This window comes from Microtetraspora malaysiensis, from assembly GCF_001528665.1.
Classification (GTDB): Bacteria; Actinomycetota; Actinomycetes; order Streptosporangiales; family Streptosporangiaceae; genus Microtetraspora_A; species Microtetraspora_A malaysiensis.
Genome location: NZ_BBYJ01000036.1, coordinates 13162 through 70832, shown reverse-complemented (window position 1 = coordinate 70832; position 57671 = coordinate 13162). Strand labels below are relative to the sequence as shown.

The 57671-nt window shown below is 73.1% G+C and carries 41 protein-coding genes (1 of these 41 running past the window's edge); 23 read left to right on the top strand and 18 right to left on the bottom strand.

Annotation, left to right across the window (positions count from 1 at the left end; genetic code table 11):
* Positions 1-151, bottom strand: partial view of an aggregation-promoting factor C-terminal-like domain-containing protein gene (locus tag AWQ71_RS44115; protein ID WP_245658819.1) — the 5' portion only. 548 nt of this gene lie to the left of the window's left edge; only the first 151 of its 699 coding nucleotides appear in the window; it begins with the start codon at positions 149-151; the stop codon falls past the left edge of the window.
* A gap of 577 nt (positions 152-728) precedes the next feature.
* On the opposite strand from AWQ71_RS44115, the gene AWQ71_RS35565 reads away from it, so the two are divergent.
* Positions 729-1220, top strand: coding sequence for a glutathione peroxidase (locus AWQ71_RS35565; protein WP_067142357.1), 492 nt, complete (start codon positions 729-731; stop codon positions 1218-1220).
* A gap of 40 nt (positions 1221-1260) precedes the next feature.
* Here AWQ71_RS35565 and polX read toward each other — a convergent pair whose 3' ends face one another.
* On the bottom strand, positions 1261-2985 hold the full coding sequence (gene polX, locus AWQ71_RS35560; RefSeq protein ID WP_067142354.1) for a DNA polymerase/3'-5' exonuclease PolX: 1725 nt from the start codon (positions 2983-2985) through the stop codon (positions 1261-1263).
* Between the two features lie 147 nt (positions 2986-3132).
* Positions 3133-4140 carry a LacI family DNA-binding transcriptional regulator gene (locus tag AWQ71_RS35555; RefSeq protein WP_067142351.1) on the bottom strand — a complete coding sequence of 336 codons (1008 nt, stop codon included), beginning with the start codon at positions 4138-4140 and terminating at the stop codon, positions 3133-3135.
* A 223-nt stretch (positions 4141-4363) separates the two neighbouring features.
* Between AWQ71_RS35555 and AWQ71_RS35550 the strand changes: the two genes are divergently transcribed.
* Entirely contained in the window at positions 4364-5587 is a 1224-nt protein-coding gene (locus AWQ71_RS35550) for an ABC transporter ATP-binding protein (protein ID WP_067142348.1), read from the top strand.
* Between the two features lie 121 nt (positions 5588-5708).
* Here AWQ71_RS35550 and AWQ71_RS35545 read toward each other — a convergent pair whose 3' ends face one another.
* From AWQ71_RS35545 to AWQ71_RS35535, 3 genes are read right to left on the bottom strand one after another with little or no spacing between them, the layout of a single operon-like run.
* Positions 5709-6773 carry a glycosyltransferase family 4 protein gene (locus AWQ71_RS35545; RefSeq protein WP_067142345.1) on the bottom strand — a complete coding sequence of 355 codons (1065 nt, stop codon included), beginning with the start codon at positions 6771-6773 and terminating at the stop codon, positions 5709-5711.
* Positions 6770-7711 carry an NAD-dependent epimerase/dehydratase family protein gene (locus AWQ71_RS35540; protein ID WP_067142342.1) on the bottom strand — a complete coding sequence of 314 codons (942 nt, stop codon included), beginning with the start codon at positions 7709-7711 and terminating at the stop codon, positions 6770-6772. Before AWQ71_RS35540 ends, AWQ71_RS35545 begins: the two co-directional genes overlap by 4 nt.
* The gene (locus tag AWQ71_RS35535; protein ID WP_245658818.1) at positions 7708-8862 is read right to left on the bottom strand and encodes a glycosyltransferase; all 1155 of its coding nucleotides are present in this window, start codon (positions 8860-8862) and stop codon (positions 7708-7710) included. The genes AWQ71_RS35540 and AWQ71_RS35535 overlap by 4 nt, the downstream gene beginning before the upstream one ends.
* Positions 8863-9117: 255 nt before the next feature.
* Between AWQ71_RS35535 and AWQ71_RS43470 the strand changes: the two genes are divergently transcribed.
* Positions 9118-9261, top strand: coding sequence for a hypothetical protein (locus tag AWQ71_RS43470; RefSeq protein WP_157570764.1), 144 nt, complete (start codon positions 9118-9120; stop codon positions 9259-9261).
* A gap of 68 nt (positions 9262-9329) precedes the next feature.
* On the opposite strand, the gene AWQ71_RS35530 is transcribed toward AWQ71_RS43470, so the two are convergent.
* Complete coding sequence (locus tag AWQ71_RS35530; RefSeq protein WP_067142336.1) at positions 9330-10565, bottom strand: MFS transporter; 1236 nt, start codon at positions 10563-10565, stop codon at positions 9330-9332.
* Between the two features lie 233 nt (positions 10566-10798).
* Between AWQ71_RS35530 and rfbB the strand changes: the two genes are divergently transcribed.
* Positions 10799-11773: a dTDP-glucose 4,6-dehydratase gene (gene rfbB / locus AWQ71_RS35525; RefSeq protein WP_067142333.1), complete on the top strand. Its 975-nt coding sequence runs from the start codon at positions 10799-10801 to the stop codon at positions 11771-11773.
* Between the two features lie 66 nt (positions 11774-11839).
* On the opposite strand, the gene AWQ71_RS35520 is transcribed toward rfbB, so the two are convergent.
* Entirely contained in the window at positions 11840-12592 is a 753-nt protein-coding gene (locus tag AWQ71_RS35520) for an SDR family NAD(P)-dependent oxidoreductase (RefSeq protein ID WP_067142330.1), read from the bottom strand.
* 55 nt (positions 12593-12647) lie between these two features.
* Positions 12648-13037, bottom strand: a complete 390-nt coding sequence (locus AWQ71_RS35515; protein ID WP_157570763.1) for a carboxymuconolactone decarboxylase family protein — start codon at positions 13035-13037, stop codon at positions 12648-12650.
* 365 nt (positions 13038-13402) lie between these two features.
* Between AWQ71_RS35515 and AWQ71_RS35510 the strand changes: the two genes are divergently transcribed.
* On the top strand, positions 13403-14071 hold the full coding sequence (locus tag AWQ71_RS35510) for a hypothetical protein (protein ID WP_157570762.1): 669 nt from the start codon (positions 13403-13405) through the stop codon (positions 14069-14071).
* A gap of 13 nt (positions 14072-14084) precedes the next feature.
* Positions 14085-17165: an AAA family ATPase gene (locus AWQ71_RS35505; RefSeq protein ID WP_067142324.1), complete on the top strand. Its 3081-nt coding sequence runs from the start codon at positions 14085-14087 to the stop codon at positions 17163-17165.
* Between the two features lie 79 nt (positions 17166-17244).
* Here the strand turns inward: AWQ71_RS35505 and AWQ71_RS35500 are convergent, their stop codons facing one another.
* Entirely contained in the window at positions 17245-18750 is a 1506-nt protein-coding gene (locus AWQ71_RS35500; protein ID WP_067142321.1) for an aldehyde dehydrogenase family protein, read from the bottom strand.
* Between the two features lie 83 nt (positions 18751-18833).
* Positions 18834-21752, bottom strand: coding sequence for a helix-turn-helix transcriptional regulator (locus tag AWQ71_RS44505; protein WP_281196463.1), 2919 nt, complete (start codon positions 21750-21752; stop codon positions 18834-18836).
* A gap of 173 nt (positions 21753-21925) precedes the next feature.
* Between AWQ71_RS44505 and AWQ71_RS35490 the strand changes: the two genes are divergently transcribed.
* The 9 genes from AWQ71_RS35490 to AWQ71_RS35450 all read left to right on the top strand — a co-directional run bounded on the left by AWQ71_RS35490 (position 21926) and on the right by AWQ71_RS35450 (position 34460).
* Positions 21926-23308 (top strand): SWIM zinc finger family protein, encoded by a 1383-nt coding sequence (locus AWQ71_RS35490; RefSeq protein ID WP_067142411.1) that lies wholly within the window; start codon positions 21926-21928, stop codon positions 23306-23308.
* A complete protein-coding gene (locus AWQ71_RS35485) occupies positions 23305-24912 on the top strand; it encodes a DUF5691 domain-containing protein (protein ID WP_067142316.1) in 1608 nt (535 codons plus the stop codon). Before AWQ71_RS35490 ends, AWQ71_RS35485 begins: the two co-directional genes overlap by 4 nt.
* On the top strand, positions 24909-25985 hold the full coding sequence (locus tag AWQ71_RS35480) for an ATP-binding protein (protein WP_067142313.1): 1077 nt from the start codon (positions 24909-24911) through the stop codon (positions 25983-25985). Before AWQ71_RS35485 ends, AWQ71_RS35480 begins: the two co-directional genes overlap by 4 nt.
* Before the next feature lie 27 nt (positions 25986-26012).
* Positions 26013-28340 carry a DUF5682 family protein gene (locus AWQ71_RS35475; protein ID WP_067142310.1) on the top strand — a complete coding sequence of 776 codons (2328 nt, stop codon included), beginning with the start codon at positions 26013-26015 and terminating at the stop codon, positions 28338-28340.
* A complete protein-coding gene (locus AWQ71_RS35470) occupies positions 28340-29506 on the top strand; it encodes a VWA domain-containing protein (protein ID WP_067142307.1) in 1167 nt (388 codons plus the stop codon). Before AWQ71_RS35475 ends, AWQ71_RS35470 begins: the two co-directional genes overlap by 1 nt.
* Positions 29507-29618: 112 nt before the next feature.
* A complete protein-coding gene (locus AWQ71_RS35465) occupies positions 29619-31049 on the top strand; it encodes an MFS transporter (protein ID WP_245658816.1) in 1431 nt (476 codons plus the stop codon).
* Positions 31050-31065: 16 nt separating this feature from the next.
* Positions 31066-32115 carry an enolase C-terminal domain-like protein gene (locus tag AWQ71_RS35460; protein WP_067142302.1) on the top strand — a complete coding sequence of 350 codons (1050 nt, stop codon included), beginning with the start codon at positions 31066-31068 and terminating at the stop codon, positions 32113-32115.
* Between the two features lie 241 nt (positions 32116-32356).
* Positions 32357-32932: an ArsR/SmtB family transcription factor gene (locus AWQ71_RS35455; RefSeq protein WP_067142299.1), complete on the top strand. Its 576-nt coding sequence runs from the start codon at positions 32357-32359 to the stop codon at positions 32930-32932.
* 112 nt (positions 32933-33044) lie between these two features.
* The gene (locus tag AWQ71_RS35450) at positions 33045-34460 is read left to right on the top strand and encodes an alpha/beta hydrolase family protein (protein WP_084259663.1); all 1416 of its coding nucleotides are present in this window, start codon (positions 33045-33047) and stop codon (positions 34458-34460) included.
* A gap of 125 nt (positions 34461-34585) precedes the next feature.
* Here the strand turns inward: AWQ71_RS35450 and AWQ71_RS35445 are convergent, their stop codons facing one another.
* A complete protein-coding gene (locus AWQ71_RS35445) occupies positions 34586-36022 on the bottom strand; it encodes an LCP family protein (RefSeq protein WP_067142296.1) in 1437 nt (478 codons plus the stop codon).
* A 267-nt stretch (positions 36023-36289) separates the two neighbouring features.
* Between AWQ71_RS35445 and AWQ71_RS35440 the strand changes: the two genes are divergently transcribed.
* Entirely contained in the window at positions 36290-37321 is a 1032-nt protein-coding gene (locus AWQ71_RS35440; protein WP_084259661.1) for an alpha/beta hydrolase, read from the top strand.
* On the opposite strand, the gene AWQ71_RS35435 is transcribed toward AWQ71_RS35440, so the two are convergent.
* Entirely contained in the window at positions 37291-38784 is a 1494-nt protein-coding gene (locus tag AWQ71_RS35435; RefSeq protein WP_067142293.1) for an alpha/beta hydrolase family protein, read from the bottom strand. The two genes, AWQ71_RS35440 and AWQ71_RS35435, sit on opposite strands and share 31 nt — an antisense overlap.
* A 148-nt stretch (positions 38785-38932) precedes the next feature.
* Between AWQ71_RS35435 and AWQ71_RS35430 the strand changes: the two genes are divergently transcribed.
* Positions 38933-40048 carry an exonuclease SbcCD subunit D gene (locus AWQ71_RS35430; RefSeq protein ID WP_067142290.1) on the top strand — a complete coding sequence of 372 codons (1116 nt, stop codon included), beginning with the start codon at positions 38933-38935 and terminating at the stop codon, positions 40046-40048.
* Positions 40045-44070 (top strand): AAA family ATPase, encoded by a 4026-nt coding sequence (locus tag AWQ71_RS35425; RefSeq protein ID WP_067142286.1) that lies wholly within the window; start codon positions 40045-40047, stop codon positions 44068-44070. Before AWQ71_RS35430 ends, AWQ71_RS35425 begins: the two co-directional genes overlap by 4 nt.
* Positions 44071-44269: 199 nt before the next feature.
* Here AWQ71_RS35425 and AWQ71_RS35420 read toward each other — a convergent pair whose 3' ends face one another.
* Positions 44270-45754, bottom strand: a complete 1485-nt coding sequence (locus AWQ71_RS35420; protein WP_084259660.1) for a PucR family transcriptional regulator — start codon at positions 45752-45754, stop codon at positions 44270-44272.
* 323 nt (positions 45755-46077) lie between these two features.
* Here AWQ71_RS35420 and AWQ71_RS35415 point away from each other — a divergent pair, with 323 nt between their 5' ends.
* Together AWQ71_RS35415 and AWQ71_RS35410 are read left to right on the top strand one after the other, a co-directional pair.
* Positions 46078-47175: an alcohol dehydrogenase catalytic domain-containing protein gene (locus AWQ71_RS35415; RefSeq protein WP_067142281.1), complete on the top strand. Its 1098-nt coding sequence runs from the start codon at positions 46078-46080 to the stop codon at positions 47173-47175.
* A gap of 11 nt (positions 47176-47186) precedes the next feature.
* Positions 47187-48620 carry an APC family permease gene (locus AWQ71_RS35410; RefSeq protein ID WP_067142278.1) on the top strand — a complete coding sequence of 478 codons (1434 nt, stop codon included), beginning with the start codon at positions 47187-47189 and terminating at the stop codon, positions 48618-48620.
* A 53-nt stretch (positions 48621-48673) separates the two neighbouring features.
* Here the strand turns inward: AWQ71_RS35410 and AWQ71_RS35405 are convergent, their stop codons facing one another.
* Genes AWQ71_RS35405 through AWQ71_RS35390 form a run of 4 tightly spaced genes read right to left on the bottom strand, consistent with a single transcriptional unit; the run spans position 48674 to position 55151 of the window.
* Positions 48674-51631, bottom strand: coding sequence for a coiled-coil domain-containing protein (locus AWQ71_RS35405; RefSeq protein ID WP_067142275.1), 2958 nt, complete (start codon positions 51629-51631; stop codon positions 48674-48676).
* Between the two features lie 34 nt (positions 51632-51665).
* Positions 51666-53129 carry a hypothetical protein gene (locus AWQ71_RS44100; RefSeq protein WP_245658811.1) on the bottom strand — a complete coding sequence of 488 codons (1464 nt, stop codon included), beginning with the start codon at positions 53127-53129 and terminating at the stop codon, positions 51666-51668.
* Complete coding sequence (locus tag AWQ71_RS35395; RefSeq protein WP_245658809.1) at positions 53122-54408, bottom strand: hypothetical protein; 1287 nt, start codon at positions 54406-54408, stop codon at positions 53122-53124. Before AWQ71_RS35395 ends, AWQ71_RS44100 begins: the two co-directional genes overlap by 8 nt.
* A gap of 59 nt (positions 54409-54467) precedes the next feature.
* The gene (locus tag AWQ71_RS35390; protein WP_084259671.1) at positions 54468-55151 is read right to left on the bottom strand and encodes a M50 family metallopeptidase; all 684 of its coding nucleotides are present in this window, start codon (positions 55149-55151) and stop codon (positions 54468-54470) included.
* Positions 55152-55419: 268 nt separating this feature from the next.
* On the opposite strand from AWQ71_RS35390, the gene AWQ71_RS35385 reads away from it, so the two are divergent.
* The 3 genes from AWQ71_RS35385 (at position 55420) to AWQ71_RS35375 (ending at position 57533) form a co-directional block, all read left to right on the top strand.
* Positions 55420-56487, top strand: coding sequence for a magnesium and cobalt transport protein CorA (locus AWQ71_RS35385; protein WP_157570761.1), 1068 nt, complete (start codon positions 55420-55422; stop codon positions 56485-56487).
* Between the two features lie 228 nt (positions 56488-56715).
* Positions 56716-57225 (top strand): PadR family transcriptional regulator, encoded by a 510-nt coding sequence (locus tag AWQ71_RS35380; RefSeq protein ID WP_157570760.1) that lies wholly within the window; start codon positions 56716-56718, stop codon positions 57223-57225.
* Between the two features lie 56 nt (positions 57226-57281).
* On the top strand, positions 57282-57533 hold the full coding sequence (locus AWQ71_RS35375) for a hypothetical protein (RefSeq protein ID WP_067142265.1): 252 nt from the start codon (positions 57282-57284) through the stop codon (positions 57531-57533).
* Positions 57534-57671 lie beyond the last annotated feature (138 nt).

The following is a 57671-nucleotide window of genomic DNA, read 5'->3' as shown; positions in this document are numbered from 1 at the left end:
CCGCCTCCGCGGACGTCTCCACGGGGACCTGCACCCTGGCTGTCACCTCCACGGGCGTCTCCATGAGGGCCCGCACCGTGGCGGCGGCGGTCTGCCCGGTCTGTCCAGCCGGCTCGGTCTGCTCGGCGCTCGCGGCGGTGCCGCTTGCCATGCCTCCGACCACCGAGACCGCGATCACGGCGACCGCCGTTTTGCGTATCAGAACTCTGTGGCTGACTCTGTTGCTGTCCAATTCGGTCCTTGTCGTCAGGTCGCGTGCGGAACGCGGGGCGCACGTGTGCGCCCCGTCCGGCGGTTCATCACCCATGGCGTGGGCACGACCGTCCGCTCGGCCTCACCGGATCCAACGTGCACTCCCGGGCAGGCGCCGCGACGGGCTCTTCAGCCGGATTGAAGTAGGAGTTCCGGCCCGATCCGGTGAACTGCGACACGCTGGAGGAAGTTGTTTGCCGCCCGCCCGACGACTTCTGGAGCTCCCAAGAGGACCCGCTGGTCATGCGGTCGCGGACGTGGGGACGGCGGTTCCGCAAGTTTGGCCGTGGCTTGGGGTTTGCCCCTCGCACCCGCTCTGACCAGCGCGTCCGCCGCTCACGCGACCGTGGCGTGACGGTGCGCCGGTGGAACTTTTACCCGCTTCCGTCGCGTCTCGTCGAACGGTGTTCTGGTGCCGTCCCGGGCGACGCGACGGGGCAAAGATTGCCGGCAGGGCAGTAGGTAAAGTCGGCGCCATGAGCATTCTTGAGATCCCGGTGCGGACCCTGGACGGGACGCAGACCACCCTCGGCGGCCTCCTCGGCGGCCGGGCGGCCCTGGTCGTCAACGTGGCGTCGAAGTGCGGGCTGACCCCGCAGTACACCGGCCTGGTGCGCCTCCAGGAGACCTACGGCGGGCGCGGCTTCACGGTGGTGGGCGTGCCCTGCAACCAGTTCATGGGCCAGGAGCCTGGCTCGGCGGAGGAGATCCAGGAGTTCTGCTCCACCACGTACGGCGTGGACTTCCCGCTGCTGGAGAAGATCGAGGTCAACGGCGACGGCAGGCACTCGCTGTACGCGTCGCTGACCCAGACGCCCGACGCGGAGGGCGCCGCGGGCGACATCCAGTGGAACTTCGAGAAGTTCCTGGTGGACGGCGCGGGCGAGGTGGTCGCGCGGTTCCGGCCGCGCACTGAGCCCGAGGCGTCCGAGGTCGTCGCGGCGATCGACAAGACCCTCTCCGCCTGACCCCGGCGCCCCCGGCCCGCCGGGGGCGCCGTCGTTCAGGTCATGGCCGGCCGGCCTGGAGGAAGCGCAGCAGCCGGTCGAGCGGCCAGGCGTTGATCACCTGATCGGCGGTGAGCCAGCCGCGCTGCGCGGTGGCCACGCCGTACCGCATGTTGGCCAGATGGGGTACGGCGTGTGCGTCGCTGTCGACGGCGAAGAGGACGCCCTTGCCCGACGCCCGCCTGACCAGGTCGGCGGGCAGGTCGAGACGCTCGGGAAAGGCGTCGATCTCCAGCGCCGTGCCGGTGCGGGCGCAGGCGGTGAACACCGCGTCCCAGTCGGCGTCCACCGGCTCCCGCCTGCCGATCACGCGGGCCGTCGGATGGCCGATGATCTTTACGTGCGGGTTCTCGCAGGCCCGCAGCAACCGCCGGGTCGTCTCCTCGCGCGGCTGGGTGAAGTGGGAGTGCAAGGAGGCCACGCACAGGTCGAATCCGGCCAGGAACTCCGGCGGCCAGTCGACATTCCCCTCCGGGTCGATGTTGAGCTCGGTGCCGTGCAGCAGCCGCATGCCGCCGTACGCGCCGTCCAGCTTCCGCACCTGCTCGCGCTGGGCCAGGGCCTTCTCGTCGGTCATCCGCTGCATGTAGAGCTCGGGCGCGTGGTCGGTGACCGCGAAGTAGGCGTATCCGCGCTCCGCCGCCGCGGCGGCCATCTCCTCCAGTGGCGCCAGCCCGTCGGTCAGGTTCGTGTGCGTGTGCAGGTCACCGCGGAGGTCCGTCTCGGCCACGATCCGCGGAAGCTCACCGCGCAGTGCCGCCTCGATCTCGCCGCTGTCCTCGCGCAGCGTCGGCGGGATCCACGGCAGCCCGAGCATGCCGTACACGTCCGCCTCGTCGGTGGACGCGATCTTCTCCCCGGTCGTGACGTCGAACAGGCCGTACTCGGACAGCTTGAGCTTCTTGTGGACGGCGATCTCCCGCGTCCGGATGTTGTGCGCCTTGGAGCCGGTGAAGTACTGCAGGGCCGCGCCCCAGGAGTCGGCGGGCACGACCCGCAGGTCCACCTGGAGGCCGGCGACGGTGCGGACCGAGGTCTTGGTGTCTCCGTGCGCGATCACCTCGCCGGTCGTGGGGAGCCGGGTGAACGCGTCCATGAGCGCCGCCGGCTCGCGTGCGGTGGCGAGGACGTCGATGTCGCCGATGGTGTCCTTCATCCGGCGGAGCGACCCGGCGTAGACGCATCGTTCGCATCCCGGCACCCGGAGCAGCGCCGCGACGATCTCCTCCGCGGCGCTCATCCCGACGCCGAGATCCACCCGTTCGCCCGCCTTGTGCATCAATTCGATGCCGTGCAGGAGGTTTTCCTCGGTCTTGGCGCCGAAACCGTGCAGATCGTGCAGCAGGCCCGACCTGATCGCCCCCTCAAGGGACTCGATCGAGTCGATGCCCAGCTCGTGGTAGAGCATCACGGCCTTCTTCGGGCCGAGCGAGGGAATCACCGTGAGCCTGCGGACGCCTGCCGGGATCTTGCCGCGCAGCTCCTCGAGCTGGTGGATCGCCCCGGTACGCAGGAACTCGTCGATCTTCGCCGCGATCGACGTGCCCACGTTGGGGATCCGGCGCAGCTCGCCGGCGTCCATCTTGGCGATGTCGCCGGCGTAACCGCCGACCGATCGGGCCGCCTTCTCGTACACCCTCGCCTTGAAGGCGTCGCCGCCCGTGATGGCGATGAGGTCCGCGTACTCCTGCAGCAGGTTCGCGACCTGGTCATTCGAACGTTCCACGGCTGACACTCCCGCCGGGGTTCGACCTGGCTTCTCTCCAGCATCGATCGCCGGGAGTGAGAGGAGATAGGGCTGAAGGTCCCGGATGAGACGGCGCCCCGGAGCCGCGGGTTTCTCGGCAAAACACCAGGGCGCCGATGACGGCCCCTACCGGCGCGGCCTCCTGGGGCCGCAGCTCGCCCGGACGACCAGCTCGGACGGCAGCACGACCTCGCGCGGCCTGCGCCCCTGCCGCAGGACCAGCTCGGCCGAGCGGTACCCGATGTCCTGGGCCGGCTGCGCGATGACCGTGAGCGGGGGAGAGCACAGCTCGGCCCAGGGCACGTCGTCGAACATGATCAGCGAGACGTCGCGCGGCACGCGCACGTCCAGCTCCCGGGCGGCCAGCACCGCCGCCTCGCCCAGGATGTTGCCGCCGGTCAGTACGGCGGTGACGTCGGGGTGGCGCTGCAGCAGGCCCGCCGCGGCGGCGTAGGCCGAGTCGCGGCTCGCCCGCGCGTGGACGACGAGCTCGTCCTCCACGGGCACGCCGAGCGCCGTGAGAGCGCCGGTGAAGGCCGCCACCCGCTGGGACTGGCCGCGCCGGGCCAGGAACGCGATCTTCCGGTGGCCGAGGCCGGTCAGGTACTCCACCGCCGTGCGCACCCCGTCGCGGTCGTCGGCGAGCACGGCCGGCACGTCCGGTAGGTCGAGGTCGGACCGCCGGCTCGCGAAGACGACGTTCACCCCGGCCCGGAGCACGGGGTCCCACACCTCGCCGTCGCCGGACGGCACCGCGATCACGCGGTCCATGCTCTGCTCGATGAGCGTGCCGATCAGCTCGCTCTCCCGCTCGGGGTCGTCGCCGGTGACGCCGACCGTGACCGGCTCGCCGTACGAGCGGGCGCAGGACAGCACGCCGTCGGCGAGGCGGGCGTAGAAGCTGTCGGTGATGTCGGGGACGAGCAGGCCGATGCCGCCCGTGTGCCGCCGGCGCAGGTTCCGGCCGAGCGCGCTCGGGTGGTAGTCGAGCCGCGCCGCCGTGGCCAGCACCTTCTCCCGCGTCCCGGCGCTCGCCGATCCGCCCGACAGCACCCGCGAGACGGTCGCGACGCCCACGCCGGCCGCCTCCGCCACGTCCTTGATCGTCGTACGCCGCTGTCCTGAGCCGTTCATGGAAACGATTCCAGCATATTTCCATGATTTTCGCGAATCTCGGAACGGTAACAAGCCCCGTATGACAAGCGGATTGGGTTGACACGTCCTGATCTGTCCGCTGAGATTCATGAAAACGTATCCACTTCCTCTGGATTTCCCCCAGAAGAAAGCCCGGCCCGCATCGGGGGGACCCGCGACTGCAGGACAGGGCGGAATCGTCAGGAAGCGACGAAGGACTGAGATGGCTTCTATCGTTCTGAACGGCGTGGACAAGATCTACGCGGGCGGCGTCAAGGCTGTGGACGGCCTCAACCTGGAGATCAGGGACGGCGAGTTCATGGTGCTGGTCGGCCCCTCCGGCTGCGGCAAGTCCACCGCGCTGCGCATGATCGCCGGCCTGGAGGACATCAGCGGCGGTGAGATCGTCATCGGCGACCGCGTGGTCAACCACCTGCCGCCGAAGGACCGCGACATCGCGATGGTCTTCCAGAACTACGCGCTCTACCCCCACATGACGGTCGAGGAGAACCTCGCCTTCGGCCTCAAGCTCCGCAAGATGCCCAAGGCCGAGATCGCCAAGCGCGTCAACGACGCCGCCAAGATGCTGGGCCTGGAGCAGTACCTCAAGCGCAAGCCGGCCGCGCTCTCCGGCGGTCAGCGCCAGCGTGTCGCCATGGGCCGCGCCATCGTCCGCGAGCCCCAGGCCTTCCTGATGGACGAGCCGCTGTCCAACCTGGACGCCAAGCTCCGCGTCTCGATGCGCGCCTCGCTGAACCAGCTCCACGAGCGCCTCGGCGTGACCACCGTCTACGTCACCCACGACCAGGTCGAGGCCATGACGCTGGGCCACCGGGTCTGCGTCCTGCGCGACGGCCTGCTCCAGCAGGTCGACACCCCGCAGAACCTGTTCGACAACCCGGTCAACCTGTTCGTCGCCGGCTTCATGGGCTCGCCGTCGATGAACTTCACCTACGCCGAGCTGGTCCGGGACGGCAGCGGCGCGGCCGTCGCGTTCGCCGGGTACAAGCTCCCGGTCCCGGACGCCACCTTCACCGAGAAGCCGGGCCTGGACCGCTACATCGGCAAGAAGACCATCCTCGGCATCCGCCCGTCCGATTTCGAGGACGCGAGCGCCGCGAACGGCAACGCCGCCGGCTGGGCCCGCATCCCGGTCCGCGCCAACGTGACCGAGGAGCTGGGCTCGGAGATCAACGTGCTGTTCACGATCGACGCCCCGCCGGTCGAGCACAAGGACACCGTGGCCGCCCAGAACGACGGCGACGAGGAGGAGACGGCGACCCTGCCGCTGGCCGGCGACAAGTCGCTGTGGACCGCCCGCGTCAACGCCCGCAGCCACGTCCGCCCGGGCCAGAACGTCGAACTGGTCGTCGACACCCACAACCTGCACTTCTTCGACGTCGACTCCGGCCTTGCCATCGGGCACGAGGCCAACGTCGGCCGCTGAGCCGTACGGCTCGCCTTCCCGGGGCCCTCGCCGCCTTCCCCCTCCTGCGGCGAGGGCCCTTCGGCGTCTCCGGGCGCCGTAGGCTCACCGGGGCCGGTCGATCGGCGTCGGGTTCACGCGTTCACCGGGGTCGTGACGTCCGAGAGGTAGCCGAAGGCCGCCTTTCTGCGATGACTCCGGGGCGTTTCCGGGGCGGTGCGTGGACGGGCACCCGTTGGGACAGCGTGACGAGGACGAGTGCCGCGACGACGGCGGCCGGCACCGTGACGATCGGCGAGATCCAGCGCACCGCCGTCCCCATGCCGAGCATCCCGCTCGCTCCGGCGACCGAGGCGAGCAACAGCGCCGTCAGCCTGGCGCCGAATCCCAGCCGGCGCAGCCGGTGGGACAGGTGGTCCGCCCTTCCCCGGAGCACCGGGCGGCCCGCCCTCAGCCGCGACAGCGTCACCACCCCGGTGTCGACGACGGCGACGAAGACGGGAAGCAGCAACCCGGCCGTCGCCGCGCCCGTTCCGTCACCGGTGACCAACAGGGTCGCCAGGCAGGCGGTGGTGAATCCGATGAACAGCGATCCCGCGTCCCCCATGACCACCTTCGCCGGCGCCCAGTTGTGCGGGAGGAAGCCGAAGCAGGAGGCCGCCAGGGTGACCACGAGCAGTCCCGCCCCGTACTCGCCGCGGGCGAACGCCGTCACGGCGAGGGGGGTGGCGCCCGCCAGCGCGACGGCGCCGAGAGCGCCGTCCACGTTGTCGAGCCGCGCGAAGGAGTTGGTGACGACGACGATCCACACGACGGTGATCGGCACGTCGAGCCAGGTCCTGGTGATCGACGCCTCGACGCCGCCGAGCACGACCCCGGTCGCCGTCACGCATTCGACCGCCAGTCGCGTCGCCTTGGGCAGCGGCGAGATGTCGTCGACGAGGCCGAGCAGGGCGATCGCGATGCCGCCGATCACGACGACCGCCGTGCGTGGATCGGAGAAACCGAGCAGCCCGAGCGCCGGCACGACCGTTCCCAGCATGATCGCGATGCCGCCGAGCCGGGGCACGGGCCGGACACGCGTCCGGTAGCCCTCCGGCCGGTCGGTGATGCCCCAGCGCAGCGCCAGGCGCCCCAGCGCGTGGGTGCCACCGCCGGCCAGCAGGAACGCGACCGCCCCCGCGCCCGCGACGGTGACGCCGTTCATCGCTGCGACGCCTCGGCTTTCTCGAACCATTCCACGGTCAGGCGCAGCCCCTCCTCCAGCGGCACCGGCCGTACGTCGGGGAACAGGTCGAGCAGCAGCCGGGGCGACGCCTGCGACTCGCGGACGTCGCCGACGCGCGGCGGCAGGAACGCCACCTCGACCGGGTGCCCGAGCACCGCGGCGATGGCGTCCTTCAGGGACAGCAGCGAGATCCGGGTCCCGTACGCGAGGTTGACCGGGGTGTCGCTGCCCACCCGGCGGACGATCGCGTCGGCGAGCACCTGCGCCACCGTGCCGACGTAGGTGAAGTCGCGCGCCTGCGTGCCGTCCCCGTGGACGGGCAGCGGCTCGCCGGCGAGCGCGGCGGACACGAACGCGGGGACGACCGCCGTGTGCGGGTGCCCGGTGGGCTGCATGGGGCCGTACACGTTGAAGAAGCGGAACGGCAGCACCCGCAGGCCGAAGCTCTCCGCGAACGCCAGGGCGTAGGCCTCCGTGGCGAGCTTGGTGACGCCGTGCGGGCTGAGCGGCCGGGTGGCCAGGTTCTCGTGCTTGTACGGCTCGGAGCCGTTCCCGTAGACGCATGACGAGGACGCGAGGATCACATGCGGCCTGGTGGCCCGGCAGGCGTCCAGGACGTGGAGCGTGCCCGTCGCGTTGACCGTGTGCGAGGCCAGCGGATCGAGCAGCGACCTCGGCGCCGAGGGCATCGCGGCGAGGTGCACGACCGTGGTCACGGACGGGACGAGTTCCGCCAGCAGCTCCCCGTCCAGGATGCTGCCGGTCACCAGGTTCACCCCGATGTCCTCGACGTTCCGCCGGTCTCCGGTGCTGAGATCGTCGAGCACTGTGACGCTCTCGACCTCGGGCCGGTTGACGAGCGCGCGGCACAGGTTCGCGCCGATGAAACCGGCGCCGCCCGTCACGAGGATCCTCATGTGTTGGTTCCCTCCGGTGTAAGGCGGTGCCGGGAGGCGCCGCGAAGTGATCGGTACAGGGCCTCGGTGTCGGCGACGAGACGTTCGACGCCGAAGGCGCCCGTCGTCCAGTCGCGGGCCGTCGCGCCCATCCGGGCGGCCGCGCCGGGATCGGCCAGCAGCCGTACGACGTGCGCGGCGAGCGCGCCGGCGTCGGGGGCGGCCAGCAGCCCGGTGTGGCCGTCGCGCACCACCTCCGCGACGCTGCCGACACGGGTGGCGACGACCGGGGTCCCGGCCATGCCCGCCTCCACGAGCGTGAGCGGCGTGCCTTCGTTGTCGGAGGTCAGCAGCACGACGTCGGCCGCCGCGTAGACGGTCTCGACATCCTTCCGCCAGCCCAGCAGGCGGAAGGAGTCGCGGGCGGGGGCGATGCCGTGCGTCACCTCCTCGCGCAGGTCGCCGTCGCCGCACATGACGAACCGGCAGCCGGGGACGCGGGCGAGCACCGCGCCCGCCGCGTCGAGGAACCGGTCGGGCCGTTTGACCCGGGTGAGCCGGCCGACGTAGGCGACCACCGGCGCGTCCAAGGGCAGCCCCAGCTCCGCGCGGGCCTTCTCCCGGCTCGGCACCGGGCCCAGCCGTACGCCGGGCGGGATGACGACGTACTGCTCCGGGCGGCCGATCCCGGCGGCGAGCAGCTCGTCGCGGACCTGGGCGCCGCCGGTCACCAGCTGGTCCGTCATGGAGGCGAGCGCCCGCTCCGCCCGCACGTAGAAGCCAAGCTTGACGGGGGAGAAGTACCCGTGCAGCAGGTGGCCGTGGAAGACGTGCACCCGCGCCGCCCCCACGCCCGACAGGCGTGCCGCCGTACGGCCGAGGACGCCGGCCTTGGTCGTGCGCGTGTGCACGATGTGCGGACGGAACCGGCGTATGGCGCTGACCAGCCGGCAGAGGGCGCGGAGGTCGTCGGCGGGATTGATCGACCGGCCCAGACCACGTACCCGGTGCACCCGTATGGACGTGTCGCGCAGGCGCAGATGGTCGCCCTCGTCGCCCTCGAGATAGCCGGTGTAAAGACGGTGGTCGAATTCCTCCGGGTTCAACCCCTCCGACAGTCCCAACACCTGGGTGGCAGGGCCGCCGACATTCATCCGGGCGATGATTTCCATGACACGAATCCGGCTGCCCGTCTTCATCGGACTCCTTGCTGCCAAGCATGCTTCATCCCGGAGAAGCTAACTTGGCCGCGAGGCTTCCCAACGGTGCGCTCACTGTGGCGGCGCAGAGTTTCCGAATTCGGTACCCGGACATGATCCGGTGATCGTCCTTCCGTGAGCCCGGCAGGGGAGGGCCGACCAGGGCATAGGCGCACGATCGACCTCGCCTCCCACGAATCCGGCAGGGCACGGAGCGGGCGCGAATTCGTGCTGCGAAGAACGCTGCCGCACCTTTCGGATCGGCACGTCCTCGTCATGGACGAAATCCAGGACAACCTGGCATTCCGTGAATACGCCGAGAAGCAGCTTCTCTTCCGCGATTTCGAATATGAGGGAAAGTGCGCCGGGTGACGAGGCCGGGTCTGCCGAGCGTGGAGCGGAACTCTCCCTGATCCGCCTCCCGGCCGTGAAGTGGGGCCTCAGGCCGCCGGCGCCTGTTGCTTGGCCGCACGGGTCGTCCGCTGAGCGTGCTGGTGGCGTTGTGCCCAGCGGACGGCAAGTGGCGCCGTCAGGCCCGTCACGGCGAACAGCGCCCCTATGACGTACCATCCGGGGCGGCCCCAGGTGATGCAGAGCGCGATGAGCAGGCCCGGCCCAAGGGACTCGGCCAGGCCGGCACCCAGGCCGAACACGCCCAGGTACTGGCCGGTGGCGTGCTTCGGGGCGAGGGCGAAGGACACCTCGAAGCCTGCGGCGGAGTGCCACAGCTCACCGAGTGTATGGATCACCACCGCGATCATGAGCAGGGCGGCGGCCGCCCATGCCGGTATCCCCGCGGACAGCGAGATCAGCGAACAGGCGGCAAGGAAGGCCACGCCCGCCCGACGGTAGGCGTGTCCGCCCGCCGCGGGGGAATCGATGTCGCGGCTGGCTCGCACCTGAAACACGATGACGATGACGGTGTTGATGACCATGGTGCCCGAAACGAGCCAGCGCGGTGCGGTGGTGGCCTCGACCAGCCAGAGTGGCACGGCCACGGTGAGCACCTTGAACTGGACGGCCATGAGGCCGTCGAGCGCGGTGATCAGCAGATATGGCCGGTCCCGTAGGGCGATCCAGCGTGGGCCGCTGCCGGTGGGCTCGGGCGTGACCGGCGGCAGGACGACCAGGATCGCCGCGGAAGCGGCGAAGGCGATCGCGTTGCCGATGACCAGGAGCTGGTAGGCGGGGAGGCTGCCGACCTGGACGGCCCAGCCTGCCAGCGCGGCGCCGAGGGAGACACCGACGTTGGTCACGGCACGGAGATAGGCACGGAATTCCTGCGGCCGGTCCCCTCCGTAGTGCCTGATGAGCGGACTACGCGCGGCCAGTCCGGCCGCCTTCGCCCCGGTGGCCACGCCCACCACGACGACGAACGGCCAAAAGCTGTCCGCCAGCACGAAGCCGGCCGTTGCCAGCGCCTGGATGAGAAGGGTGGTCGCGTAGACGCCGCGTGCTCCGCGCTTGTCCGCGAGATGGCCCACCGCGATGCCCGCGGCAAGTGAGACGACACCGGCGATGCCGAGTCCGAGCCCCACCTGGGCCGCCGGAAGGCGCACCGCCTGGGTGAAGTACAGCACCCCGGCAGTCAGGTAGAGGCCGCTGCCGACCGTGTAGACGAAGTTGGAAGCGGCGATGACGCGCTGTGGTCCAGCATCCGGCATCAGCTGAGGCATTGCGGCAACTCCGCGTCCCGATCGGGCGGTAAGGACGAGCTTTAGCTTGTTGCATATAAGTCGCAATAGCAAGTTAGTTGCGAATATTGCCGAACGGGGCATTCGTCCAGCTGAGGACCCGGCGGGCGCGGCCACTCCCTCGTCGGCCGTAACGTCGAGGTCGCGAGGGCGGCCGCGGCGCCGAACTCCTTTCCGGTCATGGTGGGCGACCACAGCAAGGTTCAGGTGCGGGGATGAGGATCCTGGTCTCGGGGGGCGCCGGCTTCATCGGCTCCCACTACGTGCGGTCGATGCTCTCCGGCGCGTACGCCGGCTACGAGGAGGCCCGTGTCACGGTCCTGGACAAGCTCACGTACGCGGGCAACCTGGCGAACCTGGCGCCGGTCGAGGCGACCGGCCGGCTCACCTTCGTGCGGGGGGACATCACCGACGCCGCCCTTCTCGACGAGCTGGTGCCCGGCCACGACATCGTCGTCAATTTCGCCGCGGAGACGCATGTGGACCGGTCCATCAGCGGCGCGGCGGACTTCGTGGTCACGAACGTGCAGGGCACGCAGTGTCTGCTGCAGGCCGCGCTCGACCACAATGTGCGCACGGTCGTGCAGATCTCGACCGACGAGGTGTACGGGTCGATCGACGAGGGCTCGTGGACCGAGCGCGAGCCGTTGCTGCCCAACTCGCCCTACTCCGCCGCGAAAGCGGGCGCCGACCTGCTCTGCCGGGCCTACCACCGCACGTACGGGCTGGACGTACGCGTCACCAGGTGTTCGAACAACTACGGCCCCCACCAGTATCCCGAGAAGGTCATCCCGCTGTTCATCACCAACCTGATCGACGGCAGGCCCGTCCCGCTGTACGGCGACGGCCGCAACGTGCGCGAGTGGCTGCACGTCGACGACCACTGCCGGGGCATCCAGCTCGTGCTCGACAAGGGCGCGGCGGGCGAGGTCTACAACATCGGCGGCGGGGCCGAACTGACCAACCTGGAGCTGACGCGGCGGCTGCTCGACGCCTTCGGCGTCGGCTGGGAGATGGTCGAGCACGTGCCGGACCGCCTCGGCCACGACCTGCGCTACTCCGTCGACTCTGCCAAGATCCGTTCCATCGGCTACGCGCCGCTGGTCGACTTCGACAAGGGGCTCGACGAGGTCGTGCGGTGGTACCGCGACCACGAGGAGTGGTGGCGCGGCCCCCGCGCCGCCATCTGATCCGCCAGGAGGCCGCGCGCGGGTGGCGCCTTCCCCACGCCGCGGCGGCCCGGGTGACCGGCCGGGTCAGCGGCGCCCGAGGCGGCCCGACACCTGCCCGATCAGGGTCCGCGGGACGAATCTGCCCACCGACACGATCGCCTTGTAGCGCGCCGTGGGGACGCTGACCCGCCGGCCGCGGGCGAGGTCGCGCATCGCCTCGTCGACCACCTGATCGGCCGACAGCCACAGGAAGTCCGGGATGCCGGAGGTGTCCATCGCGGCCCGCTGGTGGAACTCGGTTCGGACGAATCCGGGGCACAGGGCCATGACGCGCACGTTCGGCTCGGGGATCTCGGCGGCGGCCGACTCGCTGAAGTTGACCACCCACGCCTTGGACGCGCTGTAGGTGCCCCGGGTGAAGAACGCCGCCACCGACGCCACGTTGATCACGTAGCCCCGGCCGCGCGAGCGCATCCCGGGCAACGCGGCCAGGGTGAGGCGCAGCACCGCCTCGCAGTGGACCCGCAGCATGGTCACCTCGTCGGCGACCGGGACCTCCAGGAACGCGCCCGGGTGCCCGAAGCCGGCGTTGTTGACCAGCAGGTCGACGCCGCGCTCCAGCCGCTCCTCGACCCGGCGGATGCCCTCGTCGAGGGAGAGGTCGGCGGGCAGCACCTCGACGGCGACGCCGTACCGCTTGCGCAGCTCCGCCGCGGACGCGGTCAGCCGGGCCTCGTCGCGGGCGACGAGCACGAGGGAGAGGCCGTCTGCGGCGAGGCGGCGGGCGAAGGCCGCGCCGAGGCCGGCGGTCGCGCCGGTGATGAGAGCGGTGGGCATGACGGCAGACTAGTCCAACAGGCCGACAACGATCTCCGGCCGGGCGCGGGACGGGTCAGTCCGCGGGGCCGGTTCCGGACACGCGCTCGATCAGCTCCTCGACCTGTTCGTTGAGGCGGGTGCCGCGCGGCCAGCCGGCGTAGTAGGTCAGGAAGACGACGACCTCGCGTAGCTCGGTGGGGGTCAGCTCCCCGGTGCGCAACGCGGTGTCGAGCTGGACGCGCAGGGCGTCGTCGAGGCCTTGGCCGACGAGCAACCCGAGCAGCAGCAGCCGCCGGTCCCTGACCGACAGCACGTCGCGTGCCCAGATCTCGGCGAAGAGATGCTCCACCGTGATGCCGAAGAACTCGCCGGGTGCCTCGCCGGGATGGTCCCACCCGTTGACCCGCTTCATGATCTCCAGCCCGCGAGCCCAACGGTCAAGGTCGTCCACGTTGTCGCTCATCGAAGTGCTCCAAGTCCGTCGGCAGTGCGTCTGCGGCGAGTCCGGTGGGCGGCACTTCCGACCCCTCCATCCTTGGCCACTTCGCGCGCTGGCGATAGGTGGATTTTCGCCGGGCTCCCCGATGGACAGCACTATCTCACGCGATCAGTCATCCGGAGTTACATGATCGAGTCATCACTTTTCCGGCATGGCGTCCGATAACAGGCGAAGCCGCGATATGGGAAATATTCGGATACTTTTCCGCGGATGATCCCCGCCCGTCCCGAGATGCATATGACGAAAACGGGCACTACTACCTCGTACACCCGCAAAGCGGAGGTTGGGCCCTGGTGGAAAGTCGGCGGGTTTGGTCCGGAATGGTGGCGTTGACGACAGCCTCCGCACTGGTCGCGGAGCTGTCGGGATGCGCGAGCACCGCGTACACGTACGTGCGCGACGTCGCCGGGGCGACGTATTTCAGGGTGCCCTCGGCCTGGCGCAAGGTCGACCAGGGCTCGCTCGACGGCAAGCTCTTCGGTGACCCGCAGTCGGAGACCGCGCGGTCGCAGAAACAGCTCACCTGGACGGTCGGGTTCGACGCCCACGCCACGCCCTCCGCCGACCATCTCCTGGTTCCCGGCTCCATCGCCGGGGACCGGCCGTTCGTGATGGCGAAGGTCCAGACGCTCACCCCGGCCCAGCGCGACGACGCGTCGCTCAACACGCTGCGCAACTCGTCCGGGCTCCCCGTCGCGGTGAGCCAGGAGGCGCGGCAGCAGTTCGAATCGTCGGCGGCCTCGCCGTTCAAGGGCTTCGAAGTACTCAGCGACCAGGTGCTGCCGGTGCGGGACGGCGTGCGCGGGATACGGACGGTCTTCAACTACCGGCTGCTCGGCGGGCCGGTCCAGACGTTCGACGAGACGGCCTACCTGTCCGCCGACGGAAGCCACGTGTCCACGCTGCTGATCCGCTGCACGGCCGCCTGCTACAAGCAGCGGGCCAAGGAGATCGACCTGGTCGCGCGGTCCTTCAAGATCAGGCGCGTCACCTCGTGAAGGAGTCCCTCGGATGAACACGGCACATCGGCCCGAGGGGCTGCGCGAACCCGGATCGGGTCCCGTCGACCGTGACCCGCTCACCAGGAAACGGCTCCCGCTGTGGGACCGGGGGAAGTTCCTGCTGCTGCTCGCGGTCCTGTTCGGCGTCCTCGTCCTGAACACCGTCGGCGCCTTCCGCGAGATCATCACGGTCCCGGAGGCGATCGCCGTCACCGCCCGCGAGTCCACCTGGCTCCTGTGGCTGGCCGGGCTGGAGGCGGTCAGGCAGGTCCACTTCCTGATCAGCGAGCGCTCCGCGGCGTACCACCGGTTCTGGACCGAGAAGGTCTTCGGCGGGTGGAACCGGTGGACCCGCCGCCGGTTCGGCGACTGGACCCGCTACCGGCTGGCCCGCGCGGTGAAGTGGGCGATCTGGATCTCGGTCGTCGCCGTCGTGCTGGGGCGGCTGGGGGACGTCTCACCCCTCGAGGCGCTGATCCAGGCCCCGGCGCAGGCGATCGGCTATCTCCCGACGGTCCTGCAGGTCCTCCTCTACATGCTGCTCGCCGTCGGCCAGTTCGCCGCGATCTTCTGGTTCCTGTCACGCGGCGGCGTGGACGTCTACTTCCCCGACGACATCAAGACGCGGTTCTCCGACGTGTGGGGCCAGGACCACGTGGTCGAGCGGGTCAAGGAGAACATCGTCTTCCTCGAACGGCCCGACGAGATCGAGGCCCGGGGCGGTTACGTGCCGAGCGGCATCCTGCTGTGGGGCCCTCCGGGCACCGGCAAGACCCTCATGGCCGAGGCGGTCGCCGGCTCGACCGGCAAGCCGTACGTCTTCGTGGACCCCGGCGCGTTCATCAACATGTTCTTCGGCGTCGGCGTGCTGAAGGTGAAGTCGCTGTTCCGGAAGCTGCGCAAGCTGGCGCTCCGCTACGGCGGCGTCATCGTCTTCTTCGACGAGGCCGACTCCCTCGGCAACCGGGGCGCGCTCGCGCAGGGCGGCCCCGGCGGGGGGTGGGGCCGGATCGCGCCCGCGCCCTTCCAGCACACCGGATGCAACGGCTTCGCCTACCTCGATCAGGAGACCCGGTGGCTGCTCGGCCGCGACGCGCTCGGCGGCGGCCGGGAGCGGGCCGAGGCGGACGCCCCCAGGTCCCGGACCGGCGCCTTCGTCAGCCGCCTGGTGTACGGCGCGGGCATGGGCGGCGGGGGCGGCATGGGCACGCTGCAGGCGCTGCTCACCGAGATCTCCGGCCTGAAGAAACCGCGCGGCTTCGTCAACCGGTACGTGCGGCGGTTGCTCGGGATGCGGCCCAAGCCGCCGCCGAAGTACCGGATCCTGATCATGATGGCGACCAACCTGCCGGAGGCGCTGGACGAGGCGCTGCTGCGCCCCGGCCGCATCGACCGCATCTACAAGGTCGGCTATCCCTCCAAGGACGGCCGGATCCGCACCTACCAGGGCTATTTCGGCAAGGTGCGGCACGAGCTGACCGACGAGCAGATCGGCAAGCTGGCCACGATCACTCCGTACGCCACCGGCGCGACGATCAAGGACCTGGTCAACGAGTCGCTGATCACCGCGATCAGGGACGGCAGGGACACGATCACCTGGTCGGATGTCATGCGGGCCAAGCGGCTCAAGCAGCTCGGCCCCCCGGAGGACGTGGAGTACATCGAACGGGAACGGCACGCGGTGGCCGTGCACGAGGCGTGCCATGCCGTCGTCGCGTACCGCACCCGGCACCACCTGGAGATCGACCTCGCCACGATCGAGAAGGGCGCCGACTACCTGGGCATGGTGTCCAGCATCAAGCCGGAGGACCAGTTCACCCGCTGGAAGTCCGAGTACGAGGCGGACATCATGGTCTCCCTCGCCTCGCTCGCGGGCGAGCGGATGTTCTTCGGGGAGGACAACTCCTCGGGCGTCTCCAGCGACCTCCAGTCGGCCACGCTGCTGACCGGGCTGATGGAGGCGCACTGGGGCATGGGCATCGGCGTCGCGTCGCTGCCCGCCCTGCAGGACCTCGGCATCCGCGAGGGCCGGGCGCAGAAGGCCCCGGGCCAGGGCGGCGGGATCGGCTTCACCGCCACGCCGCGGTCGCGGGGGAACGACCTCACGCCCGACATGCTCCCGGAGCGGATCGAGTTCAACCTCAACCAGCTCCTGGAGAAGACCGCCGCGCTGCTGCGCGAGAACCGGCGCGAGGTGCTCAGCGTCGCGCACGCCCTTGAACACCACAAGACGCTGAACGGCGACGACGTGGTCGCGGTCATCGAGGGGACCCGCGGGCCGCTCGTGGACGGCACCGTCTACGGCTCGGACGGGTTCTACGAGGAGATCGAGGCGTACCACGTGGCCGCCGCGGAGGCCCACCGCGGCCACAGCGCCGTCCAGGTGGACCTGCCCGCGCCGGACCGGGTGCCGGAGCTGGAGCCCTCGGCCGTCCTCGCGGCCGCCCGGCCGTACGCGCCGGTGCCGTCGAATCCTGATATGTCGGGGATGTCGGGCGTGCCGAGCTTCGCGCCTCCGTGGGGCGACCAGTCGTACGAACCTCAGGAGACGTCGCCGGGCGTGCCGGCCGTGGTGATTCCCGCGATGCCGCCCACGATGCAGCCCACCACGATCCCGGCCGCGATGCCGGTTTCGGCGCCGGTGAACGGTCACGGCACCGGTTATGGCGACATCCCGGACTTCCCGTATCAGAACGGCTCCGGTCCCGCCGTCCACCCGGCCGGGCAGGGACGCGGCGGGGCGCACGGCCTGCTGTGGGCGCTCATCGGCGGCGTCATCGCGCTCGTCGTGCTCACGCTGCTCGGTGTGGCCTTCCTGCAGGACGGCGTCGCCGTGGCGACGGAGGAAGGAGCCGACGGCGTCCCGTCGGGGACCGCGCTGATCCTGTTCCTCACGCTCCTCGGCGTCGTCGGGCTGATCGTGGCCGCCGTCGCGGTGGTGCGCGCCCAGCAGGCCGCCCGCAGGCGGGCGGAGGAGGCGAGGGACCGGGCGGCCGAACGCGCCCAGTTGCTCGCGGCCGCCATGGACCCCGAGATCGCGATGCGGGTGCTCGGATACGACGGCCGCCGCGGCCCCGAGGCCACGGCCTGACGTCCCGGCCGCATACCGGGACGGCCCCGGACTCCGCGCAAGGAGTCCGGGGCCGTCCGGCGTCCGGGTCGCGCCCGGGTCAGAGGCGGAAGGCCAGGTCGGGGGTGATGTCGGCGACGTCCATCTGCGCCTTCTGCAGGCGGCCGGAATAGTCCCAGTTCATCGCCTGCCAGCGGGTGAACTGGTCGAGCACCCACACGCCGCTCTGCCGGCTGCCGTTGCCGGACTTGCCGTTCCCGCCGAACGGCAGGTGCGCCTCGGCGCCCGACGTCGAGTTGTTGACGCTGACCATGCCCGCCGAGACGCCCTCGCGGAACCGGAACGCGGCCTTCGGGTCGGTGGTGTAGATCGACGACGACAGGCCGTAGCCCGGCCGGTTGGCCAGCGCGATCGCCTCGTCGATCGTGTCGAACGTGGTCACGCCGACGATCGGGCCGAACGTCTCCTCCAGGAAGAGCCGGTCGTCCGGGCGCACGCCGTCCACGATCACCGGGTGGTAGTAGAGGCCCTCGCCCTCCATGCGCCCCGTCGGCCCGGGCAGCACCGTGTGGTGCGGCTCGATCCAGGTCAGGTACTCCTCGTACCGCTCGGCGAACTTGCGGTCGAGCAGCGGCCCGTAAAGCACGTCGCCGTTCGGGTCACCGATCTTCGCCGCCTGCACCGCCTGGACGTACGCGCGCACGAACGCGTCGTGGACGTCGCGGTGGACGATGACCGTGCCGAGCGAGGTGCAGCGCTGGCCGGCCGTGCCGAAGCCGGAGAACAGCGCGCCCTCGACCGCGAGGTCGAGTTCGGCGTCCGGCATGACGACCATCGGGTTCTTGCCGCCGAGCTCCAGGCAGGGCGACTGCAGGTGCCGTCCGCACAGCTCGCCGACGCTCCGGCCGACCGCGCTGGATCCGGTGAAGCCGACCTTCTGCACGGTGCCCTCGGACAGGGCCAGCTCCAGCCCCTCGTACGTGGCGGCGCCGTCGGCGAACACGATGTTCAGCACGCCGTCCGGCAGGCCGGCGGCGGCGAACAGCCGGTACAGCGCGTGCGCGGACGCCGCGGCGTACTCGGCGGGCTTCCACACCACGGCGTTGCCGCACAGCAGCGCGGGCACCAGGTACCACGAGGGGACGGCCACCGGGAAGTTACCCGCGGTGATCACCGCGGCGACGCCCACCGGGACCCGGAAGGTGAACAGGTTCTTGTCCGGCATCTCCGACGGCACCGTCTGGCCGTACAACCGGCGCCCCTCGCCCAGGAAGAAGTCGCAGGTGTCCACGATCTCGCGGACCTCGCCCAGCGCCTCGGCGTACGGTTTGCCGATCTCCTCGGTCACGAGGCGGGCCAGCGCCTCGGTGTTCGCCTCGACCAGCCGGCCGACGGAGGCGATCACCCGGCCGCGCACCGGGGCGGGCACCCGGGACCATTCCTTCTGCGCCTCGGCCGCGTCGCGGCAGGCGCGGGCGAACGTCGGCGCGTCGGCGAGCGGGACGGCGGCCACCGCCTCGGAGGGCCGGGCCGGGTTCGTGGACGTGTAGGGGGAGCCGGTGGGCTCGTTCTTTCCACCGATGACGGAAGCGATCTGGCGGGTCACCGTTGACCTCCTCTTTCGGGGCTACCGTCGCATTGTTACAAGCGGGCGCGACGGGGTGAAGCGCGGACCGGCAACGTGGCGGATCACTTTCCGGCGGCCGCCCGGCGCCCGTGCGCGACGGCCGCGGCCTGGGTGCGGCTCGCCACGCCGAGCTTGGCCAGGATGTTGGAGACGTGCACGCTCACGGTCTTCTGCGAGATGTACAGCAGGGTGCCGATCTCGCGGTTGGACAGGCCGGCCGCCACGTGTTCGAGCACCTCGCGCTCGCGGACCGTCAACGCCTCGAGGCCGCCCTCGGCGACGGCGACGGTGTCAGCGGCCTCGGCGGGCGGCCGTGACGGCTCGGTGAACCCGGCCCGCCGGCCCAGCGTCTCCAGCGCCGCACGCAGCGGCGCGGCGCCGAGCCGCTCGGCGGTCTCCACGGCGCGGGACCACTCGGCCCGCGCGGCCTCGCGCTCGCCCGCGTTCAGCAGCGACTCGGTGAGCCGCCACCGGCACCGCGCCTCCTCGTAGACGAACCCGAACCCGAAGGCGTCCGCGGCCTCCCGCCACACGCGCGGCTCCGCCGTCCCGCGGACCCGGTGCCACTCGGCCTCGGCGCGCCGCAGCCAGGCGGCGCCCTCGGGGCCCAGCTCCTCGCGCGGGCCGTACGGGCCGTTCGCGGCGGCCCACCGCGCCCGCTCGATCAGGTCGTCGGCGCGCTCGTGCGCGTCGTCCGGCGCCGCGCCCTCCGCCAGCGCCCACAGGGCGGTCGCGCAGATCCGGATCAGTCCCGGGTCGAAGGGGTCGAGCGTGTCCGTCACCGCCGTCACGTGGCGCAGCGCCGTCTCCGGATCGCCGCGCCAGAGCGCCTGCTCGGCGGCGAGCCCGCCCGCCATGTAGGTCACCAGGCCGTCGCCGCCGAGCTCGTCCGGCCGCCAGAACGGCCGCAGCCACGACATCCGCTCGTCGGCCGCGTCGCCGCCCCGCCCGACCTCGATGAAGAGCGCGAACGAGGACAGGCGCGCCGCGGCGATCGTGCCGACGCGCACGCCGAACCCGGCCGCGATCCGCTCGGCCTCGTCCCAGTCGCCGGCCGCGTACTGGATCAGGAAGCTGAGGAAGCGCAGGTCCGTGCCGTACAAGCTCCAGGTGAGGCCGCTGCGGGCGGCCAGCTCGATGCCCGCGCCCGCCAGGCGCGCGGCGGCCTCCAGCCGGCCGTGCTCGTAGCGCACCCGGGCCGTGTGGAAGGTGGCGCGCAGGTGGACCGACAGGTCGTCCGGCCCCGTCGCGGCGGCCAGGTCGAGCAGCTCCACCACCCGCTCGATCGTGCCCGTCGCCTCCTCCACGATCGCCAGCGAGATCAGCGCGCTGGCCTCGGCGTCGCGCGCCCCCACCGCCCGGGCGGTGTCCAGCGCCTGAGCCGCCAGATCGCGTATGGCGGAGGTGGCGAACATGGTCCGGGCGTACGTCGCGAGCGCGCGGGCGAGCAAGGGGGTCGGCTCGTCCGGCGGCAGCGCGTCCACGGCCGCGCGGGCCGCCTCCACCATGCCGGAGCCGAGGTCGGAGTCGCTCAGATAGTAGGCGAGCCGCTCGTTGGCCTCGGAAATCAGCAGCGGGTCGCCGAGCGTCGGGAGCAGCCGCCGGATCTGGGCGACCGCCCGGCGGTACTCACCGGCGTCCGCGGCCGCCGCGGCGCTGGACAGGGCGACGCGGACGGCGCTCGTGCCGGTGATCAGCTCGGCGTCGGGCACGTGCTCCCAGATCTCCAGCGCCCGGTCGAGGTGCCGGTGCGCCTCAGCGGGCGCGCCGAGGCCCGCGGCGATCCGGCCCGCCTCGACCGAGGCGCGCAGCGCGCCCGGCAGGTCGTGTCCCGCCTGGTAGTGGTGGGCCAGCTCGGCGGCCGGGGCGCCGCGCGCGGCGAGCAGCCGGGCGAAGGCGCCGTGCAGCCGGGTCCGCTCGCCGGGGAGCAGGTCGTCGTACACGCTCTCCTGGAGCAGCGCGTGCCGGAACGCGTAGCCGTGCCTGCCCGCGGTCAGCAGCCCGCGCGAGACGATCTCGCGCAGCGTGTCGTCGAGCGCGACCTCCCCGAGCCCGGCGGCGTCCGCGAGCATGTCGTGGTCGACGCTGTGGCCCGCCACCGCCGCGACCCGCAGGACGTGGCGCGCCTGGTCGGACAGCGCCTCCACCCGGGAGAGCAGCAGGTCGGACAGGCTGCCGGGAACACCGCCGCGGGTGGCGGCGGCGGTGAGCAGCTCCTCGGCGAAGAAGGGGTTGCCGCCGGCCCGCTCCAGGACCTGGCCGATCACGTCGTCCGTCACGCCGACGGGCTGACGGGAGGCCCCGTCCACATCGGCGAGATGGCGGGCCAGATCGTCGTCCCCGAGCGGGGGCAGCTCGATCGTGCCGACCAGCGGCAGGCGCTGGAGCTCGGCGAGGACCGGGCGCAGCGGGTGTCTGCGGTGCAGGTCGTCGGTCCGGTAGGTGCCGATCAGGGCGACCCGCTCGCGCTGCAGCATCCGGGTGAGGAAGACCAGCAGGTCGCGGGTCGAGCGGTCGGCCCAGTGCAGGTCCTCGAACACCACCAGCACCGGGTGGTGCTCCGCGAGGGACGCCAGGAGGCCGAGCACCGAGCCGAAGAGCTGCTGCTGGGCGAGCGCGCCCGTCGCCACCCCCGCGGGGTCCGGGTCGGCGCCGGGAAGCAGCCGCCGCAGCGCGGGCCAGGCGGCGAGTGGGTCGCCGCCGGGCGCGTCCAGCTCCGCCAGCCCGCGCAGCGCGTCCACGAGCGGCAGGTACGGCAGGGCGTCGCCGAGCTCCGCGCACTGCCCGGCGAGCACGGTGAATTCGCGTTCCTCGGCGAGATCCCTGACCTCGCTGACGAGGCGCGTCTTGCCGATCCCCGCGTCGCCGCCCACCAGCGCGACCCCGGCCAGCCCGTCCTCGGCCGCGTCCAGCACGCCCAGCAACCGGCCGAGCTCGGTGGAACGACCCATGAGCGCGGTTTGCACGGTTTTCGGAGTCACGGCGCGAGTATGACACGCGGGACGGAAACCGCCGTCGTGCCAGAACTCTCCGTATGCCCCGGTGCGCGACCGTGGGACCCCGCCGGTCCCGGATCGCCGCGCTGACCTGCGGTGACGGGCGGGCGGGACGCGGGGACCCGGTTTTGTCGGGGGCGCTGGCTACTGTGCGGCGCGTGATCGAACGGTGGAGCCGCGATCAGGTGCTCGCACTGGCACCGGACGCGGCGTCGCAGAAGACCGCCACGGGCGTGAGCTCGCCCGCGAAGTGGTCCGCCCACGGGGTGACCTCCGAGGTGCTCTGGGGCGAGTGCAAGGGCAGCGGGTCCAAGCCGTACCGCGCGTGCGTGGACCTGTCCGAGCCCGCGTACCGGTGCAGTTGCCCGAGCCGCAAGTTCCCGTGCAAGCACGCGCTGGGACTGCTCCTGCTCTGGTCGGCCGACGGGGTGCCGGCCGCGGACAAGCCCGCCGACTGGGCCGCCGAGTGGATGGACCAGCGCAGGGACCGCGCCGAGAAGCAGGCGTCGCGGCTCGTCGCGGCCCAGGAGAAGGCGGCGCAACCGGCCACCCCGGACGGCGCCCCGCCGCAGCCCGCGGGCGCGCCGGACCGGCGCGCGGCGCAACGGGAGCAGCGGGTCACCGCGGGCCTGTCCGAACTTGAGCGGTGGCTGGCCGACCAGGTCGCGCAGGGGCTCGCCGACGCCCGGCGCACCGGCCCGGCCGAGTGGGACGCCCTCGCCAAGCGCATGGTCGACGCGCAGGTCCCCGGAATGGCGGGGACGTTCACCCGGCTGTCCGTCGTGCTGGGTGACGAGGACTGGCCCGGCCGCCTCCTCGGGGAGTACGCGCTGGTCCACCTGCTCGCCGTGGCGTACCGCCGCGCGGCCGGGTTGCCGCACGCGCTCGGAGAGACGGTCCGGTCCAGGATCGGGTTCCCGGTGGCGCGCGAGGACGTGCTCGCGTCGCCCGCCGTACGGGACCGGTGGGACGTGATCGGCAGCCGGGACGAGGAGCAGGACCGGCTGGTCGCCCGCCGCGTCTGGCTGCGGGGCAGGGAGACCGGGCGGGCCGCGCTCGTGCTGTCGTTCGCCCCGGTGGGGCAGGCGCTCGACGCGTCCTTGGTCAACGGGACGACGGTCGACGCGGAGCTGGCGTTCTATCCGGGCGCCGCGCCGCTGCGGGCACTGGCGGTTCGGAGGCACGGCGCGGTCCATGCCGGACCGCCGCCCGGCCCGAGCGCCGCCGAGACGCCCGGCCTGCTGGCGGGCGTGCTGGCCGAGGACCCCTGGATCGATTCGTGGCCCGTCGTCCTTTCGGGAGTGGTGCCGGCGAACGACGGCGGCTGGTTCCTCGCCGACCCCGGACTCCGGGACCCCGGCTCCGATGACGAGGGTGGCGCCGAGGTGAGCGGGATGCGGCTCGACCCGGCGGCCGGTACGCCGTGGCGGCTGCTCGCGGTGTCGGGTGGCCATCCGGTCACGGTCGCCTGCGAATGGACGCCGCGCGGGCTGTGGCCGCTGACGACGTGGGACGAGGAAGGCCAGGTGGTGTTGCTGTGATCGCGACTCCCGACCTGAGGTGGACGGCGGCGTGGGAGGACCTCGTGTCGGCCGCGCTCGTCGGCACGGACCGTCGACCCGTGCCGGGCGGCCGGCCGCCAAGCAGGGCGGACACGGCGGACACGGCGGACACGGTGGACACGGTGGGCGGCGCGCCGGTCGCGCCTCCGGTCGAGCTGCTGGAGCAGGCGGCCGTACAGGTGATCCGGGCACGGGCGGGGCAGCGGCCGCATAGGGGCCGGCCGCTGCCTCCCGCTCCGCCGGAGACCCGGCCGCTGGTCGGTCGTGCCGCGGCCGCCCGGCTGGAGCGGATCCTCGCCGGGGAGCAGGGGCGCCTGCTGCCGGAGTGGCTGGAGATCGCCGCGGAGCGGGGCGCCCGCCTCCCGGCGCGGCTCATCCCGAGGTTGCTCGACCTGGGAGCGAGGGACCAGTCGATCCGGTCTCACCTGGGGGTGCTGGCCGGAGCACGCGGCCGGTGGCTCGCCGGGCTCAACCCGGCCTGGTCCTACCTGCGGGACGAGCCGACCGGCGGGGCCGGGTCCGCCGAGGTGTGGGAGTTCGGCACCAGCGGGGACCGCAGGGCCCACCTGGCCGCGCTCCGCGCCCGCGATCCCGAGGCGGCTCGGGAGCTGCTGGCGGCGGGGTGGGACAAGGAGACGCCCGAAGACCGGGCGGCCTTCACGCGGATCCTCGCCGACGGGCTGGCCATGGGCGACGAGCCGTTCCTTGAGGCGGCGCTCGACGACCGCCGCCGCGAGGTGCGGCAGGCCGCCGCCGACCTGCTCACCCGCCTGCCGGAGTCGCGGCTCGGGACGCGGATGGCCGAGCGTGCGGGGCGGCTGCTCACCCGCGACGGCGACCGGCTCCGGGCCACGCCGCCGAGGGCGTGCGACAGCCGGATGGAGCGCGACGGCGTGCGGGCCCGGCCACCCGCCGGGAGTGGGCAGCGCGGCTGGTGGTTGCAGCAGGTCATCGCCCACACACCGCTCTCCTTCTGGCCGGAGCACCTCGGGCTCTCCCCGGCCGGGATCACGGCCATGGAGGTCGGCGACTGGGCCAGGGAGGTCCGCATGGGCTGGACCCGCGCGGCGATCCTCCAGGGCGACGCCGTATGGGCGCGGGCGCTGGTGGATGTCGAGCCGCTGACCGACCTGCTCGCGATCCTGCCCCCGGAGGAGCAGTCCCGGATCGCGGCGGAGTTCGTCCGGCAGCACCCGGTGGACGGCCAGATGATCATGATGCTCGGCGGCATCCCCAGACCGTGGGGCACGCCGTTGGCCAAGGCCGTACTGGACAAGATCGCCGGTGTGGCGACGGCCCAGCCGTGGAACGCGGGCGAGCTGGCGCGGCTGGCCGGCGAGCGGTTCGACGCGGCGGCACACGGCCAGGTGGCGCGGCTGGCGGAGCTCCCCGAGGTCCACGAGGTGACCACGACGCTCCGATTCCGCCACGAGCTGGCGCGAGAGCTGCTGGACGACACCCCCGGGCCGCTGGACGGCACCCGCGCCGAGGGGCCGGGCGGTGCCCCTGAGAAGAGACGGACAGACGACGGACACGGCGCCGCCGGCGAAACCGGCGGGCCGCTAGGCGAGGAGGACAAGTGACGGTTCTGCGCCCGCACGCGGAAGACCAGTACGCCGACGAGCTGGCGATCCTGGCCAAGCACGACGATCGGCCGCGGCCGCCCGGCTGGCGGCTCTCGCCCTGGGCGGTGACGACCTACCTGCTCGGCGACCCCGACCACCCCGGAGGCGTCATCACGCCGAAGTACATCGGCCCGAGAAGGATCGTCGAGGTCGCGGTCGCCACCCTGGCCACGGACCGGGCGCTGCTGCTGCTCGGCGTGCCGGGGACGGCCAAGACCTGGCTCTCCGAGCATCTGGCCGCCGCCGTCTGCGGCGACTCGACCCTGCTCGTGCAGGGTACGGCGGGCACCGCGGAGGAGGCCGTCCGCTACGGGTGGAACTACGCCCGGCTGCTGGCCGAGGGCCCGTCCCGGGAGGCGCTGACCCCGAGCCCCGTCATGCGGGCGATGTCCGAGGGACAGCTGGCCCGGGTGGAGGAGCTGACCCGTATGCCGTCCGACGTCCAGGACGCGCTGATCACCGTCCTCTCGGAGAAGACGCTCCCGATCCCCGAGCTGAACGAGGAGGTGCAGGCGGCCAAGGGGTTCAACGTGATCGCGACCGCCAACGACCGGGACCGCGGGGTGAACGAGCTGTCCAGCGCCCTGCGCAGGCGGTTCAACACCGTCGTGCTGCCGGTGCCCGCGAGCGCCGAGGAGGAGGTGGACATCGTGTCCCGCCGCGTCGCGCAGCTCGGCCGCTCCCTGGAGCTGCCCGAGACCCCGGCCGGGCTGGAGGAGATCCGCCGGGTCGTCACGGTGTTCCGCGAGCTGCGCTCGGGCGTGACCGCCGACGGCCGCACCAAGGTCAAGTCGCCGAGCGGCACGCTCAGCACGGCCGAGGCGATCTCGGTCTTGACGAGCGGCCTCGCCCTCGCCGCGCACTTCGGCGACGGCGTGTTGCGCCCCTCCGACGTGGCGGCCGGGATCGTCGGCGCGGTCGTCCAGGACCCGGTGTCCGACCGGGTGGTCTGGCGGGAATACCTGGAGGCCGTCGTCCGCGAGCGCGAGGACTGGCGTGACTTCTACCGGGCCTGCCGCGATGCGGGCTGACGGGATGCGGGCTGAGCGGGTGATGGGGTGACGACCACGATTCTGGGCGTCCGGCACCACGGTCCGGGCTCCGCCCGCGCCGTGCGCTCCGCTCTGGAGCGGTTGAAGCCGGACATCGTGCTCATCGAGGGACCGCCGGAGGCGGACGCGCTGGTGCCGCTCGCCGCCGACCCCGGCATGGAGCCGCCCGTCGCGCTGCTCGCGTACGTGCCGGGCGATCGGGCGAAGGCGGCGTTCTGGCCGTTCGCCGTGTTCTCACCGGAGTGGCAGGCGATCCGCTACGCCGTCGAGGCCGGTGTGGAGGTGCGGTTCTGCGACCTGCCCGCGGCGCATTCCCTCGCCGCGAGCGAGGAAGAGACCCCCGAGGAGGAGCGGGCCGTCCGTGTCGATCCGATCGGGGCGCTGGCCGAGGCGGCGGGGTACGACGATCCGGAGCGGTGGTGGGAGGACGCCGTCGAGCACCGGCTCGACCATCCGGCGGACCACCCGATGGGGCATGGCGGCGAGGCCGGGCCCGAGACGGTCTTCGAGGCGATCGCCGAGGCCATGGCCGCGGTACGCGAGGGGTACACGCCCGATCCGCGCGAGGCCCGCCGCGAGGCGTACATGCGCCGGTCGCTCCGGCAGGCGGTCAAGGACGGCTTCCGCGAGATCGCGGTCGTGTGCGGGGCCTGGCACGTTCCCGCGCTGGCGGCGCCCTCGCGGGCGTCGGACGACGACCGGCTGCTCAGGGGCATGCCCAAGGCCCGGGTCGAGACGACCTGGGTGCCGTGGACGCATGGCCGGCTCGCCGCCTGGAGCGGATATGGCGCGGGCGTCACCTCCCCGGGGTGGTACCACCACCTGTTCACCGCGCCGGACCGGCCGATCGAGCGGTGGTTGGCGCGGGCGGCCCAGGTGCTCCGCGAGGAGGACCTGCCCGTATCGTCCGCGCACGTCATCGAGGCCGTACGGCTCGCGCACGGCCTGGCCACGCTGCGGGACCGGCCGCTCGCCGGTCTGAACGAGGTGAGCGAGGCGGTCAGGGCGGTCCTGTGCGAGGGGGACGAGCTGCCCGCGGAGCTGGTGCGGCGCCGCATGGTGCTCGGAGAGCGGCTCGGCCGGGTGCCCGACTCGACCCCGATGGTGCCGTTGCAGCGGCACCTGCGGGAGGAGCAGCGGCGCGTAAGGCTCAAGCCGGAGGCGCTCGGCCGGGACCACGACCTCGACCTCCGCAAGGCGCTCGACCTCGACCGCAGCCGGCTGCTGCACCGGCTGCGGCTGATCGGGATCCCGTGGGGCGAACCCCGCGACAGCAGGGGCAAGGGCACGTTCAAGGAGTCGTGGACGCTGGAATGGCGGCCCGAGTTCGACGTCGCCCTGATCGAGGCGGCGGTCTGGGGGATCACCGTCGAGGCGGCGGCCACCGCCCGGGTGCGCGAGCTGGCCGCGTACCCGGAGGCGCCGCTCGCCGACCTGACCGCCCTGGTCGAGCGGTGCCTGCTCGCCGACCTGCCGGAGGCACTGCCGCACGTGCTGCGGGCGATCGGGGACCGGGCGGCGCTGGACAGCGACGTCGGGCACCTGATGGCGGCGCTTCCCGCGCTGGTCCGGGCCCAGCGGTACGGCGACGTCCGCGGCACGCCCTCCACCGGGCTGGCCGCGATCGTGGACTCGCTGCTGACCCGCGTCTGCGCCGGGCTGCCGAGCGCGGTCACCGGGCTGGATGACGAACCGGCCCGGCAGCTCGTCTCCCAGATCGACGCCGTCCACGCCGCCGTGGCCCTGCTGGACGACATACCGGGACGAGCTGACCACGGGTCGGACGGCTTCGGCGGGCCGGGAAAGGATGACCGGGGCGCCGGACCGGGGGAGGAGAGCCGCCCGGAGGCCGGGCAGGCGCCGCGCGACCGCTGGCTCGCGACCCTGCGCGGCGTGGCGGACCGGAGCGACCTGCCCGGCGTGATCGAGGGCCGCCTGGTGCGCATCCTGTTCGACGCGCGGATGGCGGACGACGTCCAGGTACGGATGTCCAGGGCGATGTCCCTCGGCCACCCGCCCGCGCGGGCCGCCGCCTGGGTGGAGGGCTTCCTGTCCGGAGGCGGCCTGCTGCTCGTCCACGACCCCCGGCTGCTCGCCGCGGTGGACGGCTGGCTGGCCGGGCTGTCCCCGGAGGCGTTCGTGGACGTGCTCCCGCTGCTGCGGCGCACGTTCGGCGCCTTCGACGCGCCCGAGCGCCGCGCGATCGGCGAGCGGGTCAGGTCCGGCGCGTCCGCCGTCCGCGACGGCGGGGGAGCGGGCGCCGGGGCGGATCACGACGACGAGCGGGCGGCGCCGGCCGTCCGCACTGTGCTGGAAATCCTGGGGAGGGCGTGATGGAGGAGCGGATGCGCCGCTGGCGGCTGGTCCTCGGCGGCGGCGACGCGGACGGCACGGGCTGCGCGCTCGGCGGCGCCGACGCGGGCATGGACACGGCGCTGGCCGCGCTGTACGACGCCGAAGCGGGGACGACCGGGCGCGAACGCGGTGCGGGGCTCGGGGCGTCCGCGCCCCGGGTGGCCCGCTGGCTGGGCGACATCCGCGCCTACTTCCCCTCGACGGTCGTGCAGGTGATGCAGAAGGACGCCATCGAACGGCTCAACCTCAGCCGCCTCCTGCTGGAGCCCGAGATGCTCGAGGCGGTCGAGCCCGACGTCCACCTGGTCGGCACGCTGCTCTCGCTGAACCGGGTCATGCCGGAGAAGGCGCGCGAGTCGGCCCGCGCGGTGGTGCGCAAGGTCGTCGCGGAGCTGGAGGCCAAGCTCGCGCAGCGGACCAGGGCGGCCGTCACCGGGGCGCTCGACCGGTCGGCGCGCACGCACCGGCCGCGGCGGGTGGCCGACATCGACTGGGACCGCACCATCCGGGCGAACCTGAAGAACTACCTGTCCGAGCGGAACACGGTCGTGCCGTCCCGGCTGGTCGGGTACGCCCGCCGGCAGCAGGCCGTCCAGCGCGAGGTGGTCCTGTGCATCGACCAGAGCGGGTCGATGGCCGCGTCGGTCGTCTACTCCAGCGTGTTCGGCGCGGTCCTCGCGTCGATGCGGTCGCTGCGAACCAGCCTCGTCGTGTTCGACACCGCCGTGGTGGACCTGACCGACCAGCTCCATGACCCGGTTGAGCTGCTGTTCGGCACCCAGCTCGGCGGCGGCACCGACATCAACCGGGCGATCGCCTACGGCCAGGGCCTGATCACCCGGCCGACGGACTCGATCTTCATCCTGATCAGCGACCTCTACGAGGGCGGCGTCCGCGAGGAGATGCTGCGCCGGGTCGCCGCGATGACGGCGGCCGGCGTCCAGGTGATCGTGCTGCTGGCCTTGTCGGACGAGGGCGCGCCGTCCTACGACCGCGAGAACGCGGCGGCGCTCGCGGCGCTCGGGGTGCCCGCGTTCGCCTGCACGCCGGACGCGTTCCCCGGCATGATGGCCGCCGCCATCGAGCGCCGGGACATCACGCAGTGGGTCGAACGCAACATCTCCGTCGAACGCAAGAAGGCCTGAGGAGTGTCTGACAAATGCTGCTTGTAGCGCAGCGAGGGTTTGATTTGTCAGCCATGGCCTAGGTCCAATGGCCGATTTCGGACAGGATGCGGCCATCTGTAATGTCCGTCGCGTGAATTCGGTAATGACGGCACCGCCGGTCTTCTCGCAGCGCTATCGGGCTCTCGGTGTCGGCATGGTCGCGATCATCATGCTGATCGCGTTCGAGTACCTCGCGGTCGCCACCGCGATGCCCGTCGTCGCCCAACGCCTCGACGGCATGGCGCTGTACGGCCTGGCCTTCAATGCGAGCCTGGTCGCCAGTGTGATGGCGACCCTGGTCGGCGGAAGGTGGAGTGACGCGCGCGGCCCGCTGGTGCCGCTGTGGACCGGCCTGGCCGGTTTCGGCGGCGGCCTGCTGCTCGCCGGGACCGCCCAGAACATGGAGGTCTTCGTCGCCGGGCGGTTCCTCCAGGGGCTCGGCGGCGGCCTGTTCTCCGTCGCGCTGTATGTGCTGATCGACCGGGTCTATCCCGCCGAGATGCATCCCAAGGTGTTCTCCCTGCTGTCGGCCGCCTGGGTGGTGCCGTCGCTGGTGGGCCCGGCCATCACCGGCGTGGTCGTGCAGCACGTGGGCTGGCGCTGGGTCTTCCTGGGGGTGCCGATGATCGCCGCCCCCGCGGCCGTCTTCCTGTGGCGCGGGCTGGCCGATTACCGCCGTACGCGGACCGCGCCGGCCGCCGCCGGCCTTGACCTCGGCGACGATTCCGGGGCCGCGACCGGTGACGCCCCCGCGGCCGCCGCAACGGGGACCCGGAAGTTCGCGATCAAGCTGGTCTGGGGCGTCGTCGTGGCCACCGGAGCCACGCTCATGCAGTACGGCAGCGGCTCCGGGGCGGTGCCGCTCCTGATCACCGGGCTCGCCGTCCTCGCGGTCGCCCTGCCCCGGCTGCTGCCCAAGGGGACGCTGCGGGTGGCGCGCGGCGTCCCCGCCGTGGTCGCCCTCCGGGGCCTCGCGGCGGGCGCGTTCTTCGCGGCCGAGGTGTTCGTGCCGCTCGTGCTCACCACCGGTCGGGGTCTGAGCCCGACGGAGGCCGGCCTCGCGCTCACCGGCGGCGCACTTTTCTGGTCCACCGGCTCGTGGATCCAGGGGCGCAAGCCGCGCGACCGCCGGCTGATCCTGCGTACGGGCACCTCCCTGATCGCGACGGCGATCCTGCTGGCGGGGCTGATGGTGTTCCCGTCGGTGCCGGTGCTCGTCGGGTTCCTCGGATGGTGCGTGGGCGGGCTCGGCATGGGCCTGACCTATCCGACCTTGTCCGTGCTGATTCTGAAGTTGTCGCCGCCCGCCGAGAAGGGGGCCAACAGCGCCTCGCTCTCCATCGGCGAGTCGGTCTACTCGGTCGTCGCCGTCGCCGTGACCGGCGCGATCTCCACCGCCGCCCACCGGTCGGTGGCCAGCTATGTGGTGTGCTTCGGCCTGCTCGCCCTCATGGCCGGCGCCGCGGCCGTCTCCTCCGGACGTTTTGAGCACCCTCGCGCAGCGGGCACCATGGAGGTCTAACGGAGGGGGTTGCCACTTGCCGCGCGTCCGGGAGCTCGAACTCTTCAGGCTGACCCTGCCCTACGGCAGGCGGCCAGAGAGCGTCCTGGTGAGGATCACCGACTACGGCGGGATGGTCGGCTGGGGAGAGGCCGTCCGGCGCTCGGCCGCGCTGCCCGGCGAGCGCGGTGACGATCAGGAGGGCGGGCACGAGAAGCTGTGGGCCACCCTGGAGGAATCCCTGCCCGCGGCCCTGATCGGTGTCGACTGGGAGCACCCCTCCGAGCTGGGCCGCGTTCCCGGAGGCTCGGCCGCCGACATGGCCTGCTGGGACCTGTGGGCCCGGATGAAGGGCGTCCCGCTGGCCCACGCCCTCGGCGGCAGCCGTACCTCCCTCATGGCGACCGTGCGGCTGGGCGCGGAGCGCTCACTCGAGGGCATGGTGGCCCGGGTCAACCGGCACGTCTGCGCCGGGTACGCCCACGTGACGATGGACGTCTACCCCGGATGGGACGTCGAGCCGCTGCGCGCGGTCCGCGCCGCCTATCCCGGCCTGGCCATCGCCGTCGACGGGCACGGCGCGTACACCGAGATCTCCCAGCTCGAGGCGCTCGACGCGTACGGGCTGGTGGCGATCGAGCGGCCGTTCACCGATCTCGAGGCGAGCGCCGACCTGCAGGAGCGCGTCTCCGCGGCCGTCGTCGTCGAGGCGCGTTCGGTCGAGGAGCTGGACGAGGCGGTGGCCGCGCGCGCGGGCCGGGCTCTGTTGCTGCGCCCCGCGCGGTTCGGCTCCCTGTCCGCCGTACGGCTCGCGCACGACACGGCGGTGGCGGCCGGATGGGAGGTCACCTGCGCGGGCGGGCTCGGGGTCGGCCTGGCCCGGGCGGCCACGGTGGCGGTGGCGAGTTTGCCCGGGTGCACCCTGCCGAGCGACGTCGCGGAGCCGCCGCGCAGCGCCCAGATCGTCACGCCGCCGGTCGGCGCGTCCGGAGGGGTCGTCGCGGTGCCGCTCACCCAGCCGGGTCTCGGGCACACGATCGACGAGGAGAAGCTCCGCCGCATGGCCAAGGACACCTTCCGCGTCTGAGGGCGTCGTTTGTTTCGCCCGCGCAGTGTGGTGCGGGAGGGGCCGGCCGCCGTTCACCCCGGTGGAGTCGAACGACGAAGGCTTGGCGCGGAACGTGGCGTCCCTGCCGGACGGCGCCGCGCGGTCACCTGACGTTCTCGCGTACCCGGAAGCCGACGTGCCACAGGTAGTGCCCGGGGAAGCTCCGGCCAAGTTGCAAAGGGGCTTTGCAAAGAGCGTTTGCGAGCGGTACGGTGCTCTCGTGGATCTTGTCCCGCAGGAGATCACCGATGTCGAGGCGCTGAAGCTCCTGGCGCATCCCATGCGACAGCGGATCGAGCGGCAGTTGCGCGACGGTCCGGCCAACTCCGCGGCTCTCGCCCGTGCCCTGGGCGAGAGCACCGGCCTGACCAGCTATCACCTGCGCCAGATGGCCAAGCACGGCTTCATCGAAGAGGTGCCCGAGCTGTCGAAGGGACGGGAACGCTGGTGGCGCCAGGTCCCCGCTGATCGCAGGATCCCGCCCTACAGCCGGCAGACGCCGGAGATGCGGGTGGCGGTCGAGGAGATGAACCGGCTCGACTTCGCCGAGGAACTCGAACAGTTCACCCGCTTCCAGCTCGAACGCGACGACCTCGGTGAATGGGCGGACGCCCTGGCCTGGTCGCGTTCGGCGATGCGCCTCACCGTAGACGAACTCAAGGAGTTCCTCGAGGAGTACGTGAAACTGCTCTACCGCTACAAAAGGCCGGACGAGGAGACGCCGCCCGGAGCGCGCGTCGTGCTCGCCCGGATGCTCGCGTTCCCCGCCCCCACATCAGCCGACGACGGCGAATGATCTGGGCCGCCGGGTGGCAGCCCGACGGCCCAGAGACGAAATCCGCATCACCACGCCCCGCGAAGGGCGTGTCTTCACGTGCACAGATTTCCCACAGAAAGGAGAGCACCTCGTGCTGCTCTCACGCAAACGCTGGACGTGGCCGCTGTTGCCCGTCCTGCTCGCGGTCGCCTTGTGCGCCGTACCCGTGCCCGCGCACGCGCACGCCGACGCGCCGGTCACCAGCGATGTCACCTTCACCGGGGACGGCGGCGTGACCTTGCGCGGGACGGTCGTGGCGCCCAGGACGGCGAAAGGCCGCAGGCCCGGCATCGTCATGGTGCACGGCGCCGGGCCGGTCACCCGGGAGGAATTCCGGGACGAGGCCGAGGCCTACGCCAAGCGGGGCATCGTGACCCTGATATACGACAAGCGCACCGTCGGCTACTCCACGCTGCGGCGGAACTACGAGACGCTCGCCGGTGACGCGCTCGCGGCGGTGCGCGCACTGCGGGCCCGCGCCGACGTGAACCCCGCGATGGTCGGCATCTGGGGACTGTCCGAGGGGGCGTGGGTGGCGCCGATCGCGGCCGCCCGATCGTCGGACGTGGCCTTCCTCATCGTCGCCGGAGCGGTCGGAACGACGCCCGCCAGGCAGCAGGCATGGGCGTACGGCGAGCGGCTCCGGCACGCGGGCGTGCGCGGGTCGCTGACGCTCATGCTGCAGGAGCGCGCCATCAGGTTCGGGATCGCGAGCGGCCTGTTCGGCGAAGAGGACCGCGACCCCATGCGGAGCTGGGAACACGTCCGCCAGCCGGTCCTCGCGCTGTGGGGAACCCTCGACCGGGAAGCGATGCCGGCCGAGAGCTCCCAGATCATCCGGCAGGGCCTGGAAAACGGCGGCAACAGCCACTACACCATCCACTTCATCGCCGGAGTCCGCCACAACCTCAACCGCACGTTCGACGACGGCTTCGACCGTCCCGACAGCCTCGCCGCCGACTATGCCGAGTTCGAGGCCGCCTGGATCACGAGCCTGAGCGACGGTCCACCGGAGGCCGGCGCGGACCAGCCGCCGTCCCAGGATCGGCTGAGCCGTCCGGTGGACGGACCGTTCGCCTGGTACGAGTCGCCCTGGCTGCAGCTCGCCGCCTTCACGATCTTCCTGGGGGCTTCCCTCGGTTACGCGCTGGCCGCGATCATCAGGCGGCTGCGGCGACGCCGCGGCGCGCCTCCGGCCGCGCGACCGGCTCGCTGGCTCGCCATCGCCATCACGGCCTCCACGCTCGGCTTCCTCGGCTACTTCTGCGTCCTGGTGCTCACCGGCGCCTACCTGATCGGGCCCGTGGTCCTCGGCCGCTCTCTGCCCTGGCTGGCGCTTCAGCTTCTCGCCGTGGCCGTGGTCGTCTCAGCGGTCGCCACGGCCGTCGCCACCTGGCGCCACCGCCACGAGCTGTCCCCCGGAAACCGGATACGGCTGGGGATGGTCCTGGCCGCGGCCGCGGTGTTCGTGCCGTGGGCGGTCTACTGGGGTGTCCCCCTTCCCTGAGAACCGGTGGGGCTTCTCAGGGGCGAGACAGCGGGTCCGCGGACCGCGGCGACGGGGCCTGGCCGAGTTACCAGGCCCCGAGACCGGGTCCCGCGACCGAGCCCGAGACGGCCTGAAGCAGGGCATCAGACGGCGGTGCATCCTTCGCCGATCGGGCTCGGCGCGCCCGGAGTGGCCAGCGTGTGCTTGACGCCCCGCCGCTTGGAAGCGGAGGACTTCTCGATCGCGTTCGCCGTGAGGAGCCGGATCTGCGCCCAGTCGGGAGCGCTCGTGTTGATCAGCGGCGGCATGAACTGCACGCTGGTGACGCGGGCGTTCTTGGCCTTCACGGCCAGCGGGACGAGGTCCTGCAGCATCGATCGCGGGATGTCGGTGCGGAGTATCCTCCGGGTCGCCGCCGCGATCTGGGTGAACCGGGAGAGCACGGTCGCCGGGTCGGCCTGGTTGAGCAGCGCGCTGAAGACGCACCGCTGGCGGCGCATCCGGGTGTAGTCGTCGCTGTTGGTGCGCGACCGCGCGAACCACAGCGCGTCGGCGCCGCTCAGCTTGCGCGTGCCCGCCGGGATCAGGCCCTCGTCGTACTTCCCGTACACGATGTTGGTGTCCACGGTCAGGACGAGGCCGCCGAGAGCGTCGATGATCTTCGCGAAGCCCCAGATGTTGACCAGCGTGTACCAGTCGATCCGGAGGCCCAGGATGTAGCCGACGGTCTGCTTCAGCGTCTCGGCGCCCATGTGCCGGCGGCCGCCGAAGAGCTCCGGGTGGTCCTCGGCGTACTGCCACACGCCGAACAGGAGGTCGTCGCGCCAGCCGGGGCGCGACTCCGGCAGCGTGAACCCCGTCGGGAACCGGCGCGCCATGGGGCTGCCCGGCGGGAACAGCACGTGCTCCAGGTTCCTCGGCAGGCCGAGCAGGACGGTGTTGCCGGTGTGGACGTCCACGCTCGCCACGTTGACGCTGTCGGTACGCATGCCGGTCCGGTCGTTGCCCCAGTCGCCGCCGAGGAGCAGCACGTTCACCCGCTCCCGGCCGCCCCAGGGGTCGCTGTCGGCGAGCCGCCCGCCGGGTACGACGGGGAACAGCGGCCCCGCGGACGCGGCGAAGATCTTGTCGATGGTCCGCTCGGACTCCGACACGAACTGCGCGGCCATCGCGAACGGAAGCGCGACCACGACCGACAGCGTCCCGGCGACCACGCCGGTGGCGATCTGCGCCGCCCTGGGGAGGCCCTGCGGCCGCAGCACCACGAACGAGTGGATCACCAGCGCGAACCAGGCGGCCCCGGCGGCCGCGGTGACGACGGTGATCAGGCCGAGCCAGTTGAGCGCCCGGCCGGCCAGGTGCGCGTCCGCGTTCACCGCGACGGCTCCCACGACGGTCAAAACCACCACGTACGCGCCGAACAGCGCGTATCCGGTGCGCTTCCATCCGGCGCGCAGGTGCGCGGCCCCGGGCAGCACGACGGACAGCGCCGTCCAGCCGATCAGCGCCGCCGCGCTGACGGGCGTTCTCAGCAGCTCCGGCTCACGGACGCGGTCAAATATCGGACGGGCAAAGGGCACGTGCTCACCCCAAGGGACGTATCCGCACAGAACTGAATAAAGTTCGGTTCATGGCTTTCGACGGATCGAGAACCGTGCGGCCGGGAATGCGGCCGTGATCACAGTGACTCCGACAGCGCGCCGTCGCGGGGGAGCCCCCGCGCGCCGTGGCGAGTCGATACGGGCATTTGACCTGGTCAATGCGCATCACGCCCGAGTGGAACGGGGACGTTACCCCGGTTTGCGGCCGGAGAGATCCGGTGTCCCATCGCGGCTCGCGGAGTCGCTATGACCCCCGTCCCCGACATCCTCGGCGCGGACTACGAGGCCCTCGTCCTGCCCATGGGCCACGACGCCGAGGGCGAGGTCGTCGCCACGCTCGTACGGCGCCGCCTGCCCGGGGCCCGCCGGGCCGTCCTGCACATCCACGGCTTCACGGACTATTTCTTCCAGACCCACGTGGCCGACCACTTCGTCCGCCAGGGCGTGAGCTTCTACGCGCTCGACCTGCGCAAGTACGGTCGCTCCCTGCTGTCCCACCAGACCAGGGGCCTGGTCGGCAGCGTCACGGAACACTTCCCCGAGATCGACGAGGCCGTGCGGATCATCCGGGCCGACCACGACGAGGTCGTGATCAGCGCCCACTCGACCGGCGGTCTGATCGCCGCACTGTGGGCCGACCGGGTGCGCGGCCGCGGGCTGGTGGACGCCCTCGTCCTCAACAGCCCGTTCCTCGACCTCAACGTGCCCGCCCCGGTCAGGGGAGCCGCCGACGCGATCGGAGGCATCCTGGCCAGGCTCCCCGCGACGGCCGTGCTGCCCCTCGGCCCCGCCACCGCGTACGGCACGAGCCTGCACCGCGACCACAGCGGCGAGTGGGACTACGACCTGGAGTGGAAGCCGCTGGGCGGCTTTCCGGTCCACGCGGTGTGGCTGGCGGCGATCCGGCGGGCGCACCGGCGGCTGCGGACCGGGCTCCGCGTCGACGTCCCGGTGCTGGTGCTCTGCTCCGACCGCAGCCTGCGGGTGCGGGACTTCGTCCCCGACGCGCACTCGGCCGACGTCGTCCTCGATCCGGAGCACATCGCCCGGTGGTCCACCAGGATCGGGCCGCACGTCACGTGCCTGCGGGTCCCGGGAGGGATGCACGACCTGCTGCTGTCACCCGCGCCGGTACGCGAGCGGACGCTGGCCGAGATCGACCGCTGGCTCGCCTACGCGTGCCCGCCCGAGAGTGCGGGACGCGGCGTCCGGGAGGTCCGGGAGGTCAGGGAGGTCCGGGAGAACGGTCACCAGGGGAACGCGAACAGCCCGAAGTAGGCGGCGGTGAGCAGCAGCAGCCCGGTGCCGCCGAGCACGCACGCCAGCGTGGACGACTGCCAACGGGTGGGCTCCCACCCGTCGCGCAGGGCGCCGATCACGGCCGCGATCGTGGAGACCTCCTGGGCGAGCATCAGCACGGTCAGCAGCCGCACGACCAGCCATCCGGACTGCACGGCGGGCCAGGCCCCGGCCTGGTTCACCGAGAAGAGCACGATCAGCGTGATGAACGCGAGGGCCGCGGCCAGCATGCCGAGCCCGGTCCAGGCCATCCGCCTGATCCTGCGCCGGATCCCGGACCAGGCCTGCGCGTTGGCGGCCAGCCTCAGGTCGCGCCCGCGGAGCCGGACGACCATCTCGGTGACCGGGGCCGTGACGTAGCCGACGGCGGCCAGGCAGATCGTGAGCCACAGGAAGGTCGTGCCGCCGTACCAGGGAGCCGCGGGGACGTCGCTGGCCTCGAACCGCTGGACCGGCGTCGCGCCCGCGAGCGGCGGCTGCTGCCCTGCGGTGCCGGGCAGGCCCTTGATCCAGTTCGCGAGCGTCGGCAGGTAGTCGGAGACGAACCGCCCGCCGCTGACCCGCATCGCGTGGTCGGCCCCGGCGAGGAACCTGATCGTGTAGTCGGCGTTGCCCGCCGCGCGGAGCGCCGAGGTGAGGGTCCGGGTGCTCGCGACGAACGGGATCGAGGGGTCCATGGTGCCGTACAGCGCGAGGACCGGCTGCCGCACCTTCGACAGCGCCGGGACGCCGTCGTGGCGCAGGAAGTCGAAGCCGACGCCGCCCATCGCGCGGGTCAGCAGGTCGCGCGCGCCCGTCGGCGCGTGCAGGCGCAGGAGCTGCTCGTTCAGCGCCCAGGCGACCTGCCGGAGCGGTGAGACGTTCGGCGAGGACACCAGCACGACATACCGCACGTCGGCGCTGCGGGCCGCCGCGATGGGCACCACCCAGCCGCCCTCGCTGACACCCCACAGCCCGGTGCGGGCCAGGTCGACGTCCGGCCTGGCCCGCAGGAGCTCGATCATCCGGAGCGCGTCGTCGGCCAGCAGCCCGAAGTCGCGGTCGCGGAACGAGTACCCCACCGTGCGCTTGTCGTACGCGACGGACACGACGCCGCGCTCGGCCAGCCACCTCGCCTGGGAGGTGAACTCGCTGCCGGTGCCCGACCCCGAGCCCTGGACGAACACCATCGCGGGATGCCGCCCCGGGGAGAGGGGCGCCCGGATCGTGGCCGTCAGCACCTCTCCCTTCGCCTGCACGCTGACCTTCTCCGTCGAGAAGGCCGACTCCGCCGGGATCGGACGGGACTCGGCGGCCGGCTGGGCCGGAAGCGAGTGGAACTCCTCGGACGTGGGCAGTGGCGCCGGGTCGAACAACGGAGGTGAGAGTACATATCCGACCATGGCGAGCGCGACCGCCACCACGGTGGCGGTCGCGGCCAGCGTTCCTCGGCCGATGTTCATGACACCGCTCCCCGATTGACGGAACCTTACGCAGCCGCGCCCTGCTCTTTACCTTTGCCCACTGATCGTCGGGTTAAGTCATTACGTGATTTACCTGAAGTTTGCACGGGGCGCCATTTGTCACCGGGACCTGTTAGCTTCCTGCGACATGCGGGTCCTGCACACATCCGACTGGCACCTGGGCCGGTCGTTCCACCGCGAGAGCCTCCTGGCAGCTCAGGGGGCGTTCGTCGACCACCTCGTGGAGACCGTGCGCGCCGAGCGCGTGGACGTCGTGGTCGTCTCGGGCGACGTCTACGACCGCGCCCTGCCGCCGGTGGACGCCGTCGCGCTCTTCGACGACGCGCTGCGCCGGCTCGCCGCGCTCGGCGCGCACACCGTGGTGATCAGCGGCAACCACGACTCGGCCGTCCGCCTCGGGTTCGGCGCCGACCTGATGGAGCGGGTCCACCTGCGTACGGACCCGGCCCGCGCCTGGGAGCCGGTGCTGGTCGGGGACACCGCGTTCTACGGCGTTCCGTACCTTGAGCCGGAGCTGGTCAGGGGGCCGTGGGAGCTGCCGGAGCGCAGCCACGGCGCGGCGATCGGCCACGCGATGACCGCGATCAGAGGCGACGCGGCCACGCGGGGCGGGCACTCCGTCGTGCTGGCGCACGCCTTCGTCACCGGCGGGGAGGCCAGCGACAGCGAGCGCGACATCACCGTGGGCGGCGTCGCGCACGTCCCGCTGAGCGCCTTCGACGGTGTGGACTACGTCGCGCTCGGCCACCTGCACGGGCGGCAGACCATGACCGAGACCGTCCGATACTCCGGGTCTCCGCTGGCGTACTCGTTCTCCGAGGCCGATCACGTCAAGGGGTGCTGGCTGGTCGATCTTGCGCCGGGCGGGGCGCGCGCCGAGTTCGTGCCTGCGCCGGTGCCGCGGCGGCTCGCCCGGCTGCGCGGCCGCATCGACGACCTGCTCACTGCCGAGCGGTACGCCGACCGCGTGGAGCACTGGCTGCAGATCACGCTGACCGATCCGGTGCGGCCCAAAGAGGCGATGGAGCGGTTGCGCGCGCGCTTCCCTCACACGCTCGCGCTGGCCTTCGAGCCGGACGGCACGGCCGGGGCGGCGGCCACCCCGCGGCAGATCGCCGGGCGCGCCGAGATCGAGGTGGCGCTCGACTTCGTCCGCGACGTGCGCGGCGAGCCCGCCGACGACGAGGAGAGACGGCTGCTGGAGCGAGCCGTGGAGGACTGCCGCATCAAGGAGGTCTCGTGAGGCTGCACCGGCTGAGGCTGACCGCCTTCGGCTCCTTCCCCGGTGAGGAGGAGGTCGACTTCGACGCGCTCGGCGAGGCCGGGCTGTTCCTCGTCCATGGTCCGACCGGCGCGGGCAAGACCACTCTGCTCGACGCCGTCTGCTACGCGCTGTACGGCCGGGTGCCCGGGCAGCGGGACAGCGCCCGCAGCCTGCGCTGCGACCACGCGCCGGCCGGGCGCGGCCCGGCGGTGACGCTGGAGGCGACGATCCGGAACCGGCGGTTCCGGATCACCCGGTCGCCCGCCTGGATGCGGCCCAAGCTCCGCGGCTCGGGCCTGGTGGAGGAGAAGGCCAAGGCCCTGGTCGAGGAGCTGAACGAGGCGTCCGGCGTCTGGACGCCGCGCAGCACCCGCAGCGACGAGGCCGGTCACCTGGTCGGCGAGCTCCTCGGGATGAGCGCCGACCAGTTCTGGCAGGTCGCGATGCTCCCCCAGGGGGACTTCGCCCGATTCCTGCGCGCGGACGGCGACGACCGGCGCAAACTCCTCGAACGGCTCTTCTCAGTCAAGGTCTACACCGAGGTCGAGAAGTGGCTCGCCGAGCATCGCACGCGCACCGGGCGAGACCAGCAGGAGCTCCGTCAGGAGGTCGACTCCGTCGTCAACCGGATGCGCGGCGCCGCCGGTCCCGTCCTGCCGGACGAGGCTCCCGATCCGGGAGAGGACCCGCTCGGCTGGTCCGGCGCTCTGCTCGCGGCCGCCACCGGCGTCGTCGAGCGGAGCGGGGAGGAGCAGGGGCTCGCCGCCGCCGCGCTGGCCTCCGCCCGCGGCCGCCTGGACGAGGGCCGCGCGCTGGCCGACCGCCGCGGACGCCACGCCTCCGCCCTGGCCCGGCGCGAGGAGCTGGCGCTGGCCGCGGACGAGCGGTCCGACCTGGAGGCCATGCTCGACGAGGCGGCGCGGGCCGAGCGGGTGCTGCCGCTCATCCGCCAGGCGGACCAGCGGGTGGAGAGCGCTGCCAAGGCGCGCCGGCTGGCCGCGGACGCCGTGGCCCGGGCGCTGCCCCTTACCGTCCTCGACCCCGCGTCCGGCACTGGGACCGGCACTGGGACCGGGGCCGGTCTCGGTGCGACGCCCGCCCTCGACTCTCCTGCCGGGGTCGGTTCCGTTCTGCCCGGCTCCTTCGCCGAGGGCGCGTGGCCGGGCGTGGCCGGGCTGCGTGAGCGGGAGCGCGAGCGCCGCGACGAGGTGGCTCGCCTGGAACAGCTCCTCCCCGAGGAGGCCCGGCTGGCACAGGTTCGAGCCGACCTCACCCGGGCGGACGGGCGGCTGGCCGAGCTGGGGGTCCTGCGGGACGGGCTTCTTGCCCGCCTCGCCGTACTGCCCGGGGAGCTGGCCTTGGCCGAGGAGCGGCTGGCGGCGGCACGGCTGGCCGCCGCGCGTCTCCCCGGTCTGCGGGCCGCCCGGGACGCGGCCGATCGTGACCTGGCCGCGGTGCGCCACCGGGACACGCTCGCCGCCGAGCTGGCCGACGCCAGGCGGGCGCGGGCCGCCGCCCTCGAGGCGCTGCCCGACACCCCCGACCTCCGGCCGGTACGGATGACGCCGCCGGATGGCGTGTCGTCCGGCGAGGCGTGGCAGGGGGACGCGGCGCCGGACGCCGCCGTGCCGCTGGAGGCGGAGCGGGCCTGGCATGAGGAGCTGGCCCGGCTGGAGCGGGAGCGGCGGGACGAGCAGGCCAGGCTGGAGCTGCTGGCGGACGAGGAGGAGCGGCTGGCCGGGGTCGGGGCCCGGCTGGCCGAGGTGCGCGCGGACATCGAGGAGGCCGCCGAGCGGGAGGCCGCCGCGCTCGCGGATCTCGCCTCGCTCCCGGCCGCGCTCGCCGAGGCCGACGGGCGGCTGGCCGTGGCGCGGGCCGCCGCCGCGCGGATCCCGGCGCTTGCGGCCGCCGCCGCGGCGGCCGGCGACCTGCACGCCGCCGCCGTACAGCGAGACGCGCTGGCCGCCGAGCTGGCCGAGGCCGAGCGGGAGCGCGGGGCGGCGGTGGACCGGGCGCAGGACGCGCGCGACCTGCTCCAGGGCGTGCGGCTCGCCCGCATCGACGGCATGGCCGCCGAGCTGGCGCGGTCGCTCGTGCCGGGAGAACCCTGCGCGGTGTGCGGCTCCGCCGAGCATCCCGCGCCGGCCGCGCCGTCGGCCGCCGCGCCGACCGCGGACGACGAGCAGGCGGCACAGGACGCGTTCGAGGCCGCCAGACAGGGCCGGGAGGACGCCGAGAGCCGGGTCGCCGTGCTGGCCGCCCGGCTCGACGAGGCCGCCCGGCGGGCGGAGGAGCTGTCCGTCGAGGACGCGCGGGCCCGGCTCGCCGCCGCGGAGGCCGAGCTGACGGAGGCCCGGGACGCGGCGGCCGACGAGCCGGAGGCCGCCGCCGGGGTCGAGCGGCTCGCCGCGGAGTCGGAGGCGGTGCGCGACCGGGCCGACGAGGCGGGCCGCGCGCTGGCCGGGCACCGCACCGGCGAGGCGGAGTTGCTGGCCGAGCGGGACCGCCTCGCGGCCCGCCTCGGTGAGGCGAGGGGAGCGGACGACAGCGTCCGGGCCAGGCGCGACCGGTTCGCGGCGGAGGCGCTGTCCCTCGCTGTCGCCGCCCAGGCCGTCGCCGGGGCGGTGGAGGCGCGCGTCGCGTACGAGAAGGCCCGGGCCGAGGTCGCCGAGATCTCCGCGACGCGCGGGGCCGCCGAGCGCAGTGACGAGGCGGTGGCGTGCGGGGACACCGAGCCGAGTGAGGAGGCGGTGGCGGCGGTCCTCGCGGCGGCGGAGCGGACGCTGCGCGCGGCGAGCGAGACGGCGGCGGCCGAGCTCGCCCTCCGGGAGGAGACCGGGCGGCTGGCCGCCGAACTCGCCGAGGCCGGGGAGCGTTCCCGGTCCCTCGATCTGGAGGCCGCCGAGACCCGCACCCGGCGCGACCAGCTCGCCGAGCAGCGGGAGAGGCTGGCCGCCCTGCTGGACGAGGCACGCGGCGGCGACCCCTCGCTGGAGGCCCGGCTGGAACGGCTCGCGGCGGAGGCCGCGCTGCTCCACGACGCCGCCGAGGCGGTCGGCGCGTCCGCGACGGCCGAGCGGGAGCGGGAGGCCGCCCGCGCGCAGGCGTCGTCCGCCACGGCCGAGGCCGGGTTCGCCACCCTCGACGACGCCCGGGCGGCGGAGCGCGGCGCGGCCGAGCGCGAGGAGATGGCCGAGCGGCTCCGGCGCTTCGCGGACGAGCAGGCCGCCGTGGAGGCGTTGCTGGCCGATCCGGAACTGGTCGCCGCGGCGGCCGCGCCCGAGCCGGAGCTCGCGACGCTGGAGGCGGAGCACGGGCGGGCTGAGCAGGAGGCCGCCGACCGGACGTCGGCCCGCGACCACGCCCGGAGCAGGCTGGGGCAGCTCACCGGGCTCGCCGCCGAGCTGGAGGGCGCGCACCGGCGTTACGGTCCGGCGGCCGAGCGGCACCGGCTCGCCCGGCGGCTGGCCGAGCTCGCGGGAGGGACCTCGACGGACAACCCCCTGCACATCCGGCTGTCGGCGTACGTGCTGGGGGAGCGGCTCCGCCAGGTGGTGGCCGCCGCGAACGACCGGCTCGACCGGATGTCCGGCGGGCGATACCTGCTCCAGCACAACCTGAGACAGGCGGCGGGCGACCGCGGCCGGTCCGGCGGCGGCCTGGGGCTGCGGGTGCTCGACGGCTGGACCGGTGTGGACCGTGACCCGGCGACCCTGTCCGGCGGCGAGAGCTTCGTCACATCGCTGGCGCTGGCCCTTGGCCTGGCCGACGTCGTGACTGCGGAGGCGGGCGGCCCCGAGATCGGCACCCTCTTCGTGGACGAGGGGTTCGGCACGCTCGACGAGGACACGCTCGACGACGTCCTGGACATTTTGGACGGCCTGCGCGAGGGCGGCCGGGCGGTCGGCATCGTCAGCCACGTGGCCGAGCTGCGGACCCGCATCCCCGCCCAGATCCGGGTACGCAAGGGACGCGGCGGCTCCACGCTCTCCATGGCCTGATCCATGGCCTGACCCATGACTTGGAGGTGCCGGGGCCCCGGTCCGCGGGCTGAGTTCGTCGGCTCTGCTCGACGGATGACCGGGAGAGACGGGCTCAGGGGATGGCGAGCTCAGGGGGTGATGAGGCCCGGGGGTGGCGAGCCCCGGGGGAGACGAGCTCAGAGTGGAGAGGCCCAGGGCGGCGAGGCGAGGGAGCGCGTCAGGGGGTGGGGTCGGCCTGGAGGGCTTGGAGCGCCAGCCAGGCGATGACCCGGTCCTCGGTGACGCCCACCGAGAGCCCGGTCAGCTCCTCGACCCGTCCCATCCGCTGGCGGAGGGTGTGCCGGTGGATGCCGAGCTGCGAGGAGGCCGCCTCCCAGTTGTTGTTCTCGCTGAGGAAGACCCGCAGCGAGCGGAGCAGGATCCGGGTGGAGTCGTTCTCCAGGAGCGGCCGCAGGGGCGAGGTGAGCGCGGTGCGCGCGGCCGGGTCGAGATGCTGGAGGATCAGCCGCTGGGTCGGCAGCTCGGCGAACTCGACGACCGGGCGGGCGTCGGCGACCGCGACCTCCAGCGCCTGCTCCGCCTGACGGCGGCTGAGCAGGGACGCGGACGGCGGCTGCGCGGTGCCCACGCCGCAGCGGGCGGGGACGCCCTCGCGTTCGACGGCCTCGCACACCCGGGCGCTCCACCGGCCCAGCTCGTCCTCCGGCAGGATGACCGTGACCAGCGACGACTCGGAGCTGACGAGCGGCGGGAGGTCCAGCTCCGCGCACCATTCCAGCACGTTCTCCTCCAGCGGCACGGCCCGTGACCGGGAGCGCAGCAGCGCGACGGCGACGTTCCCGGCGAGGAGGTTCCACCGGGCGGAGACCCGCTGGACGAGCCCCTGGTCGCCGGACATCAGGGCGTCCACGGCGTCGGCCCGGGCCAATCCCCAGGTGTCGCCGCCGCTCAGCGGGTTGAGCGCCAGGTCGAGCAGCAGGGCGGCGTGCTGGGCCAGCTCGCGGGTCACGCTGATCCGGTCCGGACGCGGCGCCACGACGAGATGGGCGCGCGGGCGCACCGGGTCGCCGACGCCGTACACGGTGAGGCCGGGGTGCCGGATGCGGGACCGCTGGCCGAGCGCGGCGGCGCGGGCGTCGTCGAGGTGGACCCGGGCGGCGCCGACCGCGGCGTGCGTCTTCCCGTGCCGGTCCATCAGCACCGCCCAGCTGTCGATCCGGGCGGCGAGGGTGGCGACGATCCCCTCCGGCCCGGCGCTGCGGGCGACCTTGGTCATGCTGGAGACGCCCTCGGCGATCAGCCGCGACTCGGCGGCTCCGGTGCGCAGCAGGTCGCCGTTGAGCTGGTAGGTGATGTCCTGGAACGGGACGCCCGAGGGGATCTCCAGCACCGCGAGGCCGTGCTGGGCCGCGCCGGTCACCAGGGCCTCGGGCACGGAGGTGTGCCGGACGCCGACGCCGAAGCCGAGGGCGGCGACCCCCGCCTCGGCCAGCCGCCCCGCGTAGGCCGTGAACGCCTCGCGCGGGGCCTGCCGGTCGATCTGGAGGCCCAGGGTGAGCAGCAGTTCACCGCCGCGCAGCCATGGCGTGGGGTCGGGCAGCTCCGAGATGTGCGTCCACCGGATGGGGCGGTCCAGGCCGGTCGGTCCGGTCGGCACGCGCAACCGGAACCGTTGCGCGACATCGCCCACTGTTTCCAGCACGGCGCAGCACCCCTTTCTGTCGACGCTCCTCTTCCGGGCCGCCCGCGAGGCACGGGACCGGCCGGCCGCGGGCGGGAGCCGGGTCGCGCGCGGAAGGCCTGGGAGCCGGGCGGTGCGCGATGAGCCCGGGCCGTACGCGGATCAACGTTGGGTCACCGTGACACGGGGCCGGGCGCGGGGGGAAATATCGGATCGGCGTCCCCGCCGCAGCTCAATGGACATTTGGCTACATGCGGGAAGAAAACCGGCAAACCTACCCTGTACCCGTTCCACTAACACCGGGTGACGGCAGCGCTGTTCCCCGGACAATGGAAAGGGGCGGTATGCGCGCCGCGGTTTTCGAGTCACCCGACAAGCCCGTGACGATCGAGCAGGTCGAGCTGGCTCCTCCCGGGCCCGGCGAGGTCCGCGTCAAGATCGCCGCAGCCGGGGTCTGCGGTTCGGACCTGCACGTACGCCGCGGTGAGTGGGACGTGCCGCTGCCGCTCGTCATGGGCCACGAGGGCTCGGGTGTCGTGACCGCGCTCGGCCCGGGGGTCACCAGCCTCGCCGAGGGCGACCACGTCGTCCTCTCCTGGGTCGCCCCCTGCGGCCGGTGCCGCTACTGCCGCAGCGGTCACGAGGCCCGCTGCCAGGTCGCCGCCACCGTCGTCGCGCCCGGCGGCGTCCTCCAGGACGGCACCAGCCGGCTCAGCCGCGGCGGCGAGTCGCTCTACCACTACCTCGGCGTGTCCTCCTTCGCCGAGGAGGCCGTGGTCCCGGCCTCGGGCGCGGTCAAGATCCGCGAGGACGCGCCGCTCGACACCGTGGCGCTGGTCGGCTGCGCCGTCGCCACCGGCGTGGGCGCGGTGACGAACACCGCCGCCGTCCTGCCCGGCAGCACGGTCGCGGTCATCGGCTGCGGCGGCGTCGGGCTGTCCGTCGTCCAGGGCGCCAAGCTCGCCGGCGCCGAGCGGATCATCGCCATCGACACCCGCGCGGAGAAGACGGCGCTCGCCGCGACGCTCGGTGCGACCGACCAGATCTCCGGCGCCGGGATCGACGTGTCCGAGGCGCTGCGCGACCTGCTGCCCGACGGCGTGGACTACGCCTTCGACGCGGTCGGCCACCAGGCCACGCTCGAATCGGCGGTGCGGATGCTCGGCCTGGGCGGCGCGGCGGTCGCGGTGGGGCTCCCGCCCAAGGGCACCCTCGCCCGGTTCGACCCCCTCGTGCTCGCCGAGGCCGACCAGCGGATCCTCGGCTCGAACTACGGCAGCGTGCGCCCCGCCATCGACATCCCCGCGCTGGTCGACCGCTACATGGACGGCCACCTCCAGCTCGACCAGCTCGTCAGCCGCCGTACCTCCCTCGACGAGGCCGGACCCGCCCTGGACGCCCTGGCCAGCGGCGAGGCGCTGCGCACCCTCCTGATCCCCTAAGGACCTCCCCAATGACCCAGACCAGCGTCCCCACCTCGTCGGCCGAACACGGGCTGCGGCGAGGGGCGATGTCCGGTGGCGAGGTCGTCGCCCAGGCCATCGCCAACATCGCCCCCAGCGCCGTCATCGCGTTCTCCGTCGCCGGGATCTTCGCCAGCGCCGGGAACGCCTCGTGGCTGTCGTTCGCCCTCGCCACGATCGTGATCCTCGCGGTGGGCTACTGCATCTCCCAGTTCGCCAAGCGCCGCGCCTCGGCCGGCTCCCTTTACAACTACGCGGCCCAGGGCCTCGGCCCCCTCGGCGCGTACGTCACCGGCGTCACCCTGATCATCGGCTGTTTCGGCATCGCCTCCGGCTCCCTCGGCGGCGCCGTCTTCCACTTCAACGCCTTCCTGTCCTCCATCGGGTTGACGATCGAGAACACGGCGTGGAACGTCTTCCTCGCGCTGGTGATCGGCGGGCTGGCCATCCTGTTCACCGTGTGGGGCATCCGGATGTCCGCGCGGATCTCGCTGATCCTCGAAGTGATCTCCATCGCGATCATCACGATCATGCTGGTGATCGTGCTGGTCGCCGGCGACGGCCCCGTCTTCGACGCCGACCAGTTCTCGCTCAGCGGCGCGACGCCGCACGGCATCGCGGTCGGCATGGTGCTGGCCATCCTCGGCTTCGTCGGCTTCTCCAGCTCCGACGCGCTCGGCCGTGAGGCGCGCAACCCGTTCAAGGCGATCCCCCGGGCGATCATGTGGAGCGCGGCCGGCGTCGGCGTCCTGTACATCTTCTCGTCCTACGTCCAGGTGTCCGGCTACCGGGCGCTCGGCGACCTCGGCGCGAGCGGCAACCCCCTCGACGAGCTGGCGGTGGCCATCGGCATGCCCGGCTGGTTCCGCCCGGTGCTCAGCCTCGGCATCACGGCCTCGTTCTTCGCCGTGGTGGTCGCGCCGATCAACGTGCTCGGGCGCATCGCCTTCGTGATGGGCAAGGAGGGCGTGCTGCCCGCCGCGCTCGGCCGCACGCACCGGACCCAGCAGACCCCGCACCGCGCCATCCTCGCGATCGCGCCGGTCGCGGTGCTGCTGACCGCGCTGCTGTTCGCCTTCAACGTGGACGGCATGGAGATCACCGTGCTCGTCGACACGTACGGCACCTTCGGCTACATGGTGGCCTACGTCGTCGTCGCGCTCGCCGCGCCGATCTTCCTGCGCCGCGAGGGCGTGAAGGCCTCGCTGATCTGGCCGTGCGTGGCCGTCTCGGTCATCGGCATGGCGTACGTCTTCTACGTCAATGTCGTGCCGTGGCCGGCCTGGCCGCTGAACTTCGTGATCTGCGCGTTCCTCGTCACCTTCGCCGTGGCCCTCGGATGGTACGGCTACCTCAGGGCGGCCCGGCCCTCGGTGGCGCAGACGATCGGCACCACCGAGACCGACTTCGCGGAGATGTCCTGACCGTGCGCGCCTGACCGTGCGCCGCCGCCCGCCGCGACCGCCCCACCGGGCGGTTACGGTGCGGCGGCGGCCGCGTCCGGGCTCGGCTCCGGGACGGCTCGCGGGCGGACCACCCACTCCGCGAGCATGCGCACCCGCTCCGCGTGCCGGTCGTGCCCCACGATGACCGGCGGCTCGTTGTACGGCATGGCGTCGGAGGAACGGCGCAGCTTCACGTACTGTCCGCAGGCGTCGATGGCGTAGGGCTCCATGTCGTCCTGGAGAGCGCCGATGACCGTGATGCCGTGCATCTCGCCGATCCGGCGGAACAACGCGACGGCCTCCCGGCGGTGCTCCTTGCCGAGGTTGCGGCCGAGCTCGTCGAGCACCAGCGTCAGATGGCCGCCGCCGGAGGAGGCGATCGCGGCGGCGCAGACGAGCTTGACCGCCTTCTCGTCCATCAGCGCCGTGTTGGCCCGCCGGTTGTACGGCACGAACCCCTGGCCGTCGCCGCGCCGCCACTTGGGCACGACCCGCCACGACCAGCGCTGCTCGGGGTCGGCGGGGGCGGCCGGCACCGGGAAGTCCAGCGTCGCGCCGTACCCGCCGTAGCCCACGTCGAGCTTCTCGAACTCGTCGGCGACCCGGGCCAGCCGCGCCCTGATCGCCTCGGTGAGGGCCGCGCGGTGCACGGCCGTGGACTGCGCCGCGTCCTCCGCGCCCCGGGTCGCGGTCTCCAGGTCGCGGCGGCGCGAGGAGAGCTGGGTCTCGATCTGCTGGCGGCGGTGCCGTTCGAACTCCTCCTGGCCGCGCAGATAGGAGCCGAGCGCCGCGCACACCGCCGGGAACGTCGCCAGCTCCTCGGCGGCCCGCCCGCCGCGCCGCTCGTTGACGAGGAAAGCGAGCTCCTCGGGCATCTCGTCGCCGGTCTGCGCGGCGTCGCCGAAGCCGCCGCGCAGGGCGGCGTCGAGGTGGCGCTCGGCGCCGCGCCACCACTCGTCGGCGGTCAGCGGCTCCTCGTCGGCGAGCCACTCGCGCGCCTCCTCGACCGAGCCGCCCCACTCTTCGGCGAGCCCGTCGAGGTCGAGCGCCCGCCGCTCGGCGGCGGTGCGGGCGGCCTGCTCGCGGGCCCGGTCGCGGTCGGCCTCGAAGCTCGACCGGCGGCCCTCCAGCCGCTCGATCTCCATGTCCCGGGTGCGCGCCCGGAAGTCGAGCGCGCTCACGCCCTCCTCGGACGCGTCGAGCGCCGGGGTCAGCTCGTCGGCCGCGGCGTGCAGCGCGGCCAGCAGCTCACGCTGGGACTCCAGCCGGGTGTGGATCTCGTCGAGACGCACCGCGGCCCGGGCGCCCTCGGCGCGGCGGGCCGCCTCGGCCATCTCGGCCTCCGCCCGCCGTACCGCCGCGGCGGCCCGGTCCTGCGCGTCGCGGGCCCGGTTCAGCCGCTGCTCGGCGGCCTTGACCCGGGCCTCCCGCCCGGTCACCGCGCTCTCGAACGCGCCGACGACCGTCACGCCGGTGGAGCTGACCAGCACCGAACCCGGCAGATCGGCCAGCGCCTCCGCCGCCGCGGCCAGGTCGGCGCCGTCCACGATCACCGCGTGCTCGTGCGGCCAGGACCCGGCGGCCACCAGACCGGCGGCGGACCCGGCGGCGGACGCGTCCCGCGCCTGTTCGGCGACGTCGATCGTGTCGAGGAGGCCGGCGGCGGCGACGCCCCGGGCGGCCAGCGCCGCGAGCTGGGCGGCGGCCGGACCGTTCTCCACGTCGTCGAGCGCCGCCCGGGCGGTCTCGACCTCGCGATCGGCCACGCCGAGCGCCTTGAGCGCCTCGTCCACCCGGGCGCGCGCCTCGGACATCTCCCGCTCGGCGGCGGCGACGTCCCGGCCGTCGGCCTGGCGGCGCAGCTCCTCAAGCGCGGGCATCTGCCCCCTGAGCCGGTCGGCGGTGCTCTGGGCCACCGCCCGGTCGGCCTCCAGCTTGGCCGCCCGCGCCTGGATCCCGGCCAGCTCGCGCCGGGCCGAGGCGAGGGCGCGGTCGAGCGAGTCGTCCTTCAGCGCGGCGATCTCCTCGCGCAGCCCGGCGATCGCCTCGGACGAGGACTCGGCGGCCTCCTGACAGGAAGCCAGCTCGGCGTCCAGGGCCTCGTCGCGCGCGGCGGCGTCCCCGAGCCGCCGGGCCTGCCGTCCGCGCCAGCAGCGCAGCGCGCTCGCCAGCTCGACGCGGGCCCGGTCACGCCGGTCGAACGCCGCGATCAGCCTCTCGGACTCGACCTCGAACTCGCGCAGCCGGTCGACCGCCTCGGCCGCCCGGACCCGTTTGGCGTGCTCGTCCCGCCTGGCCTCGCGCTCCTGGTCCAGCTCGGCGTCCAGGCCGGTGAGCGCCGCGATCGCCTCGAAGATGCGCTCGGGGGAGATCTCGTTCAGCGGCTGGGACAGCAGGTTCGTGGCGACCTTGCTCCGCACCGACGTGGACAGGAACGACACGCATCGGACGCGGTCGCCGTACAGGACCCGGGTGAGGTCGCGGGCCACGACGTCGCGCCGCCCGGCGCCGCGCGGGAGCTGCGCCCACACCTCGTCGGACCGGGTGACCCGATCGGCCTCCGACGCGCCCGCCGCCAGGCGCACCCCGTCGGTCCACCTGATCTCCAGGTACGGCGCCTCGCGGTTGACCCGGAGCCACACCGTCATCGGCAGCCCCGCCGACGGCACGTCGAACACGCCGATGATGTAGCCGTGGTCGGCGCTGGCCCACTGCTGGTCGCCGTGCGCGGCGAGCTCGGCGTTGAACAGCAGCTCGGAGACGGCCTTCGCCCCGGACGCGAACCGCCACTGCTCGTCGCCGAGCAGCGCGGTGATCGCCGCGATGAACGACGACTTGCCCGCGCCGTTGGAGTCCTTGGGACCCGCGCCCGCGACCACGATCAGCGTCCCCGGCACGGTCGGCACCGGATGGGTCGACAGCCGGGAGATGTTGATCGCCTGCACGGCGACCAGCACCCGGTCTCCGACGACGTTCTCGGTCTGCGTCAAGCCGCTGCTTCCTTTCCTCGCTCGTGTTTCCCCGTCACGCCCGCCGCGCTCTGATCGCGGTGGCGAGCGGCGTCTGCGGCCCGGCGGCCAGGATCAGCTCCTCCTGGAGACGGCGGCGGGCCGCCGCGGTGAGCCGGTGGAACTGCGGGCCGGGGACGTACCCGCCGGGCGTCTCCTCCGAGACGGCCTTGACCTGGGTCAGCAGGCCCGCCTGGCGCAGCGTCCGCAGCGCCGACTCCAGCTCGCCGATCGGCAGCAGAGTGCGGCGGCGCAGTTCCTCGACCGCCACCGGGTACGGCGAGAGCCAGGTGTCCTCCGACAGCAGGCCGTCGGCGCGGGGGATGGCCACCGAGTGGACCAGCACCAGCGTGAGGACCGCCCGCTCGCCCTCCGACAGCCCGGGCCGCCTGCCGGTGTCGGCCCCCGGCGCGCTCGCCATGCGGGCGGCCACGTCGTCGTCGTATCCGGAGGTCCACGTGTCGCGGCGCTGGATCAGGGTCCGGCCGCGCCGCGCCAGCATCTCCGCGAGCGTACGGCGCAGCGCGGGATCGCGCAGGGCGGCGAACCGCGCCTCGTGAACCGGCTCGGCGGCGTGGTCGACCGCCATGAACGCCGCCACCAGCTCGGCCCGGCGGCGCTCGTCGTAGGGGGAGAGCAGCCCGTCGAGATCCGAGACGGTCTCGTCCCGCCCGGCGCCCCCCGGCCGCGCCCCGACCGGCGCGGCTGCCGGCCCGCCGTGGCCCGGGTGCGCCTCCTCGGAGGACGCGGCGGGCGCTTCGGGCGCCTCAAGCGGAGCGGGCCGGTCGGGCGGGGTGGACGCGTCCAGGGGAAGCGTCACCGGGCCCTCCGCCGCCTGCGGCCCGGGCAGCCGGCGGACCAGCTCGCGCAGCACCGAGTGCGACTCCGGCGGCCAGGTCGCGCACCGCGGGCCGAGCCGTACGACGTCACCCGACCTGATGATCCACCCGGTGTCGGCCAGGCGGCGCAGCGCGCCGACGGCCCGGCTCCGCGTCATGTCGTCGCCGCGCCCGATGAGGGCGCGGTAGCAGGCCAGGACGTCCGCGACGGAGGCGGGCACACCCGGCCACGGCTCCGCCGACAGGTCGCTCCAGCACGCGCGCAGGCACGCGGCGAGCACCCGCCGGGTCTCGCCGGAGCGTTCCACCGGCACGGGCGCGGCGCCGTACTCGTCGAGGATCGACGGGGTGGCGCCGTCCGGCCAGGCGGGCAGCGCGATCACGGGCGAGGTCGGCGGACCGCTCGTGGCCCGGACCGCGTCCCCGGTAGCCGTCGGTGGGGTCGTCGGTGCGGTCGTCACCGCGTCGCCGAGGGTGAGCCGGATGAAGCCGGGAGGGGCGGGCTCGGTGAGCCGCAGCGTGAGCGGCCCATACGCGCGGGCCCGCGCGTGAGCCGACGCGGCCGCGAGCGCCGGGGTCTCGGCGGCGTCCGTGCTCGTGACGGTGTCCGTGGCGGTGTCTGTGGTGGGGGTCTCAGCCATCGGCCGGCACCCGTTCCAGCGTGCCGTCGGACCGCCAGCTCGGCCGCCCGCCGGGGTCGGCGGTGACGGCGTCGGCCCAGCGCAGCCGGTAGGGCAGCTCGGGGCGCAGGTCCGCCGACGTGAGGTCGGCGAGCACCCGCCGCATGGCGGCCCAGTCGCCGGTCAGCACCTCGTCCAGCTGAACCGAGGCCCGGCCGCCGAGCGTGGACTCCGCCACGGCGGTCAGCCGGTCGAGCCCGGCCACGCCGCCGTCGGCGGACTCGACCGGCCCGGTGTCCGGGAGCGGCGAGCGCGGGGGAGCGGGCCGGACCGGCGCCGGGCGCGGCGCCTCGTCCACGGCCGTGGCGATGGCCGCCGGATCGTGCCAGGGGGCGGGCGCGTCGAACACGAACCCGTCGAGCACGGCGGCCAGCCGCTCCTTCGAGGCGGTCTGGGCGAAGGTGCGCCATGCCTCGGCGGGCAGCAGCGTCAGGTTGCGGGTCGTCCCCGCGGAGTCGGCGAGGCGACCGGCCGCACGGCGCGAGGCGTCGCTGTACGCGTAGATCGCGGCCCGCAGCTCGGTGCAGGTGCGGTCGAGGTCGGGCCACCTGCGCAGGATCGTCGCGTGCAGGTTCTGCGCCCGCCGCGCGATCTCCTCGGTGCCCCAGAGCTTGGGCGCCTGCTCGCGCAGCTCCTCGATCGTGCCGTTCGTCAGGGTGATCAGCTCCAGGGCCCACAGCCGAAAGGCGCGGGCCAGGTTGCCCGCGGACTGGCGGGCCTCCTCCATGGTCGTCCGCGGGTCGGCGGCGTTGAGGTCCTCGAGCGCGAGCAGCCGGTGCATCTCGGACTGGCCGCCGTCGTCCATCATGCGCCGGATGAACATCAGCCCGACCACGCTGGTGAACGACGCCCGGTAACGGAGCTGGTTGGGCTTGGGGAAGACCTCGCGGATCGCGCCGAGCCCCTTGAGCACGCGCAGCCGGTTCTCGAACCGATCCGTCGGGTGGGCCCGGCAGGCGTGCCGCATCTGCTCGTGGGTGAGCCACTCCTCCCCGGCCTCCGCGAACGCGTCGAACAGCGTCTCGGCGATGTCGACCAGGGCGGGGTCGTCCACGACCGCGCCGCTGTCGCGCGCCAGCGCGGCGAACATCCGCCGGTACGTCGCGAGCACGGCCTCGTCGGTGAGCGCGGCGTCCAGCGTCTCGGGCAACGCCTCCGGGCCGGGGTCGCGGCCGGCGTCCCGCCGGTGGGCGGGCCGCGACGGCGTGGGTCGTCTCTCTCGTGAGATCTGCTGAGGCACGCGCAATACCGTACGGCTTGGCGGCGACATTCCCCGCCTCGATCCCGGAGAGACCCAGGTCAGACCGGGGCGAAAACGGAGGGAAGCAGGGCGGGGAGGTCGACGAGCAGCCAGGCTCCGGCGGCCAGCGCGGCGACGGAGACCAGCAGGAAGACGACGACCCAGAACGTGCCCGGGACGTGGGTGAGCCGCGCCAGCTGGTCGGCGTCGGAGTCGGGCGCCCGGCCGCGCCGCCGCTTGCTCTGCAGCTCGACGATCGGTCGTACGCCGCCGAGCAGGAGGAACCAGACCGCGGCGTAGGCGACGACCGCCTGGACCTCCGGTTTGGTGAAGGACGAGATCGCGAAGACGGCCCCGCCCGTGACGAGCAGCGAGACCGCGCCGAAGACGTTCCGGATCATCAGCAGCATGCAGGCGAGCAGCGCGAGCACGCTCCACAGCAGCAGCGTGATGTGCCCGGCCGCGGTCAGCCAGGCCGCGCCGAACCCCAGCACCGACGGCGCCACGTAGCCGGAGCCCGCCGTGATGATCATGCCGAGGCCGCGCGGGTTCCCCCGGGTGAGCGTGACCCCGGAGGTGTCGGAGTGCAGCCGGATGCCGTGGAGCCTGCGCCGGGTCAGCACGGCCGCCAGCGCGTGGCCGCCCTCGTGCGCGATGGTGATCAGGCCGCGGGACACGTGCCACGACGGGGGATAGGCGACGACGGCGAGCGCGGCGAGCCCGGCCAGGGCGATCAGCCACATCGGCGGCGCGTCCTGCGTCGCGACCAGATGGTTCCAGAGTGCTTTCAGGGGGGCCACCTCCGGAAGACAGCGTACGGCCGCGGAGATCGCCGCGATGTAAACCCGTCGCGGCCACGCGACCGCCCGGCGGCCCGGCGGAGCGGAGGCGGACACCTCGGGGTGCCGGTGCGCGGTGAAAAGGTTCTACGGTCTATGTGTGGCTGAGCGTCGAATGCGCGGTTTGCGGGGACTCGTCCGAACGAAGCGGGATGCCGCTCCCGAGGAGTCGATGGACCCCCGGTCCGCCGAGGCCCCGACCGAGGAGTGGCCCGCGCGGGGCAGCGTCGTCGACAACGCGGTCTACGTGGACGGCAAGCGGGTCGACTCGCCGGTGTCCCTGGCCGAGGCGATCGCCTCCCTGCGCTCCCGGCCCGGGGCGATGGCGTGGATCGGGCTCTACCGTCCGGGGGCGGGGGAGCTGACCGCCGCCGCCGACGAGTTCGGCCTGCACACCCTGGCCGTCGAGGACGCGATCGTCGCCCACCAGCGGCCGAAGGCGGACCGCTACGACGACACGCTCTTCGTCGTGCTGCGCGCCGCGCAGTACATCGACAAGGCGGAGAAGGTCGCCTTCGGTGAGCTGCACGTCTTCGTCGGCCCCGATTTCGTCCTCACCGTACGGCACAGCGAGGCGCCGGACCTGTCGAAGGTGCGCGGCCGGATGGAGTCCGACCCCGACCTGCTCCGGCAGGGCCCGCAGGCCGTGCTGTACGCGATACTCGACGCGGTCGTGGACGGCTACGCGCCGGTCGTCGCGGGCCTGCAGAACGACATCGACGAGATCGAGGTGCAGGTCTTCGGCGGCGACCCGGCGGCGCCGCGGCGCATCTACGCGCTGTCCCGCGAGGTGATCGAGTTCCAGCGGGCGACCACGCCGCTGGTCGCCATGCTCGACGGCTTCATCGCGGCGTCCCCCAAGTACGACGTGGACGAGGAGCTGCAGCGCTACCTGCGGGACGTGGCCGACCACGCGATCACGGTCACCGAACGCGTCGCGGGCTTCCGGCAGATGCTCCAGGACATCCTCATCGTCAACTCGACCCTGGTCAGCCAGGCCCAGAACGAGGAGATGACCAAGCTCACCGCGGCCAGCATCGCGCAGGGCGACGAGGTGAAGAAGATCTCCGCCTGGGCGGCCATCCTGTTCGCGCCCACGCTGGTCGGCACGATCTACGGCATGAACTTCGACCACATGCCCGAGCTGCAATGGCCGTTCGGGTATCCGTTCGCGGTGGCCCTGATGGCCATGGTCTGCGTCACCCTCTACCTGGTCTTCAAGCGCCGCGACTGGCTCTGAATCCGGCCTTTCCTGCCTTCCCTGGCCTTGCTGTGCCAACTATCTAGATATATCGTTCACGTATCTCGATAGTTGAGGGGGTCACTCATGCGTGACGACCAGCAGATGTCGTGGGACGACGCGCCGTTCCCTCCCGGGCTGCCCTCGTTCCCCCCGGAACCACCGGGCCCGCCGGCTCCGCCGCCTCACCCGGCTCCCCCGGGCCCGCCCGCTCCGCCGGCTTTCGGCATGCCCCCCATGCCCCCGATGCCGCCCATGCCCCCGGGCCCGCCCGCCCCGCCGCACCTGTCGCCGCGCGTACCCCGGGGCGGGGTGCGCGCGGCCCTGCTCGCGCTCCTGGCCGAGGGCGCCGCGAACGGCTACCAGATGATCGAGGAGATCACCCGCCGCAGCGGCGGAGTTTGGCGGCCGAGCCCGGGCTCCGTCTACCCGGCCCTGCAGCAACTGGAGGAGGAGGGGTTGGTCCGGGGTGAGGAGTCCGGCGGCAGCCGCGTCTACCAGCTCACCGAGGCGGGGCGCGAGGAGGCGCGGGGGCGCGACGGCGAGACGCCCTGGGCAGCGGTCGCGCGGAGCCTGCCCGAGGACCGGCAGGAGCTGCGCCTGTTGTGGGGCCGGCTCGGCGAGGCGTTCGTCCACCTGACGAGCGTGGCCAACGACCGGCAGGTGGCCGAGACGAAGAAGCTCCTGCGCGACACCCGCAGGTCGATGTTCCGGATCCTCGCGGAGGACGGCGAATGACGGTCGCGGAGCAGACGCGTCGCGGCCGCCCTCATCCACCCCCTGAACGAGAGCAGATGAGCACGATGGACGACATGCGGAAGGCCGCCGAGATGGGGCTGGCCGACATCAACCGGGCCCACGCCGAGCTCGTCGCGGAGACCGACCTGCGCCGCCGCCTCCGCGCGGCACGGAGCGTCCGCGCGGGCGACGACGACGATCGGATGGCGGCGAGCCTCCTCGGGGGTGTGCGCCACCGGCTGGCCGTGGCCATGCGCGGCCTGGCCGACGGCATCGACCCCCTGCCGCGCCCGATGTGCGATCCCTGACGTTCGCGGCCGTACGCCTCCTCCTCTCGCCGGCCGGGAAACGTCGTCTTCGGCGGGGAGAACGCCCGCTCCGGACGGAGAACCGCCGGATCCGGGGGCCCGAAGACAGCGGCGGCCCGGGGCGTCACCGCCCCGGGC

What these genes read in the sequence shown, in the direction of transcription:
- AWQ71_RS35565 (WP_067142357.1), top strand. Translation starts at nt 729, where the DNA reads ATGAGCATTCTTGAGATCCCGGTGCGGACCCTGGACGGGACGCAGACC.
- AWQ71_RS35555 (WP_067142351.1), bottom strand. Translation starts at nt 4,140, where the DNA reads ATGAACGGCTCAGGACAGCGGCGTACGACGATCAAGGACGTGGCGGAG.
- AWQ71_RS35550 (WP_067142348.1), top strand. Translation starts at nt 4,364, where the DNA reads ATGGCTTCTATCGTTCTGAACGGCGTGGACAAGATCTACGCGGGCGGC.
- AWQ71_RS35545 (WP_067142345.1), bottom strand. Translation starts at nt 6,773, where the DNA reads ATGAACGGCGTCACCGTCGCGGGCGCGGGGGCGGTCGCGTTCCTGCTG.
- AWQ71_RS35540 (WP_067142342.1), bottom strand. Translation starts at nt 7,711, where the DNA reads ATGAGGATCCTCGTGACGGGCGGCGCCGGTTTCATCGGCGCGAACCTG.
- AWQ71_RS35535 (WP_245658818.1), bottom strand. Translation starts at nt 8,862, where the DNA reads ATGGAAATCATCGCCCGGATGAATGTCGGCGGCCCTGCCACCCAGGTG.
- AWQ71_RS35530 (WP_067142336.1), bottom strand. Translation starts at nt 10,565, where the DNA reads ATGCCTCAGCTGATGCCGGATGCTGGACCACAGCGCGTCATCGCCGCT.
- rfbB (WP_067142333.1), top strand. Translation starts at nt 10,799, where the DNA reads ATGAGGATCCTGGTCTCGGGGGGCGCCGGCTTCATCGGCTCCCACTAC.
- AWQ71_RS35520 (WP_067142330.1), bottom strand. Translation starts at nt 12,592, where the DNA reads ATGCCCACCGCTCTCATCACCGGCGCGACCGCCGGCCTCGGCGCGGCC.
- AWQ71_RS35515 (WP_157570763.1), bottom strand. Translation starts at nt 13,037, where the DNA reads ATGAGCGACAACGTGGACGACCTTGACCGTTGGGCTCGCGGGCTGGAG.
- AWQ71_RS35505 (WP_067142324.1), top strand. Translation starts at nt 14,085, where the DNA reads ATGAACACGGCACATCGGCCCGAGGGGCTGCGCGAACCCGGATCGGGT.
- AWQ71_RS35470 (WP_067142307.1), top strand. Translation starts at nt 28,340, where the DNA reads ATGGAGGAGCGGATGCGCCGCTGGCGGCTGGTCCTCGGCGGCGGCGAC.
- AWQ71_RS35440 (WP_084259661.1), top strand. Translation starts at nt 36,290, where the DNA reads ATGACCCCCGTCCCCGACATCCTCGGCGCGGACTACGAGGCCCTCGTC.
- AWQ71_RS35435 (WP_067142293.1), bottom strand. Translation starts at nt 38,784, where the DNA reads ATGAACATCGGCCGAGGAACGCTGGCCGCGACCGCCACCGTGGTGGCG.
- AWQ71_RS35430 (WP_067142290.1), top strand. Translation starts at nt 38,933, where the DNA reads ATGCGGGTCCTGCACACATCCGACTGGCACCTGGGCCGGTCGTTCCAC.
- AWQ71_RS35415 (WP_067142281.1), top strand. Translation starts at nt 46,078, where the DNA reads ATGCGCGCCGCGGTTTTCGAGTCACCCGACAAGCCCGTGACGATCGAG.
- AWQ71_RS35410 (WP_067142278.1), top strand. Translation starts at nt 47,187, where the DNA reads ATGACCCAGACCAGCGTCCCCACCTCGTCGGCCGAACACGGGCTGCGG.
- AWQ71_RS44100 (WP_245658811.1), bottom strand. Translation starts at nt 53,129, where the DNA reads ATGGCTGAGACCCCCACCACAGACACCGCCACGGACACCGTCACGAGC.
- AWQ71_RS35390 (WP_084259671.1), bottom strand. Translation starts at nt 55,151, where the DNA reads ATGTGGCTGATCGCCCTGGCCGGGCTCGCCGCGCTCGCCGTCGTCGCC.
- AWQ71_RS35385 (WP_157570761.1), top strand. Translation starts at nt 55,420, where the DNA reads ATGGACCCCCGGTCCGCCGAGGCCCCGACCGAGGAGTGGCCCGCGCGG.
- AWQ71_RS35380 (WP_157570760.1), top strand. Translation starts at nt 56,716, where the DNA reads ATGCCCCCCATGCCCCCGATGCCGCCCATGCCCCCGGGCCCGCCCGCC.
- AWQ71_RS35375 (WP_067142265.1), top strand. Translation starts at nt 57,282, where the DNA reads ATGAGCACGATGGACGACATGCGGAAGGCCGCCGAGATGGGGCTGGCC.